The organism is Fructobacillus sp. ESL1117 (genome assembly GCF_058508565.1).
In genome coordinates this window covers 1,357,878-1,415,548 of record NZ_CP196385.1, presented here as the reverse complement: position 1 = coordinate 1,415,548, position 57,671 = coordinate 1,357,878, and the positions used below count along the sequence as shown (strand labels likewise).

Annotated in this window: 54 protein-coding genes, 1 tRNA gene and 1 pseudogene (2 of these 56 cut by a window edge); 19 read left to right on the top strand and 37 right to left on the bottom strand. The window is 43.6% G+C overall.

The window, feature by feature from the left end:
* The 23 genes from ACSYSH_RS06705 to ACSYSH_RS06595 form a co-directional block, all read right to left on the bottom strand.
* Nucleotides 1-713: the 5' portion of a PTS sugar transporter subunit IIC gene (locus ACSYSH_RS06705; protein WP_252774263.1), read on the bottom strand. Its footprint begins 442 nt before the window's first position; the window shows 713 of its 1,155 coding nt (coding positions 1-713); the start codon lies at nucleotides 711-713; its stop codon lies beyond the left edge, outside the window.
* Between the two features lie 272 nt (nucleotides 714-985).
* Nucleotides 986-1,981, bottom strand: a complete 996-nt coding sequence (locus tag ACSYSH_RS06700) for a D-2-hydroxyacid dehydrogenase (protein WP_489816314.1) — start codon at nucleotides 1,979-1,981, stop codon at nucleotides 986-988.
* A 229-nt stretch (nucleotides 1,982-2,210) separates the two neighbouring features.
* A complete protein-coding gene (locus ACSYSH_RS06695) occupies nucleotides 2,211-3,206 on the bottom strand; it encodes a D-2-hydroxyacid dehydrogenase (protein WP_252774265.1) in 996 nt (331 codons plus the stop codon).
* Between the two features lie 70 nt (nucleotides 3,207-3,276).
* Complete coding sequence (locus tag ACSYSH_RS06690; protein ID WP_252774266.1) at nucleotides 3,277-3,885, bottom strand: ATP-dependent Clp protease proteolytic subunit; 609 nt, start codon at nucleotides 3,883-3,885, stop codon at nucleotides 3,277-3,279.
* Between the two features lie 83 nt (nucleotides 3,886-3,968).
* Nucleotides 3,969-4,913, bottom strand: coding sequence for a DNA-binding protein WhiA (gene whiA, locus ACSYSH_RS06685; RefSeq protein ID WP_489816313.1), 945 nt, complete (start codon nucleotides 4,911-4,913; stop codon nucleotides 3,969-3,971).
* 1 nt (nucleotide 4,914) lies between these two features.
* Complete coding sequence (locus tag ACSYSH_RS06680; RefSeq protein ID WP_252774268.1) at nucleotides 4,915-5,880, bottom strand: gluconeogenesis factor YvcK family protein; 966 nt, start codon at nucleotides 5,878-5,880, stop codon at nucleotides 4,915-4,917.
* A gap of 81 nt (nucleotides 5,881-5,961) precedes the next feature.
* On the bottom strand, nucleotides 5,962-6,594 hold the full coding sequence (locus tag ACSYSH_RS06675; RefSeq protein ID WP_491702129.1) for a JAB domain-containing protein: 633 nt from the start codon (nucleotides 6,592-6,594) through the stop codon (nucleotides 5,962-5,964).
* Nucleotides 6,595-6,662: 68 nt separating this feature from the next.
* A complete protein-coding gene (locus ACSYSH_RS06670; RefSeq protein ID WP_491702130.1) occupies nucleotides 6,663-8,063 on the bottom strand; it encodes an MFS transporter in 1,401 nt (466 codons plus the stop codon).
* Nucleotides 8,045-9,253: a bifunctional folylpolyglutamate synthase/dihydrofolate synthase gene (locus tag ACSYSH_RS06665; protein WP_491702131.1), complete on the bottom strand. Its 1,209-nt coding sequence runs from the start codon at nucleotides 9,251-9,253 to the stop codon at nucleotides 8,045-8,047. Before ACSYSH_RS06665 ends, ACSYSH_RS06670 begins: the two co-directional genes overlap by 19 nt.
* A 298-nt stretch (nucleotides 9,254-9,551) precedes the next feature.
* Nucleotides 9,552-11,102 carry a degradosome RNA helicase CshA gene (gene cshA / locus ACSYSH_RS06660; RefSeq protein ID WP_274705193.1) on the bottom strand — a complete coding sequence of 517 codons (1,551 nt, stop codon included), beginning with the start codon at nucleotides 11,100-11,102 and terminating at the stop codon, nucleotides 9,552-9,554.
* 128 nt (nucleotides 11,103-11,230) lie between these two features.
* Nucleotides 11,231-12,409 (bottom strand): serine hydrolase domain-containing protein, encoded by a 1,179-nt coding sequence (locus ACSYSH_RS06655; RefSeq protein WP_489816309.1) that lies wholly within the window; start codon nucleotides 12,407-12,409, stop codon nucleotides 11,231-11,233.
* Complete coding sequence (locus ACSYSH_RS06650; RefSeq protein WP_491702132.1) at nucleotides 12,402-13,766, bottom strand: UDP-N-acetylmuramoyl-tripeptide--D-alanyl-D-alanine ligase; 1,365 nt, start codon at nucleotides 13,764-13,766, stop codon at nucleotides 12,402-12,404. The genes ACSYSH_RS06655 and ACSYSH_RS06650 overlap by 8 nt, the downstream gene beginning before the upstream one ends.
* Before the next feature lie 130 nt (nucleotides 13,767-13,896).
* Nucleotides 13,897-15,285: a 23S rRNA (uracil(1939)-C(5))-methyltransferase RlmD gene (gene rlmD, locus ACSYSH_RS06645; protein WP_491702640.1), complete on the bottom strand. Its 1,389-nt coding sequence runs from the start codon at nucleotides 15,283-15,285 to the stop codon at nucleotides 13,897-13,899.
* A 103-nt stretch (nucleotides 15,286-15,388) separates the two neighbouring features.
* A complete protein-coding gene (locus tag ACSYSH_RS06640) occupies nucleotides 15,389-15,649 on the bottom strand; it encodes a type B 50S ribosomal protein L31 (protein ID WP_047974287.1) in 261 nt (86 codons plus the stop codon).
* A gap of 87 nt (nucleotides 15,650-15,736) precedes the next feature.
* On the bottom strand, nucleotides 15,737-17,023 hold the full coding sequence (murA, locus tag ACSYSH_RS06635) for a UDP-N-acetylglucosamine 1-carboxyvinyltransferase (RefSeq protein WP_491702133.1): 1,287 nt from the start codon (nucleotides 17,021-17,023) through the stop codon (nucleotides 15,737-15,739).
* Between the two features lie 69 nt (nucleotides 17,024-17,092).
* Nucleotides 17,093-19,549 carry a phenylalanine--tRNA ligase subunit beta gene (pheT, locus tag ACSYSH_RS06630; protein WP_252774275.1) on the bottom strand — a complete coding sequence of 819 codons (2,457 nt, stop codon included), beginning with the start codon at nucleotides 19,547-19,549 and terminating at the stop codon, nucleotides 17,093-17,095.
* 2 nt (nucleotides 19,550-19,551) lie between these two features.
* Entirely contained in the window at nucleotides 19,552-20,601 is a 1,050-nt protein-coding gene (gene pheS / locus ACSYSH_RS06625; protein ID WP_489816306.1) for a phenylalanine--tRNA ligase subunit alpha, read from the bottom strand.
* Nucleotides 20,602-20,922: 321 nt separating this feature from the next.
* Nucleotides 20,923-21,855 (bottom strand): phosphoglycerate dehydrogenase, encoded by a 933-nt coding sequence (locus ACSYSH_RS06620; RefSeq protein ID WP_491702134.1) that lies wholly within the window; start codon nucleotides 21,853-21,855, stop codon nucleotides 20,923-20,925.
* 19 nt (nucleotides 21,856-21,874) lie between these two features.
* A complete protein-coding gene (gene pepF, locus ACSYSH_RS06615; RefSeq protein ID WP_491702135.1) occupies nucleotides 21,875-23,668 on the bottom strand; it encodes an oligoendopeptidase F in 1,794 nt (597 codons plus the stop codon).
* Between the two features lie 76 nt (nucleotides 23,669-23,744).
* Complete coding sequence (locus ACSYSH_RS06610) at nucleotides 23,745-24,815, bottom strand: competence protein CoiA (protein ID WP_491702136.1); 1,071 nt, start codon at nucleotides 24,813-24,815, stop codon at nucleotides 23,745-23,747.
* Between the two features lie 53 nt (nucleotides 24,816-24,868).
* Nucleotides 24,869-26,314 carry an ABC transporter substrate-binding protein/permease gene (locus ACSYSH_RS06605; RefSeq protein WP_252774280.1) on the bottom strand — a complete coding sequence of 482 codons (1,446 nt, stop codon included), beginning with the start codon at nucleotides 26,312-26,314 and terminating at the stop codon, nucleotides 24,869-24,871.
* Nucleotides 26,315-26,358: 44 nt separating this feature from the next.
* The gene (locus ACSYSH_RS06600; RefSeq protein WP_489816301.1) at nucleotides 26,359-27,108 is read right to left on the bottom strand and encodes an amino acid ABC transporter ATP-binding protein; all 750 of its coding nucleotides are present in this window, start codon (nucleotides 27,106-27,108) and stop codon (nucleotides 26,359-26,361) included.
* On the bottom strand, nucleotides 27,105-28,553 hold the full coding sequence (locus tag ACSYSH_RS06595; RefSeq protein ID WP_489816300.1) for an ABC transporter substrate-binding protein/permease: 1,449 nt from the start codon (nucleotides 28,551-28,553) through the stop codon (nucleotides 27,105-27,107). Before ACSYSH_RS06595 ends, ACSYSH_RS06600 begins: the two co-directional genes overlap by 4 nt.
* Before the next feature lie 127 nt (nucleotides 28,554-28,680).
* Here ACSYSH_RS06595 and ACSYSH_RS06590 point away from each other — a divergent pair, with 127 nt between their 5' ends.
* Nucleotides 28,681-29,679, top strand: a complete 999-nt coding sequence (locus tag ACSYSH_RS06590; RefSeq protein ID WP_491702137.1) for a glycosyltransferase — start codon at nucleotides 28,681-28,683, stop codon at nucleotides 29,677-29,679.
* 72 nt (nucleotides 29,680-29,751) lie between these two features.
* Here ACSYSH_RS06590 and ACSYSH_RS06585 read toward each other — a convergent pair whose 3' ends face one another.
* Nucleotides 29,752-30,189 carry a chemotaxis protein gene (locus ACSYSH_RS06585; RefSeq protein ID WP_489816298.1) on the bottom strand — a complete coding sequence of 146 codons (438 nt, stop codon included), beginning with the start codon at nucleotides 30,187-30,189 and terminating at the stop codon, nucleotides 29,752-29,754.
* A 6-nt stretch (nucleotides 30,190-30,195) separates the two neighbouring features.
* Entirely contained in the window at nucleotides 30,196-32,874 is a 2,679-nt protein-coding gene (locus ACSYSH_RS06580) for a cation-translocating P-type ATPase (RefSeq protein ID WP_491702138.1), read from the bottom strand.
* A gap of 516 nt (nucleotides 32,875-33,390) precedes the next feature.
* On the opposite strand from ACSYSH_RS06580, the gene ACSYSH_RS06575 reads away from it, so the two are divergent.
* Nucleotides 33,391-34,812: a cryptochrome/photolyase family protein gene (locus ACSYSH_RS06575; RefSeq protein WP_491702139.1), complete on the top strand. Its 1,422-nt coding sequence runs from the start codon at nucleotides 33,391-33,393 to the stop codon at nucleotides 34,810-34,812.
* Between the two features lie 48 nt (nucleotides 34,813-34,860).
* Here the strand turns inward: ACSYSH_RS06575 and ACSYSH_RS06570 are convergent, their stop codons facing one another.
* Nucleotides 34,861-35,349: a P-loop NTPase family protein gene (locus ACSYSH_RS06570; RefSeq protein ID WP_491702140.1), complete on the bottom strand. Its 489-nt coding sequence runs from the start codon at nucleotides 35,347-35,349 to the stop codon at nucleotides 34,861-34,863.
* Nucleotides 35,350-35,927: 578 nt separating this feature from the next.
* Between ACSYSH_RS06570 and ACSYSH_RS06565 the strand changes: the two genes are divergently transcribed.
* The 5 genes from ACSYSH_RS06565 to ACSYSH_RS06545 are packed head-to-tail and all read left to right on the top strand — an operon-like array spanning nucleotide 35,928 to nucleotide 40,858.
* The gene (locus tag ACSYSH_RS06565; RefSeq protein WP_489816295.1) at nucleotides 35,928-36,767 is read left to right on the top strand and encodes a MetQ/NlpA family ABC transporter substrate-binding protein; all 840 of its coding nucleotides are present in this window, start codon (nucleotides 35,928-35,930) and stop codon (nucleotides 36,765-36,767) included.
* A 36-nt stretch (nucleotides 36,768-36,803) separates the two neighbouring features.
* Nucleotides 36,804-37,643 (top strand): MetQ/NlpA family ABC transporter substrate-binding protein, encoded by an 840-nt coding sequence (locus tag ACSYSH_RS06560; protein WP_489816294.1) that lies wholly within the window; start codon nucleotides 36,804-36,806, stop codon nucleotides 37,641-37,643.
* A gap of 60 nt (nucleotides 37,644-37,703) precedes the next feature.
* Nucleotides 37,704-39,041 carry a M20/M25/M40 family metallo-hydrolase gene (locus tag ACSYSH_RS06555; protein WP_252774290.1) on the top strand — a complete coding sequence of 446 codons (1,338 nt, stop codon included), beginning with the start codon at nucleotides 37,704-37,706 and terminating at the stop codon, nucleotides 39,039-39,041.
* A 42-nt stretch (nucleotides 39,042-39,083) separates the two neighbouring features.
* Complete coding sequence (locus ACSYSH_RS06550) at nucleotides 39,084-40,166, top strand: methionine ABC transporter ATP-binding protein (protein ID WP_491702641.1); 1,083 nt, start codon at nucleotides 39,084-39,086, stop codon at nucleotides 40,164-40,166.
* The gene (locus ACSYSH_RS06545) at nucleotides 40,163-40,858 is read left to right on the top strand and encodes a methionine ABC transporter permease (protein ID WP_252774292.1); all 696 of its coding nucleotides are present in this window, start codon (nucleotides 40,163-40,165) and stop codon (nucleotides 40,856-40,858) included. The genes ACSYSH_RS06550 and ACSYSH_RS06545 overlap by 4 nt, the downstream gene beginning before the upstream one ends.
* A gap of 68 nt (nucleotides 40,859-40,926) precedes the next feature.
* Here ACSYSH_RS06545 and ACSYSH_RS06540 read toward each other — a convergent pair whose 3' ends face one another.
* Entirely contained in the window at nucleotides 40,927-41,625 is a 699-nt protein-coding gene (locus ACSYSH_RS06540; protein ID WP_047974267.1) for a GntR family transcriptional regulator, read from the bottom strand.
* A gap of 236 nt (nucleotides 41,626-41,861) precedes the next feature.
* Between ACSYSH_RS06540 and ACSYSH_RS06535 the strand changes: the two genes are divergently transcribed.
* The 4 genes from ACSYSH_RS06535 (at nucleotide 41,862) to ACSYSH_RS06520 (ending at nucleotide 44,344) form a co-directional block, all read left to right on the top strand.
* Nucleotides 41,862-41,933 (top strand) — tRNA-Gln (locus tag ACSYSH_RS06535).
* Between the two features lie 116 nt (nucleotides 41,934-42,049).
* A complete protein-coding gene (locus tag ACSYSH_RS06530; RefSeq protein ID WP_252774413.1) occupies nucleotides 42,050-42,553 on the top strand; it encodes a GNAT family N-acetyltransferase in 504 nt (167 codons plus the stop codon).
* A 5-nt stretch (nucleotides 42,554-42,558) separates the two neighbouring features.
* Nucleotides 42,559-43,134, top strand: a complete 576-nt coding sequence (locus ACSYSH_RS06525; RefSeq protein WP_252774293.1) for a TetR/AcrR family transcriptional regulator — start codon at nucleotides 42,559-42,561, stop codon at nucleotides 43,132-43,134.
* 151 nt (nucleotides 43,135-43,285) lie between these two features.
* Nucleotides 43,286-44,344 carry an ABC transporter permease gene (locus ACSYSH_RS06520; RefSeq protein WP_491702141.1) on the top strand — a complete coding sequence of 353 codons (1,059 nt, stop codon included), beginning with the start codon at nucleotides 43,286-43,288 and terminating at the stop codon, nucleotides 44,342-44,344.
* A gap of 586 nt (nucleotides 44,345-44,930) precedes the next feature.
* Here the strand turns inward: ACSYSH_RS06520 and ACSYSH_RS06515 are convergent.
* From ACSYSH_RS06515 to ACSYSH_RS06495, 5 genes are all read right to left on the bottom strand, one after another.
* Nucleotides 44,931-46,091 (bottom strand): aminotransferase class V-fold PLP-dependent enzyme, encoded by a 1,161-nt coding sequence (locus ACSYSH_RS06515; RefSeq protein ID WP_491702142.1) that lies wholly within the window; start codon nucleotides 46,089-46,091, stop codon nucleotides 44,931-44,933.
* Nucleotides 46,084-47,271 (bottom strand): PLP-dependent transferase, encoded by a 1,188-nt coding sequence (locus ACSYSH_RS06510; RefSeq protein ID WP_491702143.1) that lies wholly within the window; start codon nucleotides 47,269-47,271, stop codon nucleotides 46,084-46,086. The genes ACSYSH_RS06515 and ACSYSH_RS06510 overlap by 8 nt, the downstream gene beginning before the upstream one ends.
* A gap of 180 nt (nucleotides 47,272-47,451) precedes the next feature.
* Nucleotides 47,452-48,732, bottom strand: a complete 1,281-nt coding sequence (locus ACSYSH_RS06505) for an O-acetylhomoserine aminocarboxypropyltransferase/cysteine synthase family protein (RefSeq protein WP_252774297.1) — start codon at nucleotides 48,730-48,732, stop codon at nucleotides 47,452-47,454.
* Entirely contained in the window at nucleotides 48,707-49,612 is a 906-nt protein-coding gene (locus ACSYSH_RS06500; protein WP_491702144.1) for a homoserine O-acetyltransferase/O-succinyltransferase family protein, read from the bottom strand. Before ACSYSH_RS06500 ends, ACSYSH_RS06505 begins: the two co-directional genes overlap by 26 nt.
* A 440-nt stretch (nucleotides 49,613-50,052) precedes the next feature.
* Nucleotides 50,053-50,304 (bottom strand): hypothetical protein, encoded by a 252-nt coding sequence (locus tag ACSYSH_RS06495; RefSeq protein ID WP_491702145.1) that lies wholly within the window; start codon nucleotides 50,302-50,304, stop codon nucleotides 50,053-50,055.
* 177 nt (nucleotides 50,305-50,481) lie between these two features.
* On the opposite strand from ACSYSH_RS06495, the gene ACSYSH_RS06490 reads away from it, so the two are divergent.
* A complete protein-coding gene (locus ACSYSH_RS06490; RefSeq protein ID WP_491702146.1) occupies nucleotides 50,482-51,147 on the top strand; it encodes a YoaK family protein in 666 nt (221 codons plus the stop codon).
* A 161-nt stretch (nucleotides 51,148-51,308) separates the two neighbouring features.
* Here the strand turns inward: ACSYSH_RS06490 and ACSYSH_RS06485 are convergent, their stop codons facing one another.
* The 5 genes from ACSYSH_RS06485 to ACSYSH_RS06465 form a co-directional block, all read right to left on the bottom strand.
* Nucleotides 51,309-51,458 (bottom strand): hypothetical protein, encoded by a 150-nt coding sequence (locus ACSYSH_RS06485; RefSeq protein WP_252774301.1) that lies wholly within the window; start codon nucleotides 51,456-51,458, stop codon nucleotides 51,309-51,311.
* A gap of 572 nt (nucleotides 51,459-52,030) precedes the next feature.
* The gene (locus ACSYSH_RS06480) at nucleotides 52,031-52,204 is read right to left on the bottom strand and encodes a helix-turn-helix domain-containing protein (RefSeq protein WP_491706157.1); all 174 of its coding nucleotides are present in this window, start codon (nucleotides 52,202-52,204) and stop codon (nucleotides 52,031-52,033) included.
* 653 nt (nucleotides 52,205-52,857) lie between these two features.
* The gene (locus tag ACSYSH_RS06475) at nucleotides 52,858-53,082 is read right to left on the bottom strand and encodes a hypothetical protein (protein WP_491702148.1); all 225 of its coding nucleotides are present in this window, start codon (nucleotides 53,080-53,082) and stop codon (nucleotides 52,858-52,860) included.
* Nucleotides 53,083-53,328: 246 nt separating this feature from the next.
* Nucleotides 53,329-53,505, bottom strand: coding sequence for a hypothetical protein (locus ACSYSH_RS06470; RefSeq protein ID WP_491702149.1), 177 nt, complete (start codon nucleotides 53,503-53,505; stop codon nucleotides 53,329-53,331).
* Nucleotides 53,506-53,524: 19 nt separating this feature from the next.
* Nucleotides 53,525-53,749, bottom strand: a complete 225-nt coding sequence (locus tag ACSYSH_RS06465) for a helix-turn-helix domain-containing protein (protein ID WP_491702150.1) — start codon at nucleotides 53,747-53,749, stop codon at nucleotides 53,525-53,527.
* Nucleotides 53,750-53,837: 88 nt separating this feature from the next.
* On the opposite strand from ACSYSH_RS06465, the gene ACSYSH_RS06460 reads away from it, so the two are divergent.
* The 7 genes and pseudogenes from ACSYSH_RS06460 to ACSYSH_RS06430 all read left to right on the top strand — a co-directional run.
* Complete coding sequence (locus tag ACSYSH_RS06460) at nucleotides 53,838-54,599, top strand: DUF4145 domain-containing protein (RefSeq protein ID WP_491702151.1); 762 nt, start codon at nucleotides 53,838-53,840, stop codon at nucleotides 54,597-54,599.
* A gap of 618 nt (nucleotides 54,600-55,217) precedes the next feature.
* Entirely contained in the window at nucleotides 55,218-55,559 is a 342-nt protein-coding gene (locus ACSYSH_RS06455) for a helix-turn-helix domain-containing protein (protein ID WP_491702152.1), read from the top strand.
* Complete coding sequence (locus ACSYSH_RS06450; protein ID WP_491702153.1) at nucleotides 55,560-55,949, top strand: ImmA/IrrE family metallo-endopeptidase; 390 nt, start codon at nucleotides 55,560-55,562, stop codon at nucleotides 55,947-55,949. It begins immediately after the preceding gene.
* A gap of 11 nt (nucleotides 55,950-55,960) precedes the next feature.
* The gene (locus ACSYSH_RS06445; RefSeq protein ID WP_491702154.1) at nucleotides 55,961-56,422 is read left to right on the top strand and encodes a hypothetical protein; all 462 of its coding nucleotides are present in this window, start codon (nucleotides 55,961-55,963) and stop codon (nucleotides 56,420-56,422) included.
* A complete protein-coding gene (locus tag ACSYSH_RS06440) occupies nucleotides 56,423-57,121 on the top strand; it encodes a potassium channel family protein (protein WP_491702155.1) in 699 nt (232 codons plus the stop codon).
* Nucleotides 57,122-57,274 (top strand): hypothetical protein, encoded by a 153-nt coding sequence (locus tag ACSYSH_RS06435; RefSeq protein ID WP_491702156.1) that lies wholly within the window; start codon nucleotides 57,122-57,124, stop codon nucleotides 57,272-57,274.
* A gap of 366 nt (nucleotides 57,275-57,640) precedes the next feature.
* Nucleotides 57,641-57,671: pseudogene (locus tag ACSYSH_RS06430) on the top strand (Arm DNA-binding domain-containing protein); its annotated part runs 161 nt beyond the window's last position; the annotation flags it as partial.

The window sequence follows — 57,671 nt, the reverse complement described above, 5'->3', positions numbered from 1 at the left end:
ATCCCATGCAAATTAATGGCCAAGGCAATTCCAACCGTTGAAATTGGTGTGATGATAATGACAGCGAAAGCCATTCCAATCAAGATTGCCATTGGTAATGGGGCTAACTTAGTGAAGACTTCCACCATATCCCCAATCCAAGTCGTAATGCGAGCGACATAAGGCGCAATCACCTTTCCAAACAAGCCAACGCCACCAGCAACGATAATTGGTGACAAGATAATCGCTACTGAGCCAAAGCCAGCTAAATATCGGTCAACTAGCCAAATAGCCAAAACGGCTAAACCAGCTACCAACATCGCATTGATCACATCACCGGCGCCGTTAGCAACAAAGAGCCGGGTTGGAACAGCTAATGTCTTACCAGAAACGGGATGTACCGTGCCAGCTTTAACCATTGCCCATTGGATTGAGTTGGAAGCAGCAACTGTCGCCAGTGCCACAACACCCGTGTCAAGCGCCTTCATCTTGAAGTTCATCGCCACAGCCATTCCGATTAGGAATGGAATCATTGATGTAAAAAGTGTCAAAATGGCTGAGTAATCAGCCCCAAGAGTTGTTTTACCCAAACCGGAAAATTGAATGATGTACTTCATCACGGCTGATGGTAACACACCAATTAAAATTCCTTGCGCGGATCCGGAAAGAACCTTAAAGAAAAAATCCTTCACGCCCAATGGCGTTTTACCGGAAAATTGTTCTGCTGTTGTCATATTTTTCCTCCGCTTCACGTCTCATAATTGTGAAGTTTTTATATTGCATAAAATAGTATAACAGGTCTTTTTTAAATTGTGAAGTCCATTACAGATATTTTTGTGCTGGTTGTCCTAATTTAATAGACTTCCACTTGTTTATAATCATTATTATTTCACTTATAAATCACTAAAACTTAACGTGAAATTCATAACTATATTATTATAGTTCGTAATTTATTGTTTTTTTATATCAAAAAAGCTAAAACCATTCCTGGTTTTAGCTAAAATCATTAATATTCTAACGCGTTGTCTGGTTTTTCATCATTAGCAAAGGCTAATGCAGCATTCATTGATTGGTAAATCATCTCGTGTATTGCCTTTGTTGTATAAAAGGCAACGTGTGGCGTGATTAAAACATTGTCACGAGCGATCAAGTCAGCCAACTTTGCATCAGGTAGCTTTTCATGCGACCAATCATGCTCAAAGATACCTACCTCCCCCTCGTAGACATCCAAGGCCAAAGCAGAAATCTTACCAGAGTCCAAAGCAGCAATCGCAGCATCTGTATCGATTAAGTTTCCCCGTGATGTATTGACGATCACAACGCCATCCTTCATCTTCGCAAGGCTTTCCTCATCAACTAAGTGAACGTTTTCAGGAACACCTGGTACGTGTAATGAAATGGCATCGGCTTGAGCAAAAAGTTCATCCAAAGTATCAACGTACAATCCTTCTTCTTGTAATTCCTTATTAGGGAACTTATCGTAAGCAATTACCTTAGAGCCGAAGCCCTTCAAGATATTAATTGCCTTACGACCAATGTTACCAGTACCGATAACACCAACAGTTTGCATCCGCATTTCACGACCAATAGTTGGTGCCCAACGCAAATCATGCTTAGCAACTTTTGCATCCATTGGCTTCGTCCGGCGCAGCAAACGAGACAATTGAATCATCGCGTGTTCTGCAATGGCATTTGGTGAATAAATGGGAACGTTTGAAAGGTTAAAGCCTAAATGCTTGGCCGCTACAAAATCAATTGTTTCCGTTCCAACATTGCGTAAGGACAGGTTCTTGATACCCAAATCAGCCAATCCTTCTAAGACATCTGCCCCATAAGGGTCGAGCTGTAAAGTGACAACAGAAGTGGCTCCCTTAGCTAAAGCAACTGTATCAGCGGTCAAGACTTCATTCGTGTAATCAACCTCAACAGTGGGATTTTCTTCTTGCCAGCTTTTCAAAGCCGGTACTTCGTCATCACGAACTCCATAAGCAAAAACTTTCATTTCGACCTCCATTAATCGAGCTATTTATCGCTAAAAGTATAATACGCTCTTTTGATTAAAAGGTCAATTAAATTGTCCAATTATAAAATCGTAATTTTTTTCTTAACACCGCTTACCAATAGAAACTTAAGCTGAATAACTAATCGCTTCTATTAATTTTTTAATTAACTAAAGCAACCAGCAAAGAAAAAAAGCTAGGAACAACTAGTCCTAGCTTCTTATAAATCGATTAAAACTTAACAGCGATCGCTGGTGTTTCACCCTTAGCAAAAGCAACAGCAGCATCAAATGATTGGTGAACCATTTCATCGACAGCCTTAGTAGTATAAAAGGCGATGTGTGGCGTAACCAAGACATTGTCACGAGCAATCAAGTCCGCAATCTTTGGATCAGGGAATTCCTTACCTGACCAGTCTTCGTTGAACAAGCCAACTTCGTTTTCATAAACATCCATGGCAAAGTCAGAAACCTTACCTGAGTTCAAACCGTCGATAACGGCATCGATATCCATCAAGTTTCCACGAGAAACGTTAACCAAGACAACGCCGTCCTTCATCTTAGCGATGCTATCCTTGTTGATCAAGTGATGGTTTTCAGGAACACCAGGAACATACAATGAAATGGCATCGGCTTGTGCATACAAGTCATCCAATGAATCAACGTACAATCCTTCTTCTTGTAATTCCTTATTAGGGAACTTATCGTAAGCAATTACCTTAGCACCGAAGCCCTTCAGGATATTAATTGCCTTACGACCAATGTTACCAGTACCGATAACACCAACAGTTTGCATCCGCATTTCACGACCAATAGTTGGTGCCCAGCGCAAATCATGCTTAGCAACCTTTGCATCCATTGGCTTTGTACGACGAAGCAAACGAGACAACTGAATCATTGAGTGCTCTGCGATAGCATTTGGTGAATAAACTGGCACGTTTGATACGTTGAAGCCCAATTCCTTGGCAGCATCGAAATCAACGTTGTCAGTGCCGACGTTACGCAAAGACAAGTTCTTTACTCCAACTTCAGCCAAAGCCGTCAAAGTTTCCTTTGTATAATCCAACTGTTGGTAAACAACAGCTGAATCAGATCCCTTAGCCAATTGAGCAGTTTCAGGCGTCAATAATTCCTGAGTGTAACCAACCGTTACATCTGGGTTTTTCTTTTCCCAATCTTCCAAAGCTGGCTTTTCATCATCACGAATGCCATAAGCAAAAACTTTCATTTTCGTCCTCCAAATTAACTTTCTAACAATATTATACACTAAAATTAGTCAAAAAATCTGGTTAAATTACTTATTTTTTCAAAGTAATTGGCTTTTCACCGGCCTTTTCCATGATTCCATCAATCAAACCATATTCTAAAGTCTCTTCAGCAGACATCCAAAAGTCGCGTTCCGTATCATGAGCAATTTCAGCCAGACTTTTACCAGAACCATCAGCCAAGATTTTGTTCAACTTGTTCCGAGTCTTAGTCAGTTGGTCAGCAATAATGGCCATGTCAGTTTGCTGGGTACCACCGGCAGCCCCACCCATTGGTTGATGAATCAGGTATTCAGCATTTGGCAACATAAAACGGTGTCCCTTTTCACCGGATGCAGCAATGATTGTTCCCATTGAAGCAGCCAAGCCCATGACAATCGTGGTCACCGGAGCCTTAATGAAGTTCATCGTATCTGTAATCGACAAACCAGCGGTCACAGACCCACCTGGAGAGTTGATGTACATTGCAATTTCCTTTTCAGGATCTTGAGCTTCCAAGAAAAGTAGCTGGGCAACAATTGACGTTGCCATACTATCCTCAACCTCACCTTGAACCAAAATAATGCGATCCTTCAATAAACGGGAAGGCAAGTCATATGACTCACGCCCATTTGCGGTTTGTTCTATTACTCCTGGCCACATAGCAATACTCCTTTTTGCTGTTCTTAAAATATTATTGTAACGTACTTTATCAAGAAACTAAAATCAAAACGAACGATTTCAAATTAAACATTATCTAAATCAAAATCCCCACCAGATTGGATTAAATCAGCTAATTTCGCTAACTTGCGCATGCGATGGTTGGCTCCTGATTTTGAGATTTCCAGAAGAGCACCAATTTCAGCCAATGAACCATCAGGATGATCTAGTCTGGCTCTGGCAAAATCAGCTAATTTGGCAGGCAACTCATCCAAGTCGCCAATCTCCTTTTGGATTATCAAGATAGCTTGAACTTGACTATTAGCAGCAACAGCGGTCCGTTGCATATTGGCAACGTCGGCATTATTCATTCGATTAACCGAATTGCGAGTGTCACGGGCAATGCGAATATCAGCAAAATGCAGCATCGTGTGAACCGCGCCAATTAGTTTTAAAAAGTCAACAATTTTTTCAGCCCGCTTCATATAAACAATGTAACCGGAATGCCGCGGGGTTACCTTGACTTGAAGAGTAAAATTTGTCATCAAGGCCACTAGCTGCTCAGCTAATTCTTCATGGCCAGTGTAGATTTCCAAATGGTAATTCGCCTTCTCGGGTGAGTTAACCGACCCAGAAGCCAAAAAAGCCCCGCGCAAAAAAGCTTGTTGCTTTTTTGAACTGTCCAATAGCCAGGCCGGTACCTCCTGGTTAATCCCCAATGGATCCACACCAAGCTCTTTTAGAATTTGGTCCACCTGACTTTGCAAAACAACCAAAAGTTTTTTTCGATCCGATAGGGCAGCCCGTTGATTAACCTGAACTTCCACCACCGCCGTTGGGTAAATTTGCTTAATCAAGGTGTAAATCCGGCGCGCAATGGCCGGATTTTCTGTTTGAACTCGGATTTCTTGGTTCATCCCCAAAGTCGAAACACCATTCATCTGCAACAAGGCAGCTAATTCTGACTTGGCAGCGTCATCTGAAACCATTCGACCGGTTAATTCTTTTTTCACTTCTGCTGCGTAAGACATCTTACTCCTTTGTTAGTGAAACCAATACGTCGGCCACTTTGTCCCCATCATGAAAGGCACCAGCATCACGCAAAGCCAAAAAATCCTTGGAGATACTTTGGGCACCCTCTTGTCGAATTTTGTCCGGGTCTTGGACAACTTGCTTTGAAATTTCACCCCACTTTTGGTAGTCAACAAAATCTGCCGGCACCTCTTGATTATTGGTTAAAACAAAATCAACCAGATTTTGCCCTAAATGACGGTTGAGAACAGCCAAATGTTCAGCGTCGGTGTAAGAATCCGTTTCCCCTTTTTGGGTCATAATATTAGCAATATAGACCTGCTTAGCACTGGTCGCTTGCAACGCCTCTTTAATCCCGGGAACAACAATGTTAGGCAAAATTGACGTAAAGAGTGATCCTGGCCCAAAGACAATTAAATCAGCTGCTAGAATAGCTTCAATTGCCTCAGGACAAGCTACTATTTCTTTTTCTGCTTGGCTTGGCTCTACCCAGACATGATTTAAAGCCTGGTGAGCAGCAGTTATGGCAGCCTCGCCCTCCAAAAACTGACCATTTTTTGTCTGAGCATGTAAAATTAATGGCTGCTTCGCAACAGGGTAGACATGACCCTTAATTTTCAAGTAATGAGCCAAACGGGCAATAGCGACCGAAATATCGCCAGTCATTTCTGTTAAAGCGGCAATCAAGAGGTTGCCAACTGCATGTTTTGCCAAAAAAGCATCATTTGTTTTAAAGCGATACTGAAAAAGGTCTAGTAATTCCTGATCACCGGATGACATGGCGACTAAGATATTGCGGATATCCCCAGGTGGAATAATGTTGACATAATCACGCAATAAGCCAGAAGACCCACCATCATCAGCAACCGTTACAATTGCCGTCAAATCAACATCATGCTGGATTAATGGGCGAATAATCACGGGCAAACCCGAACCCCCACCAATCATCACAATTTTTGCAGTCATCTTTCGATCCTCTCTGGTGCTTATACTAAGAGTATTTTACCATTTTTATGGGTTCGTAATGAAAGGGAAAATCAGAAATTTCTAAACAAAATCGGTAGTTTCATCAATTTCGCCTCCCAACAATTGACCGTTTTCTTGCATCGACCAATAGCCGTCATTAGTCACAATAAAAGCATCAAGGAGTGGCAAGCTTAAGTCCTGCCCTAGCTGATATAGTCGCTTAGTAAATTGCTTGTCTTGAACTGAAGGTCGTAAGTTCCCCGACGGATGGTTATGAGCAATGATAATGGCATAGGCATTGGCTAATAGGGCTCGTTGAAAAATTTCGCGCGGTGAAGCAGCCACCTCAGTCAGGGTACCGACAAAGACGACTTCCCAACCAATTACGTCTAATTGTGTATTCAAAAGAGCCAAAAAAAGTTGTTCTTGCTTTAAGGGGCCTAACTTTTCCTTTGCAAAAGCGCCAACCATGTTGGAATGTCGGGCAGAAAGTAAGATTGGTCTTCGTTCCGACAAAAAAGCCACACCTAAGTGCATCGCGATTAACAACGCCCGGTTCGGTCCAGGATTTTCAGCGATAAAATCAGTCTTTGTCTCATAATCGAGTTCCCAAAAAAGATATTTTTCAGGAAAATACAGCTGAAAAATCTCACTATTCTTGTGGCCGTTCTCACCAATAGCCTCGTAAAAATTAAAAACCTGATTTTTCATCATATTGCAATTCTCCTTCAAGCAATCAGACGAAAAAACCAGGTTAAAATTATCAAAAAAGCAAAACGGCTCTAATCCTTAATGACCATTGGGCCATCACCGGCACCTTTCATGACCTTCATCGACAGATAAACAGCCAAAGCAATTAGGATGACATCAAAACGATAAGTCCACTGAATACCATTCAATGTTGCTGCAGACATATTCGTTGCACCCCTTTGGAAAATTGAAATAATCGAAGCAGCCAAGGCGATTCCAACAGCGGCTGAGTAATTGTTAACTGCTGAAAAAATCGAGTTACCAGCACTATGAAATGCTCGGTCGAGATGTGAAATGGCATTGGTCATATTGTTTCCAAACCAGAAACCACCACCTAACTGGGTAATCACAAAGGCAATCGTCATCGACCAAACGGTAAATGGTACCAAGACAATCCAGACCATACCAAGGACAATGAATCCTAGACCAATCGCATTCGGCAGTTTAGGACCAAAGCGATCATACAAGTTTCCAGAGATAATCGACATAATGGCAAAACCAATAGCACCAGGGAAAAGAGACAGTCCCGCAACGCTTGAACTTTGCTTCAAAACTAACTGTAGCCCCATTGGAATTGCGTAGTTAAAGGTTAAGTTGACAACCTGAATTAAGACGGCCGCTAAGACCGCCTGGCGAAACATTGGCAGTGCAAACATCTTTGGTGAAAGTAGTGGTTCTGCTTCTTTTTGAGCATAGAAATAATATCCGAAGATACCAATTAACATCACTGCTAATGCCGTCAAGCTCAAAATATTGAAAAGACCATGACCAGACAAGCGGTCAACCGTGATTAAACCGCCAACAAAGAAGCAAGATAACAATAGCCAACCAATCAAATCAAAGCGGGCTTTCTTCAGCGGATCAATTTGCTGAATGGTAAACCAACCAACGATTAGGGCAAAGAGTTGGATTGGCAAAACCACCCAGAAAATCATGTGCCAACCGTAATAGGCCGTTAAGAAGCCACCAAAGGCTGGGCCCAAAGCCGGCGAAAAGGAAACAATTAAAGAGGCTAAACCAATCATCGTCCCCCGCCGGTTATCAGGAACCTGCTCAAAGACCACATTGTTCATTAGTGGTAGACCAACACCGGCACCAACTCCCTGCAACAGGCGGCCAAAAAGAATGAGGCCAAACTGGTTAGAGGTTGCATCAATGAAAATTCCAATCAATGACACAACCCCGGCCACCATAAACTGAGATCGGTTACTAAAGCGGGCCTTGAGCCAAGGCGACATAATGACAATCATGGATGTCAATAAAATCACCCCGGAGGTCAACCACTGGACCGTTGCTGAATCAACATGTAATTGTTTCATCAGGGCTGGGAAGGAAACGTTCAAAGCTGTTTCCAACATAATATCCGTAAACCCAAGTAAGGCAATCGCCAAAATACTCAAGATTAGTCGTGGGCTTAAGACTTTTTCTGGCATAATTTTCTCCTAACATCACTAATAAAATACAAAGAACCTGTAATCACAACAGTTTGCTGCAGATTTTCACTGAAGGCCTGGTCCAATGAATCATACCAAATCAGGTCCTGATTTGCTAAGTTCATCTGGTCTTTTTGTAGGCCAGGTCGGCCGGCAACGCCATCAAATGTCACCAAAGCCAACGTAATCTGCGGGTCTTGTTCAAGTTCCAAGAAAGCTAAATCAACATTTTTATCGGCCAAAGATCCAATAATAACTGTCACAGGACCTACCAGATTTTCCTTAATTGACTGATGCAAGGCCTGAATACCAGCCTGGTTATGGGCCCCATCTAAATAAATCTTTGGCTGAATTTGTTCAAAGCGTCCGGCCAAAAAAGTCCGATTCAAGCCTGCTTGAATCACTTCATCTTGCAAATCAGGTCGCCAAGTTTTCAGTGCTAACACTGCGGTCGCTGTATTGTCGGCTTGAAAGCTCCCCGGCAAAGCTGACTGGAAAGGCCCAACCTGCGCCACCAATACTGGACTGCCCATCTCTTGGGCTTGAGCTTCAATCACTTCTTTCGCTTCAGCTGTGACCCCTGGGCCAATCACCGTTTTTGCTCCCGGCTTGATAATTCCGGCTTTTTGACCAGCGATGGCTGCGATGGTGTCACCAAGCATTGCCTGGTGATCCAAAGCCACAGTCGTTATGACGGCAACCTTGGTTGTCTTTAAAATATTGGTCGAATCAAAACGGCCCCCAATCCCAACTTCAACTACAGCCAAATCCAGGTCTTGATCGGCAAAGTAGAGGAACATAATAGCCGTCACAACTTCAAATTCAGTTGGTGTCAGCTGACCCGCAGATGCCTGCTCTACTTGGTCAGTTGCTTTCTGAACTTGACCAGTATAAAAAATCAAATCAGCCGGTGTGATTAGTTCGCCATTGATTTGAAACCGTTCCCGAAAGTCAGTCATAAATGGCGACGTAAAAGTTCCAACACGCAGACCAGCTGCCTGAGCAACAGCAGTCACCATGGTTGCAACTGAACCCTTGCCATTCGTGCCAGTAATATGAATGGTTTCCGGCAGATGATCTTCGGGATGATCCAAAGCCGTCATCAGGGCCTCTAAGCGGGTGAAGCTATCTTTTTTACCAGCTTTTGGCCGGCCATGAATATAGGCCAAGGCCTCTTCAATTCTCTGCACTAACGGTTCTCCCAACTATAGTTCTAATATCCATTATAACGAGATAAAGGCAAAAAAACTGCTTGATTATGATTTGAACCCCAAAATTAGGATATCTCATTGGATAGCCTTGAAGAATCAGTTTGGCACCACTATCCTGATTGCACCAAAGATGATCACTAGTAATTTTTCCTTCTTTTGATTATTTGGTCATAGAAAACCCCGAAATTTGTTTGTCAAAATTTCGGGGTTCATCACGATGACAGACGGTTTTACACTTTGTAAGCCATAAAACCGACCGATTTGTATTGTATCTATTTTAGTCTTTTTCGCGAACAGTAAAGTCACGACGGCGGCGATTGCCACCACCTTGATGTCCACCACGGTTATCGCGGTTTTCAGAATGTGAACGGTTCCCACCACGGTAACCGCCACCATTACCATTACGACGACCACCGCCATTCCCGCGATAGCCACCACCATTACCATTTGAACGGCGGTTCCCACCACGGTAGCCACCACGACGTGATGATGAACCACCCTTGCGACGAGGCAAAGGACGTTCACGTGACAAAACAACTGGCGCGTTTTGCTTATCCAAACCAGCCACAGCAGCCAACAAACCAGCAGCCAATTGTTCAGCTGTGAATTGTGACGTCATTTGGTTAACTTGTTCTTGCAATTCAGCGGGGTTCAAGCCTTTAATTGTTGCGGCTGCGGTATCAATGGCCCCGTTAATTCGACCAATCCGGGCTTCCTTCAATGTTGCTGGTTGCAATGGCGTCATACGCTTCTTCGTTAATTCTTCAACAGCACGCAAGTAATCCATTTCATTTGGTGCAACCAATGTTACTGAAACACCTTCGGCACCGGCACGACCAGTACGGCCAATACGGTGAACATATGATTCTGGATCTTGTGGAATATCAAAGTTATAAACGTGACTCACGTCCTTAACATCCAACCCACGAGCAGCAACATCGGTTGCAACCAAGAGGTTAATTTCATGGGCCTTAAATTGGTCCAAGACACGTGAACGCATTTGTTGTGTCAAATCACCGTGTAAACCAGCGGCACGGTATCCCCGGGCTTCCAATCCACGGGCCAATTCTTCTACTCGACGCTTTGTCCGACCAAAGACAATCCCCAAGAATGGTTCTTGAATATCGATTGTCCGAGTCAGGGCATCAAACTTTTCTTCGTGACGAACACGAATGAAGTATTGATCAACCAAATCAGTTGTCAATTGCTTAGCCTTGATTTGGATATATTCAGGATTAGTCATAAACTTCATCCCGATTCGCTTGATAGCTTCAGGCATTGTTGCCGAGAACAACAATGTCTGACGGTGGTCAGGAACTTGAGCGATGATGGCCTCAATGTCATCCAAAAAGCCCATGTTCAACATTTCATCGGCTTCATCCAAAACCAATGTCTTCACACCGAAAAGCTTGGCAGTCTTACGGTTAATATGGTCCAACAAACGACCTGGAGTTCCAACTAAAATTTGTGGATGGGACTTCAAGCCCTTAATTTGTGGGCGGATATCGGCACCACCAAAGACGACTTGAACATTGACCGATTTATCAGAACCAAGCTTCTTCAATTCTTCGGCAGTTTGTATTGCTAGTTCTCGTGTCGGTGAGATGATCACGGCTTGGATGTTTTGATCATTCAAGTCGATGTTTTCCAAGATTGGCAAACCAAAAGCGGCTGTCTTACCAGTTCCTGTTTGGGCTTGACCGATAACATCCTTACCAGCTAAGGTCAAAGGAATTGTTTTTTCTTGGATGGGGGTTGCTTCAACGTAGCCGTGGGCTTCGATTGACTGCAAAATGGCTTGTGACAAGCCGAGTTCATTAAACTTCAAAATTATCTCCTTTTTGCGCACTGGGTCAGCGCGCCCTGACTCATTTCTGAGCCGTTTCCATCATAACGTGCCACCAGCACGTCAAAAATACGCCAAGCAGTTTATAGTCTAGCTGGGCTGACTAGTGTTTAGGAAGGAACCTTCGTTCCTGTTAACTTCTCATATAGGTCATGTGAGAGACCCTCAAAGCTGTGACCATGGTAATACTGATTTGCCAATAAAAGCACAGCGTCCTGGCTATTCTTGCCCAAAACAACGGACGGCTCAAAACCATTAAAAATCCCATGAGAGGTATAAATATTACCATAGCGGTAAAGACCTGAGACATAGTGAGCCGGCAAGTGCTGGACTAAAAGAGCCATTGGGTTTTGGAAGAAAGCACCATGGAAGAAGAGCCAATAAGCCCGGTAAAGCATCCCAGCTGACATTGCCAGGTTCCCAGTTCCAGTCTCTCGCTCATTTTCAACCTTAGTAACACCGGTTGGACTGGTGAGATCCTTTTGATAACCTAAGGCAGCCTGATGATCCTCTGCAAACCGTGTATAATCATCAATTCCGAGCTCGTACTGCTTGTTATAGTAGTCTTTAACCATTTTGTCAAAGGACTGACCCGAAATTTTCATTAAAATACCAGCCAACAATCGGTAATTAACCGGCTGATACGACCAACCAGCACCAGAACCAATCGCCACTCCGGTTTCCTGCGTATTATCGGCCGAGAACTGAGCATTATCTTGGTCAGAAGTAAAAGTCGTGGGTTGCAACTTTTGCTGCAAAGAAGAGGTCATCGTCAATAAGTCGCGAATCGAAATCTGATCAGCATTGGCAATGTTGGGGTAAAACTGACTCAAGTGATCATCATAGGAAAGCTTCTTTTCAGAAACTGCCTGACCGACTAAAACAGCTGTCAAAAATTTAGCGGAAGAAGCAATATGATAAACCGTTTGGGCACTGTTGGGCATCTGCTGACTATAATTAGCAAATCCATAACCCTGGTTTAAAATAATTTTGCCATCCTTAATGACTAAGGCTGTTCCAGTAAAATCTGCACTCTTTAATTTCTGGTCGATTGCTTGAGCAGTCTGATTTTGCGGACCAATGTCTTTTTTTAAATTTTTAACATTATCGGCCGAAAATATTTTTTGTTTAGACAAAATCGCTTGTGGACTAGCCTTAGTTAACTTTGCTAAACCAATTGCTCCCCCAATAAAAAGAATAATCAAGGTAATCGTTGACAAAGCTAGCCAATGATCCCGATACCAGAGTGTTTTTACTTTTTCTGGAAAAAGATCAACCCGTTTAAGCATGGCTTCCCCCCTGCTTGCCTTGATCAGCAACCAAATGGTCCACCACCTTTTCCAAGTGGATGCCATGACTGGCCTTCAAGAAGACACAATCATTGGCACTAAGGTTTTTTGTCAAATCAGTCATGAGTGCTGCCAACTGGTCCGTTTGATATAAGTGAACCTGCTCAGATAACAACGTTTCCTGCAACGCTGTTCCTAGGTTTTCCACCATCAAAGGGCCAACCAGGTAAACGGCTTTTGGTTGTGCCTGCAAGACGGCTTCCTTTAAGTCAGCGTGGAGAGCCGGTGCCGCTTCACCAAGTTCAAGCATATCGCCAAGAACTAAGACTAAATTTTCAGTATGATCCTTTGCCAACGCTGTCAAAACTTCTTTGGTGGCCGTTGGATTGGCGTTATAAACATCCGAAATGACCATTGCCCCATTAGCTGCTGTCAGTAACTGGGTGCGGTTTTTCGTTAACGCAAAATTTTTCAAGGCTAAAGCAATCGTTTGGAGGTCCAAACCGAAAGCTTGGCCAACACGAATTGCCGCCAAGGCATTCCTAACATTATAACGGCCCAGGAGCGGAATTGCAAATTCTTGACCCTGATCACTAAATTTTGTCTCCTGTAACGTCTCGACACAGTCATTTGGTTCCGGCCCAAAACTAACCGTCTTGGCTGGCAACCCTTTGGCGTCCTGCAAGAGTGGCTCATCTGTTGGAATCAACAATTCCCCATTCGGCTTTAGGCCAGCAATAATTTCCAACTTGGCTTTGGCAATGTTAGCTCGTGTCTTAAAGAATTGAAGATGAGCCTCACCAATCATGGTAATGACGGCCAAATCAGGTTGAGCCAATGTTGACAAAGCCGTCAACTGACCCGGGCGGTCCATGCCCATCTCCAAGACCAAAACCTCAGTTGTCTCTGGCATCGTCAAAATGGTCACCGGCAGACCAATTTCATTATTAAAATTAGCCGGCGTCTTAAAGGTTTGATACTTCGTAGCTAAAATCGCAGCAACCATGTCCTTGGTGGTCGTTTTTCCATTCGAACCAGTAATGGCAACGACCTTTGGCTGAACCGTTTGCAGGTAAAACTTTGCTAATGCCTGCAGGCCCACCAAGGTATCGTCAACCACTACCGCTGGTACAGTCCCATCAATAACATGTTGTGTCTGTGCTAGAACACCGGTGGCACCTTTTTTTAATGCCTGGCCAATATAATCATGGCCATCTTGATCACCAACTAGGGCAACAAACAGGTCCCCGGCTTTGACCTGGCGGGAGTCGAAGGCAACACCCGTCACCATTTGATTGGCCGGTCCCTGTAGACTACCCTTAGTTGCTTGTGCGATTGTCTGTAATGAAAGGTTCATAGCAATTAATTTCCTTGTTTAGTAAAAATTTGGGTGGCGCTTAGTTTTATTTATAAACAACCATCTTCTGATATCAATGGTACATAATCTTAATGCCTTATAAACAACCATCATCTGTTTTAAATAGCACTTAGTTTTCGTTCTTTTGTAAAACGGTAATCGTCTCAATATGGGCAGTTTGAGGAAATTGGTCCACCGGAACAACCGGCCCCTTAATCTCGTAACCCAAGTCTTGAAACAAGGCGACATCGCGGGCAGCAGTCACAGGGTTACAAGAAACGTAAACCACGCGCTCAGGACCCATTTCAGCAGTTTTTTCAATTAACTTTGGCGTCAACCCCCGTCGTGGTGGGTCAACAAAGACAACGTCTGGTTGAAACCCTTGCTTTTGCCAATCTTCAAACTGATCCGGGGCATCGCGCTCAATGTAACTGGCATTGTCAATCTGATTTAATGCCAAATTCTTCTTAGCATCCAGTACTGCTCCTGGTACAACCTCAACACCAATCACTTCCTTGACACGGTCGGCGACTGAAATTCCAATTGTTCCAATCCCCGCATAGGCATCAATGACGACATCCGTCGGCTTCAAATCAGCCAAGTCAGCTGCCTTTTGATACAGCTTTTCTGTCATTACCGGGTTAACTTGATAAAAGGAATTTGGGCCAATTAAGAACTTTTTCCCAAGCAATGTATCTTCAATGACCGCCTGACCAAAGAGAACACGGTTGTTGGCGCTTAATTGGACATAATCTTTTTTGGGTGCAAAGTTTAAGATTAGGGATGTCAAATCGGGCAAGGCAGCCACAATATCATCGACGAGTCCCGCCTCATCAGACAAGGCATCCTCATTGGTCACCAAAACCACCATTAACTGTTGGCTATAATAGCCTCGGCGAACCATCACATAACGAATGGCCCCCTTTTCTTGGTCCGGATCATAGGCAGAGATACCTCGTTTAGCAAGAATCTCACGGACGATGACAATCACTTGGTCTACCCTGGCATCATTGACATAGTAGTCTTCCATCGGTACCAAATGGTGGCTACCCCGTTGATAAAAGCCGGATAAAAGCTGCCCATCCTGCCACTTAAGGGGAACAACCGTTTTGTTGCGGTAGTAAGTTGGCGTTGTGTCCATCGTAATCGGATCAGCAACAGTCACTTGCAGACCAGCATCGTGAAAATTTTTTTGCACGATCTGTTGTTTAAATGCCTTTTGATTGGCATAGGCCCAGTTGACCAAGGGCGCCGTCCCGGCCTCAACCAAATATTGTCGGTCCTGATTTTTGCGTCCAGTACTCGCTTTAGCCCATGCCAAAATTTTTCCATAGGCGGAATACTTATCCACCTGGATAATTTCAATTTGAACTTCCTCACCAAGCATGGCATCAGCTAAATAAATCGGATACTCGGAAAAGCCAGCTAAAAAGGCCATCCCCATCCCATTTTGGCGAATTTCTTTGATAGTGACCGTCAACTTTTCATGTAATTTAACAGGTACGATTGTCTTTGCCATCATGCCTCCAACACTCTGCTTGGTGCTAACTCACCGCCAACAAATGCTTTTTCCACAAGCCAAGAAAAAACGCCCACCGAGGTGAGCGTTTTTATCCAACAACTTAGTCGTTGTTCTTGAAGCCGAAGTTAGCAAACTTCTTGTTAAACTTGTCAACCGCACCATCAGCTTGAGTAAACTTCTGCTTACCAGTGTAGAATGGGTGTGAATCTGAAGTGATTTCCATACGTACTGATGGATATTCTTGACCTTCAAAATCAGTAGTTGTGTCAGTTGCAACAACAGATGCTGACAAGAACTTCTTACCAGTTGCGGCATCAATAAAGACAACTGGACGGTAATCTGGATGGATTTCTTTTTTCATGAGTATCTCCTTAGCGCCCTGATTTTATTAAATCAGAGTCAGTTATTAACTTAACTATTTTATCACAGCGATATTATCCATGCAAGGTTAAGGCATCAAGTTAATTAAATCAACACCTTCAATTGTTAAATCAACGCCCAAAGAAGCTAATTTATCAGCCAAGCGGTCGTAACCTCGCAAAATATGAGTGGCGTTTTCAATCACGGTTTGACCATCGGCCATAATCCCGGCAATGACCAAGGCGGCGCCTGCACGAATCTCAGCCGCTTCCACCGTTGCGCCAACTAAACGTTCAGAATGGTTGACCTTGATTTCACCTGGGTTTAATGACGATAACTCTGCACCCATCCGTCGCAATTCGGCAATATGCTTATTACGCATTGGATAGATGGTCTCAGTAATCGTGCTTTCGCCTTCAGCTAAAAACAAAAGTGGTGTGATGGGTTGTTGCAAATCAGTCGCAAAACCAGGATATGGCATCGTCTTAATGGCAACAGGCTTCAAATCATGGCTCGGCCCAATAAAGACTGAATCCTCACCGATCTGCATATCAACACCCATTTCCAACAACTTTGAAGTGTAGGACTCCAAGTGTTCTGGAATGACGTTTTTGATGGTGACACCATCACCAAAGGCCGCAGCCATGGCCATGTACGTGCCCGCCTCAATCCGATCGGGAATCACTGTGTGGGTATTACGCGCTTCCAAGCGGTCAACACCCGTGATGCGAATCGTATCGGTTCCAGCGCCACGGATATTGGCCCCCATGTTGTTCAAGAAAGTCGCAATATCGATAATTTCCGGTTCCTTGGCCACGTTTTCAATAATCGTCTGCCCCTTAGCCCTTACGGCAGCCAAAATAATATTGATAGTAGCCCCAACAGAAACCGTATCAAGAGTTATCCGTGCCCCAGTCAAGCCGTGGGCAGTTGCGTCAAGGGTAATCACATCACCAACTTCAGTCACCGTTGCACCCAATGCTTCAAAGCCTTTAATGTGCTGATCGATTGGTCGTGATCCGAGGTTATCACCACCAGGAAAAGTCACCGTTGCTCGACCAAAGCGGCCCAGCAACGCTCCCATGAAGTAATAAGAGGCCCGCAATGATTTAATGGCCGTTGAAGGCAATTCAGATTCCGTGATTGTGGTTGGATCAATCGAAAGATCACCATTCGCGAAATTAGAACGAACGTTCATCGCAGCGAGAATATACTGTAAGTTTTTAACATCTAAAATTTGTGGAACGTTGTCAAAGTTGACCGGCGTGTCGGCCAGAATTGCGGCGGGAATCAATGCAACCGTTGAGTTCTTAGCTCCGCCAATGGTTACCGCACCTGAAATCTTGTGGCCACCGTTAATAATAATTTTTGCCATAAGGGCTATCCTACTTGTTTGTGGTTTTACCCTAATTATATCGTTTTTGTTACAACATGACAATCAAAATCAGCGGATTTCCGCACCTAATTCCGCTGTCAAAGTTGCCGTCATCTTTTCAAAGGCTGCTGTGACAACCGGTTCAACTAGGGTGTCAGTCTTGTCTTGATAAGTCAACTCATACGCCAACGACTTCTTCCCCACTGGCAGCCCCTGACCCGTATACAAGTCAAAGAAAGTAACATTTTGAAGGTAAGCCCCACCATTTGCTTTAATCACGTCAAAGACCTGCTGTTGGTCGATACTGTCATCAACCAAGACAGCCAAATCACGACTAATCTGTGGATACTTTGAAACAGGTTGATAAGCAACCGGTGCCTGTGAATGAGCAATGACTGCTTCCAGGTCAATTTCAAAGGCAAAGACTGCCGGCAACTTGGCATTCGCCAAAACAGCCGGATGAATTTGACCAACAAAGCCAAGGTAAGTTGAACCAAGATAAACATCTGCCGTCTGCCCCGGATGCATGGCTTCATGTTGTGAACTTTGTTCAAAGCGAACTGCATTTGAATCAAGGCCAATCGTTTGTAAATACACCTCTAGCCGACCCTTGATATCATAAAAATCAGCAGTCTCATCTTTTTCACCCGTTTGCCAGCTCGATTCAGCCACATTGCCGACCAAAACACCGGCTAAGTGCTCACGTTCTTCCGGCTGCACGTTTTCGCCTTGCGCCAAGAAAATTCGTCCCTGCTCGTAGAGGGCAATGTCCTTAATCGAGCGAGCCACGTTATAGGCCACGTCATCCAACAAACCAGACACAAGATTTTGTCGAATAGTCGTCCGATCCGATGACATTGGGTAGTCCAAGGCCACCACAGCCCGGTTTCGATCCAAATTAAAAGCTGTTGCTTTTTCAGGTGTTGTCAAGACATAGGAAATGGCCTGATCAAATCCGAGACTTTCCATAATTTCTCGACTAGCACGAATCTTCTTTTGTCGTGGTGTCAAATCACCAGGTGTACTTTGCCCTGCAACCAAAGCCGTTGGTAGGTTGTCATAACCGTAAAGACGGCCAACCTCTTCAATCAAATCAGCTGGAATCGTCAAATCCGTCCGGCGACCCGGAATGGTTACTGTGTACTGACCAGTTTTTTCATCGATTGGTAGCGCCAAGCGATTGAAAATAGCAGAAATTGTTGCCACTGACAAATCCGTTCCCAAAATTTGATTGATTCGATCCCGACCGATAGTAATCGTTTCTGGTGCCCGGTAAGCAAAGCCAAACTTGCTCAAACCAACAACAATCTTCCCCTTGGTCAACAAAGCCATTTCAGCAGACACTTGATCCAGAACTTCAAGGGTTTGATCCAAGTCAATTCCTCGTTCAAACCGGAAAGAAGACTCTGATCGTAGGTTATGACGGCGAGCACTTTGCCGCAAAAGACTTGGGTTAAACTGACCAGCTTCAACAACGACCTTCGTTGTATCAGCTGTCACTGCAACTGCTGGATTCGTGGCAATTCCTGCCAAAGACACAATTTGATCACCGGCCGCAACCACAATATCCTGGCCAGCACGGAGAGCCATCTTTTCTTCTTCGCCTTGAGGTAATGTTTCGCCCTCTTTTGCCAAGCGAACTTCCAACTGCATCGTTGCTAATTTATCCAAGTCATAAACATGCAAAGGTTGTCCCGTCAGCAAGAGCCAATAATTGGCCAAATCAGTAATCTTATTTTCTGGCTTGAAACCTGCATTCCACAGGCGACTTTGCAACCAGAGAGGTGATGGGCTGTTTTTAACTTGCCCCAAAACACGGACTGCATATCCAGTTGCCAAATCAGCGTTTCCGGCAACCGTCACCACGGCATTTGACTCTGATTGATCACTCAAGACAGTTGTCTGGGGTAGCATCACCTTTTGGTTAGTCATGGCAGCCAGTTCATAGGCCATCCCCCGCATCGACAAAAGGTCGGCCCGGTTCGGGGTTAAATCAGTATCAATTATCGGATCCTTGAGGCCCAAAACTGCGAGTGCATCATCTCCAGGCTTGACACCATCTTCTTCTGTGAAAACGTGAATGCCTTGCTCAAAGTCCAGTGGTGCTACAGCGTCGGCTACGCCAATTTCTTGCAAGGCAACCAACATGCCATATGAACTTTCACCACGGAGTTTTGCCTCTTTGATTGTCACCAAGTCGCCACTTTCACGGTCAATAATCTGAGCCCCGACACGGGCCAAAACAACTAACTGCCCCTCAGCCACGTTTGGTGCACCGGTCACGACCTGAATTGTTTCTTGACCATCAAAAACCTGTGTAATCACCATGTGATCAGAATCCGGATGTGGCACAACCGAATCAACTCGGACAACGACAAGACCGGACTGCTTAGCAGCAGCCGTTCCAACGGATTCCAATTCCACACTGGTCAATTCAATTTGCTGTGCCAAATCTAAGACAGCCTGTTCGCTCAAATCAAGTCCTGGCTGTAAGTATTCGTTTAACCATTTTAAGTTGGTCTTCATGATTAGTTTCCCCGCTTATTAAATTGATTCAAGACCCGGACGTCGTTTAAGTAGAATTGCCGAATGTCTTCCACGCCATACTTCAACATGGCAAAACGGTCAGGGCCTAAGCCAAAGGCAAAGGCTGAGTATTCTTCTGGATCAACACCATCCATCTTCAAAACGTTTGGATGGGTCATTCCGGCGCCCAAAACTTCAATCCAACGAATATCTTCTGGCTTGGTATCTTCCGTCACTTCGTTCCAAGAAACGTCAACTTCGACAGATGGTTCCGTAAACGGGAAGTACGATGGACGCAGACGAATTTGGTGCTTTTCACCAAAAAGTTCCTGCATAATTGACAACAATGTCCCCTTCAAATCAGCCATGGTAATATTCTTACCAACAACCAGACCTTCCACTTGGTGGAATTGATGTGAGTGCGTCGCATCATCGGTGTCACGGCGGTAAACCTTCCCCGGTGCAATCATCTTCAATGGTCCCTTAGAAAAGTCATGCTTTTCCAACGCCCGTGACTGCACGGGTGATGTCTGTGTCCGCAGTAAAATTTCTGGTGTCACATAAAAAGTATCCTGCATATCACGAGCTGGGTGATCCTTCGGCAGGTTTTCCCGTTCAAAGTTATACTCATCCGTTTCCACTTCGGGTGAATCGTTTGGGTCATCAATCACTTGGTAGCCCAATCCCAAGAAATGGCTTTCGATTTCATCCATAATCTGTTGCAACACATGCCGATTACCCAACTTGGGCTGTGTTCCCGGCAGTGTTACATCAAGCGTTTCCGCCTGCAACTTGGCATCCATTGCGGCTTTTTCTTGAATAGCCTTCATGGTTGCTAAGCTATCTTGGATTTGTTGGCGAACCTGATTACCGACCTGGCCGACAGCCTTCTTTTCTTCGATTGAAAGGTCCTTCATCGACTTCAAAACTGTCGTGATTTTTCCTTTTTTACCCAGGTAAGCCACCCGAACTTGCTCTAAGTCGGCTCCCGTTACTGCCAAATCGGCCTCAGCTTGCTTAGCAATTGCCTGTAATTCATCAATTAATGTCATTCATCTTCCTCTTTTTCCAAATAAAAAGTCCCTTATGTTGTTCGCACAACATAAGGGACGTAAGAGAACTTCCGCGGTACCACCCAGTTTCTGACCAAAAGGCCAGCACTCTTGGCCGGTATCGGCGGCTTACCGTTGACTGTTAAGCCAAAGTCTCCAGACTGAAATTCGAGGCACCAACAGACGGTCTTACACTAGACACCGCTCGCTTTGCTACTGGCTGACCCCTACTAGGTCCTTCATCGTATTTCTAGTATAACAAAAATCAGGAAAACCGCCTAGCCTGTTTTTGACTAGCCAGTTTCAAAAATTGCGATTGATTTAATCGTTGACTTGGTCTTCAGCAGGTTTGCCCTCGAAAACTGCTAAGACATTTTTAACGGCCGTTTTAGCCACTTCAAAATCCGCTTCCTTGGAGTGCGCTGCAACGTGTGGCAAGACAAAGGCATTTGGCAGGGACAATAATTCGTTATCCGGACTAATTGGCTCCTGGTTAACCACATCCAGTCCTGCAGCAGCAATCTTACCAGATTTTAAGCTAGCAATCATAGCAGCTTCATCAATCACTGGTCCACGACCAACATTGACTACGACCGTACTTGCCTTCATCTGGTCAAAGGCCTTTTGATCAATCAAGCCAGTTGTGCTTGGCGTTGCGGGCAAAGCTGAAACAACAAAATCTGCCTGTTGGAAGATTTCATCGAGGTCAGCCATCCGACCATTGGGAACGTTGCGCTCATGACGCGCATAGGCCAAAACGTGAACACCAAAACCAGTCAATAATTTGGCGATTTCTTGCCCAATATGTCCAAAGCCGATAATGCCAACAATCTTGCCTGAAACTTGCTGGCCACTCTTACCAGCCATATAATTGGCTGCCTTCTTGTCTGTAATGGCATCGTGGCTGGTTTCAAACAAACGACCAGCCATCAACATTAACGTAACCGCTGTTTCAGCAACTGCACCGGCATTAGCACCGGGTGTGTTCGTGACGGCAATGCCACGTTGACTAGCAGCCTGCAAGTCAACGTTGTCATAACCAACACCATGACGAGCAATGACCTTCAAGTTTGGGAAACGGTCCATGACCGCGCCGTCAATCTTATACATCATCAAAATGATGCCTACGACTTCATCATCACTGGCAAAATCCTCTGATGTTGCCTGTGGGTTTGAGACGATTTCCAAGCCTGCTCGCTTTAATGGAGCAAGTGCATTTTCATCAATCCCATCAAATACTAAAATTTTCGCCATGATTATTGAAACTCCCTTCTTACTTTGCCTGACCAAGTAATGCCTCAAGCTGATTTAACCGATCTTCAAAGACGGCAAAGGCTTGATCTAAGTATGCGCCTTCTGTCATATCAACGCCAGCCTTGGCAATAACTTCTAATGGACTAGCTGAGTTACCAGCTTTCAAATAGTCCTTATAGCGTTTTGCCTCACCCTTTTCCAAAATGTTTTGGGCCAGTGTTGTGGCAGCCGCTTCACCAGTAGCGTACTGATAAACGTAAAAATTGTAGTAGAAGTGTGGAATTCGTGACCATTCATAAGCAATTTCTGGGTCCTTAGTCAAATCAGGACCATAGAACTTTGAATCCAAGTCGCCATAATAATTGGCCATCGCTTCGGCCGTCAGTGGCTGGCCAGCAGCATCTTGATCATGAATCCAAGCTTCAAAGTCAGCAAATTCCGTTTGACGGAAGACCGTGCCCTTAAAACCGTCTAAGTATTGGTTCAAAACATAGGCTTGAACCTTAGGGTCATCATAAGTCTTCAGCAGGTAGTCCGTCAAGAGGGCCTCATTAGTCGTTGAAGCAATTTCGGCCAAAAAGATTGGATAATCACCATAGTGGTAAGGCTGGTTGTGCCGAGTCAAATAAGAATGAACGGTGTGACCCATTTCGTGTACCAAAGTATAGACGTTATCCAATGTATCCTGCCAGTTCAGCAAGATATAAGGGTTGGTATCGTATGCGCCACCAGAATAGGCACCTGACCGTTTGCCCTTGTTTTCAACAACGTCAATCCAGCGCTCCGCAAAGGCCTTCTTGACTACTGCCAGATAATCATCACCCAATGGTGCTAAGGCTTTTAAGGCGATTTCTTGTGCAGCATCATAGGTAACAGGCAAGTCAACATCATCTGTCAAGGAAACGTACAGGTCGTATGAATGAACTTCTTCCAAGCCCAAGACTTCCTTGCGCAATGCAACGTAACGATGCAAAAGTGGCAGGTTCTTTTCAACACGGTCAGTCAAAGTATCATAAACGGCTGTTGGAATCTGATTGGACAGCACGGCCGCTTCCTTCGCGGATTGGTAGTGACGAGTCTTCGCCAAGAAATTATGTTTCTTAACCGTTGAAGACAGCGTTGAAGCGAAAGTATTTTTCAACGACATATAAGCGTCATAAATGGTCGTAAAGGCCTGCTGCCGTGTTGGCTGGTTCTTAGAACGCAGCATCACGCCGTAGAGGCCGTTCGTCAATTCTGCGACTTCACCGTTTTCCGTGACGACATCACCAAAGTCCATATCGGCGTTGTCCAGCGCCGAGAAAGTTTGTTCAGCCGATGACAAAACAGTTGAGGCACCGGCTAGCAGGGCCTCTTGATCTGCGGGCAGTGTGTGTGCCTTTTCTGAAAGCAAGACATCGAAGAAATGACGGTAAGGCACCAGAGCCTGATCTTCTAGGTAAGTGGCCAAAGTCTGTTCATCAATCGCCAAAACTTCCGGTTGGAAAAAAGCGGTTGCTTGGCTCACAGCGGCTAATAGGTCTTGAGTTTGGGCGTAGACACCAGCGTAGTGGTTGTTTGTCGTATCTTCATCATATTTTTGATTGGCATAAACGTAAATCTTTTCAAATGACCGTTCGATTTGCAGATCTGTTTCCAAACCGGCCAACAGAGTCTGGGCAGAATCACCAAGGTGCCCGACATACTGGTCCAAGTCGGCCAAGCTATCCCTCAAAGCGGCAAACGCTTCTTCAAAGGCCTGGTCATCTGCAAAGACTGTGGTTAAATCCCAAGTCAGTTTGGCTGGCACTTCTTGTCGTGTGATTTGTCCCATGTAGTTGTTGCCCAAGGCATTGACTTGCTTCAGGCCCCCCTTTTTCTTATATTTTAATCATTTTAACATAGCAATCTCAATCTGCGACAAATTGCAGGAGCTTTATCACTAGAATTTTACTGTCTTGTAAGCAAATGACCCCGCTGGATGCCAAATCAGCATAAGTCGCTTGCAAGATTTTTTCTTGGTCCTGAAAACTGGGATAAAAATACTGCCTTAAACGGGCACTAAGGCTTTTTTCAGAAATCCAATGGCTAAGGCCAACTCTTTCCAACAACAAAACAAGCACTAACCTAAAATGCCAGTTTGGAACTGCTAGGCCAAAGGCTTGTCCTAAAAGACACCAGTCCGGGATTTGGTCAAGACGATGTCCCTGTTCGTAAAGATAATTAATCAAATCAAGGTTAATACGGCCCTGAACCATCAGCAAGGTCAGTTTAGTTCGTTGGTAGAGTAGGTGCTGGGCCAAGTCACTGGTTGGGCCGACTAACCTTTTCTGGTTAATTTCTGACGGTAAGGTGAACTGTTTTTCTGGGCGCTTGCCCTTAACTGCACTCAAGAAGGCAGCCCCAAAACCAGTCCGGCTTTCATACTGCAGCTTATGAAAGTCCGTCTTAGAAAAATTAAAGCGGGTTTCAAAGCGCTTCTGCTTAGGTACATAAAAAAATAGCCGACCGTCATCAAGAAATCGACAAGTTAATTCGCCTGACAAACGTCGGTGATAGTAGTCAGGTCCCAAAACCCACATAACCTCTAGTCCGAGACTATGTAGGCCTTGATTGCGTTCTTGCAGACGTTTCTTACCAATTGGTGAACATTGGTACTCGATTGCCAAATCTTTTCCTTGCGATCGTTTCACCAATAAATCAGGGCGCTGACTAATTTGCCTTAAAACAGGTTCGACTACGACCTGATAATCTTTTGCAAAATGTTGGTAAAGCGCCATCTTACCCAAAAGATGATCGATTGTTTCACCTTCTGTAAAGGCATGGCAGCCCGTTTGGACCTGGTGAGCAAAGTGGGCTACATTTTGTTGTCCCTGACGAAGAACAACCGGTTTTTTACAGGCCGGACACTGGTAATTTTCACTTCGATGAGCCAGATTGGCAAAGCAATATTGATTGAATGAATTAATCGCAAGTAACATAAAAAGGGCCTCTCAGTCAGTTAGACGAGAAGGCCCTTTAAAATTATTTTTAATTAATTTAAACGCTTCTTTAACCAGTTTGAGAACCAAGTCAACAGCGTAATCACAATCATGTAAATCAAACCAATGATCGCCCAAACACGGAACCCTTGTGAATTCCGGGCAACAATCAGTGTTCCCGTTTGTGTCAATTCCAAAATTCCGATGGCAGACAAGATTGACGTGTCCTTCAAGGTAATGATGAACTGGTTGACAAACGACGGCACCATAATCTTCAAACCTTGCGGAACAACTACCTTAGCCATTGCTTTGCCATAAGGCAATCCCAATGAGCGAGCCGCTTCCATCTGTCCTCTGTCAACAGCTTCAAAACCACCGCGAACAAAGGCCCCAGTATAAGCGCCCTCATTCAAAATCAGCGTCAACAAACCGGCCGTGAAAGCTGGAATCTTCGTTCCAATAACGCCTGGCAAACCAATGTAAATGAAGAAAGCCAAGACCATCAGTGGCAGACCACGGAAGGCGTAAATAATGGTTGTGGATAACCCACGTAAGACCTTTGACTTTGCCACACCCATCAAACCAAGCAACAAGCCCCACAAAGAAGCAAGGATAATACCAGCAACGGTCAACTGGATAGTCTGCACCAGACCATCAAAGAAGGCCTTCTTGTTTGAGCGCAAGATGCCCCAAGTTGAGTTGTTATCAGAAGCTGAACCAGTAAAGTTTTTTTGGTCTGATTTCAAATACTTATCAACAATCTTTTGATAAGAACCGTCAGCCTTCATTTCCTTCAAGGTCTTGTTAAAATCAGCAATCAACTGTGGGTTTTGTCCCTTCTTAACGAAGAAACCATAGCCACCGGCATTACCTGGGTTGTTTGGATTCTTAACTTCCAAATCCAAGCCGTTTTTAATGGCGTACTGGATAACGGGCATATCCTCAAAGGTGGCAGCACTGTTACCGTTGACAACATCGTTGTACATGGTATCAGTATCGTTAAAGTACTTAACCTTAAAACCGTACTTTTTTTGCAAAGACAAACCGTAATTTGAAGCAGCAGTTCCAGACTTCAAGGCAACCGTCTTGCCCTTCAATTCTGATAATGACTTAATCTTGGAGCCCTTCTTGGTAATCCAAGCAACACCAGTCTTATAGTATGGATCCGAAACATCATAGACTTGCTTTCGTTCGTCTGTGATCGCCATTCCAGCAATAATCCCATCTGCCTGGCCGTTTGCGACCATTTGAGCAGCTGCGTTAAAAGACATTGGCTTCAATGTATAGGTGAAATGGTTTCTCTTAGCCACTTCTTTCAAAATATCTTGGTCAATCCCGACGTACTCATTATTTTTGTCTTGGAAATCAAAGGGTGCGTAAGTCGCATCAGTTGAAATGACATAATTGGGTTCGGCGGCACTGGCCTTCGTTCCAAAGGCAAAAAAGCCCAAGAAAAGCGTTAACGCCACCAAAATCGGTTTTACTCGTTGGTTGACCATTGTATTCATTCTTCCTATCTTTACGTGTTAGCGACCAATTGACCTTAGGCTTGCATCACCTTTGACAAGAACGTTTGCAAACGTTCGTTCTTTGGCGCATTAAACACTTCTTCAGGCGTACCAGATTCTTGAATCTTACCAGATTCGAAGAAGACAACCCGGTCAGCCACTTGCTTGGCAAAGCCCATTTCGTGGGTAACGATAATCATCGTCATTCCTGACTTTGCCAAATCCTTCATGACATCCAACACATCGCCGACCATTTCTGGATCCAAGGCTGATGTTGGTTCATCAAAGAGCATGATGTCTGGGTCCATTGCCAAAGCACGGGCGATAGCAACACGTTGCTTTTGTCCACCTGACAATGAATTAACTGATTTGTCAGCCTTATCAGACAGACCAACAGTTTCTAACAATTCCTTTCCACGCTGATCTGCTTCTTCCTTGGTCATCTTACCCAATTGAACAGGTGCCAAAGTAATGTTTTGCAAAACCGTGTAATTGTTAAAGAGGTTAAAGTTCTGGAACACCATTCCGATGTTTTCGCGAACCTTATTAATATCAGTCTTTGAATCAGAAATGTCATAGCCATCAACTTCAACCAAACCAGAATTTGGCATTTCTAACTGATTTAACATCCGCAAGAAGGTTGACTTTCCGGAACCAGAAGGTCCAATCATTACAACAACTTCGTTGGCCATCACGTCCAAAGAGATGTCACGCAAAACATGGTTATCGCCATATGACTTATTAACCTTATCAACGTGTACTTTCACTTGCTTTTCTTCACTCATGCTCGTGTCCTTTTTTCAACCCAGTTACTCAACCATGTAAGTAACGTAATTACAATTAAGTATATCACAGCGATAATTGCCCAGACACGGAATCCCTGTGAATTCCGAGTAACAATCAACGTACCGGTCTGTGTCAATTCCAAAATACCGATTGCAGACAAGATTGACGTGTCCTTCAAGGTAATAATAAATTGATTAATAAAGCTTGGAATCATTAACTTCAAACCTTGCGGAATAATTACCTTACGCATGGCTTTTGAATGTGAAAGCCCTAATGAGCGAGCCGCTTCCATCTGACCATCGTCAACGGAATTAAAACCACCGCGAACGAAGGCACCTGTATAGGCTCCTTCATTTAAAATCAGGGTCAAAACACCGGCCGTAAAGGCAGGAATCTTCACACCAATCACACCAGGCAAACCAATGTAGATAAAGAAGGCCAAAACCATCATTGGCATACCCCGGAAGATATAGATGATGGTTGTTGCCAGGCCACGCAAGAACTTTGACTTGGCCACACCCATAACGCCCAAGAGCAAGCCCCAGATCGTTGCCAAAACAATTCCAACAATTGTCAAGTAAAGCGTTTCCTTCAAACCAGTCCAGAAGGCGGATGAGTTTGAACGCAAGATACCAAAGACAGAGTTGTTATCTGCGGCTGAACCAGTAAAGGTTGACGCCTTGGCATCCAAGTACTTGTTGACAATCTTGTCATAAGTACCATCCTTTTTGATAGCCGCAAAGCCCTTGTCAAAGGCAGCCAACAAAGCAGCATTAGCACCCTTCTTAACGGCAAAACCATAGTCACCAGCGTTAAATGGATCCTTTGGATTTTGAACCTTTAATTCTGTTCCGTTCTTAACGGCATACTGCAAAACTGGCAGGTCACCGAACGTTGCGTCCGAATTGCCGTTGATGACATCACGGTATGAAGTATCGGAATCAGAGAAATAAGTAATCTTGAAACCATACTTTGCTTGGATTGATTCGGCGTACTGTGCACCGGCAGTCCCGGTCTTCAAAGCGACCGTCTTCCCTTTCAAATCAGACAAGGACTTAATTTTTGAATCCTTGGCCGTTGCCCAACCAATTCCACTCCGGTAGTAAGGCGTTGAAAAATCAAAGACCTGACGACGGGCGTCAGTGATTGACATTCCAGCAATCACCCCATCGGCCTGGTCAGAAGCAACGGCCTGGGTAGCGGCGTTGAAGGACATTGGCTTTAACTCATATGTAAATCCTTCACGCTTGGCAATGGCGGCCAAAATGTCTTGGTCAATACCAACGTACTTATTGTTCTTATCTTGGAAATCAAAGGGTGCGTAAGTAGCATCCGTGGCGATAATGTAGTGGGGTTCGCTGGCCGAAGCTGGCTTTTGGCTTGCCACACCAAAGGCCAGGAAGGCTGCCACTGCAGTCACCAAAGTCATTAGTACTTTTTTCATAATAACCTCTTTTTCATAATGTTCCTATTATATCAAAAACTAACAGGGCATTTACTGACAATGTCAGTTTTTATTACGTTAGTGGTCTAGTCCGAAAGGTTGAATGGAGTCTGCTATAATAGACTTCATGACTAATTGGATTACCCAAACAATCGAACCGTGGATGCCCAAGGGGGCTTTAAAGGCTAAGGACGACTATGCCAAAATCGCTCAAACAAGCGGTTTCTCTCTCCTGCCACTTGAACGCTACAACGATCAACGCTTCTCAAAAGAAGAGCGGCAAAAGCACATCGAAGCGGCACTCAAGCTGATTGTACCGGGTGATACCGTGGTCCACCAATTTCCAACCTACATGAGTGCTGATTTTGAAGCCGAATGGTTGACAGCTATTCAAGACAAAAAAGCTAATTATGCCTTATTAATTCACGATTTCGAACCATTCCGAGTAACAAAAGCTGACCCGACAGAATTCGCTTTGGCACAAAAGGCCAATCTCATCATCACCCATTCACAGGCAATGAGCGAATCCTTAGCAAAAATGGGTGTTAATCAAGCTACAATTGTTCAACCCCTCTTTGACTATTTGGGTCCTAATCCACCCCTTGCCAGTTATCAAAAAATTCTAAATTATGCCGGTACTTGGCAAAAAGCCCCCTGGTTACAAGATTACCAAGGGCCAGCACTAAAGTTATTTGGCAACCGGCCTAAAAAATGGCGTGATTGGCAGATGCCAGCCGACATTCAATGGGCTGGCAACTTTGAACCTGACGACATTCAAAACCACTTAAGTGCTGGGTTTGGATTGCTTTGGGATAGCGACTTTAATACCCGCCACTATCAAAGCTACACGAAAATCAATGCCCCACATAAGGCCAGTCTCTATCTCAAGGCTGGGTTACCAATCATTGCCTGGCAAGAAAGCCAGATTGGCCGGTTAATTGACCGCTACCAGATTGGCTTTACTATCAAAGATTTAAGCGAACTAGAGGCGCGAATGAAAACCATCACGGCCGATCAGTATCAAAATTGGCAAACGAACCTCTTGCCACTGCGAGAACAGGTCAGCCAGGGGGCCTTTACCAAAAAAACACTCAAAGGCGTCACTGATTTTTTTCATAAAAACTAGTCAATTGACCATTAGCACATAAAAAGCACCGCGAAGCGACCGTTTGACTTGGTCGGTTGCAGTGCTCTTTTTTTATACACCAAAGATTTTAGCTACTTGCGCTTGAACTTTGTTCAAGTAAGTTTCCTGGTCAGCCTCAGATTGAGCAAATTTTTCGTCGTCAATTTTTTGGCCATCAAGGATCAAGGCATCAGCCATCAGTGCTGTTGCGTCGGCATAGTCTTGGTAAGCTTTCGCCAACGTCTTGTGGGCACCCATAAAACGAACGGGGACAGTCAAGGCGGCTAAAGTCTTTGCGTTTTCTTGGTAAACAGCCACAGCATCATCAAATTCCGCCTTTACTTCGGCAAAATCAGCCTTAGGCATGTCAGCGACTGCTGATTCTTGCTTAGCTGAGTCCAACTTAACGAAAAATGGTGAAACGCTGTCAGCTGTTTCCTGTGTCTTAGTCAAAACATCTTGAAGTGCTTGAAGATAATACTGTAATTGCTTGGGGTTAAATTTGGCCACTATACTTTATCCTTTATTGAAAAATTGTCGTTGTACCCATTTTACCAGTTCGACAATCACAATGATAGAAAAAGCTGCTAGGACAACCGTCAACCACTGGTGACTGTCAAGGTAAGTCACGTGGAAGATTGGGTTCAATGGCTTGATAAAGACAACGGCCATCATGGCAAAGAGTGAGAAAACTAAGGCCCAGTTGAAGAACTTATTAGCAAAGGCCTGTGGTCCCAACTCTGATTGGTAAACACTCTTTACATTAATGGCATTAAACATCTGCATCAACCCTAAGGTCATAAAGGCCATCGTCAAGGCATCCCCGTGAATCAATTCTGATCCCTGGTGCTCTGGGAAGGCCAAGGCAATGCCATAAACCGCCAAAACAAGGATGGCTTGCATCGTTCCCTGCCAAATAATGGCTGGGCCGACACCGCCAGACAAGAAGTTAGCAGTTTTACCACGTGGCTTCTGTGACATCACGCCCTTCTGGGCTGGTTCCAATCCCAGTGCAATCGCTGGCAAGGTATCGGTTACCAAGTTGATCCACAGGATCATAACAGGCGCCAGCACTTCCCAACCAAGTAATGTCATCATAAAGATGGCAATCACTTCGGCCAAGTTCGATGCCAGCAAGTACTGCAAGGCCTTTTGAATATTGGCAAAAACCTTTCGACCTTCCTTCACAGCCGCAACAATTGTTGAGAAATTATCATCGGCCAAAACCATATCGGCCGCTTCCTTAGACACTTCCGTTCCGGTAATACCCATGGCAACGCCGATATCGGCAGTTTTCAAGGCCGGCGCATCATTCACACCGTCTCCGGTCATGGCCACGACCTTGCCCTTACCTTGCCAGGCTTGAACAATCTTAACCTTGTGGGCTGGTGCAACTCGGGCATAGACGCGCACATCCTTAACCCGATCTTGGAAGGCCTCTTCTGACATTTCATCTAATTCGGCGCCAGTCATAACCGCCTTGGTACGGTCATCTTCCTCCGTTAAGATGCCCAAACGACCGGCAATAGCAGCAGCAGTCTTAGGGTGGTCACCCGTGATCATAATCGGTTGGATGCCGGCCTTCTTTGCTTCAAAAACGGCACCCTTGACTTCGGGACGTTCCGGATCAATCATGGCAATTAAACCAACCAAGATTAAGTCCTTTTCCACCACATCTGCTTGCGGATTGTCAGGCACTGCATTCAAATCCTTGTAGGCAAAGGCCAAGACCCGGAGAGCCTGGTCAGCTAACTCAGCATTGATGTCTTGATATTTGGCCAAATCAGCCTCAGTCACGGGTCTGATTTGACCGTGATCTAAGACCTGACTGACTCGAGCCAAAATCGAATCCGGCGCTCCCTTAACAGTTGCCTCGTAACCTTTAGCAACTGGATGAATAGTCGTCATCAATTTACGTTCGGAATCAAATGGAATTTCACTGACCCGAGGCATTTGAGCCAAAGTGTCCGTATAGGCTGGACGGTACTTTTTATTAAAGGCAATCAAGGCTGTTTCGGTTGGATCCCCAACCAAGCCATCATCGATTTCCTTTGTATCGTTATTCAAAGCCAGTAAGTCGGCCAATTTCAACAAATCAGGGTTGACTTGGTCGGCTTCAAAAGGATTTTCAGCCTGCAAATCAACGATTTTCCCAGCCAAGACCAACTTTTCAACGGTCATCTTATTTTGGGTCAAGGTCCCAGTCTTATCGGAACCAATGATATCCGTTGAGCCCAAAGTTTCAACAGCGGGCAACTTCCGGACCAAGGCAGCCTTCTTGGCCATCCGGGCTGTTCCCAAGGCCAAAGTAACCGTCACAATGGCTGGCAATCCTTCAGGAATGGCTGCAACGGCCAAAGAGATTGAAGTCAAAATCAAGTCAATCACTTTGGCGTCTTGGGTAAAGTAACCGACCACGAATGTCAAAGTGGCAATCGCCAAGATTAAATAAGTCAAGATTCGACCCAGTTGCGCCAAATTTTCTTGCAGTGGTGACTTGGTTTCATCCGTTGACTGGAGGGATTTTGCAATTTGACCAACTTGGGTCTGCATGCCGGTCGCAATCACGATACCGGTTGCTTTTCCATAGGTCACATTAGCGTTCATAAAAGCTAAGTTTGCTTGGTCCCCCAACGGCAAGTTTTCGCCAGTCAAGACGGCATCCGTCTTTTCGACTGGCACTGACTCGCCAGTCAAAGTTGATTCTTCCACCTGTAAGTTAGCGACAGAAACCAAACGCAAATCAGCTGGGACAACGTCCCCGGCTTCCAGGTACACGAGGTCACCCACGACCAAATCAGGGGCAAGTACTTCCTGGTCGCGACCAGCACGTACTACTCTAGCCTTTGGTGTCGCCAAAGCCTTTAAAGCCTCGATGGCCCCTTCGGCCTTGCTTTCTTGAAAGACACCGAAAACGGCGTTAATAATCACGATGGCCAAAATAAAGGCGGCATCAGTTGTTTCCCCCGTAAAGGCGGCGACTAAGGCAGCAGCCAATAGGATTCCAATCATTAAATCCTTAAATTGGTCAACAAACTTTTGAAAAAGACTACGCTTTTTCTTTGCAACCAGGGCATTGGGTCCATCCTTTGCCAAACGGTCGCGAACTTGTTCTTCGGTTAAACCAGTTTGAGCATTTGTCTTGAGCTCGCTGGTCAAATCAGTGACATCAATTTGATATGGTTGTTTTGCCACAATTCTCTCCTTTTCTTACTACTCTCTTTTTTATCTGGTCTGGGTAAAAGAAAAAGACCCATACCAAACGCAAAAAAGCGTCATGGTATGAGTCTCACTGTTTAAGGCTGAGCCGGTGCGATAAAGCTTGCACGATATAAAACATTACTGTTTTGCTTTGACGGTTATCAGCCACGAACATTTCGTCAGTTACTCCCTCAGAAATTATATTATGTTTTCAGTATAACAGAATTTTTACAGCTGTATAGTAATTTTTGCTATTTCTAAATGAATTTAAAACATTAGAACTGTGCTTTCCTTGCCACAATGCATCAACAACATTTTGCTAGTGCCAACAAGTAAGATAAAATAGAGAATAATGACAAATGAGCCCCATATTAACTGGCACGAAAAGTGACGGTTAAAAAACTAATTTTTCTCGTCCAATTAAGCGAAAGAATCAAAGTACCGTTAACAGCGCTAATTTTTCATTTCTCAACTCGAACATTCAAAAGCCATCGTTAATCAGGAAAACAAATGACAAAAACAAGTATCATGTGGTTTCGCAGGGACCTGCGGCTCACCGACAACCAGGCATTACAGGCCGCCATCCAAAATAGCGATCAGGTCATCTTGATCTTTATTATTGACCCACAGCAAGTTCAAAACGATGCAAGCGTCAACCAAAGTGCCTTTTTTGCTAGCGTCTTACATTTTAAAGAGTCCCTTGCCAAAGACAATCTCACCCTCTTAATTCAAACTGGTTCAGTGATTGATATTGTCACAGAAATCAAAGCAAAAGTCCCTTCAGTCGGCGACATCTACCTGAATTTCGATGAGCGTGGTTACGGTCGCAAAAGGGACCAGCAAACCATCCGCTACCTTTCACAAAAACTTGGTATCGTTGCCCACCCCTTTTTGGACTTTACGCTAACCAGCGCTTCAGCAATCAAAAAGCAAGACGGAAGCGCCTATCAAATCTTTACCCCCTACTATAAAAAATGGCTAACCTCTAAAAAAGATCAGCCGTTGCCGGCTCTAGCCAGCATTGAAATTAGTCATAAACAGCTGGCAGAACCTTTCACAGACCACCTTGACGACCTCAAAAAGTTAATCAATCAAAACCACAGCTACGCCTACCAAGACAGTCTTGGTGAGCAACAAGCTGCCAACACTTTAGCGGACTTCGTCTCTCACAAATTAGTCTACTACGACCAGAACCGAGACTTTCCAGCCCTCGATGGTACGAGCCATTTATCACGGTACTTAAGAACTGGTGAAATTTCGATCCGAACGGTTTACGATGCGGTCAGCCGAAAACCAGCTAGTCTAGGCAAAGAGACCTTTATCAAGGAACTCTGCTGGCGCGACTTTTATAATATGATTTACACCATTTACCCTGACCAAAAGAACCAGGCTGTGAACACAAAGTTTCAAAACATCCCCTGGATCAACGATGAGGCACAGTTTGCAGCCTGGAAAAACGGCACAACCGGCTTTCCAATTATCGATGCGGCTATGCAGCAATTGAACCAAACTGGTTGGCTTCATAACCGCTTACGAATGATTGTTGCCTCCTTTTTAACCAAGGACTTACTGATTAATTGGACATGGGGCGAGCAATACTTCCAAGAAAAACTAGTCGATTATGATCCTGCTAGCAACATCGGTGGCTGGCAGTGGGCTGCTTCAACCGGCACGGACAGTGTCCCTTATTTTCGCATTTTTAATCCGTTCACCCAGGCCGAAAAATTTGATCCGGATGCTCAATTTATTAAGCAATACATCCCGGCACTGGCTGCTTTGCCAGCCGATAAAATCCACCACATCGACCGCCTGAGCGATGCAGACCAGCAAAAATACCAAGTAATCCTTGGAAAAGATTATCCAAAACCAATCGTCGATCATGCCCTCGCCCGCAAACGGGCAATCGCTAGCTATAAGAATTTAAATGCATAAAGGGAGAAGGAACCGGTCAGTTGGTTTCTTTTCTTTTTTAACATATCTTTAATGAGCTAAATCAGCTATGATTTTTCGAACAACGGTTTCTTGGTCAAGACTCACGGCAATAATCCTTTCACCTGCAACCTGTAATAAATCATGGGGTAAAAACCACTTTGCTAAATCAACCTCATTAAAGCCAGGGTTCTTTTTTTCTTGATGTCGCTTGAATGTCTCCTCAAATGGCAAATCATAATAATAAATAAAGCTTTGGTCAGCCTGTTCAATTAGTTCGGACAGCATTTTGCCATATTTCGCAGCTGGGAGAATCCCCTCAATAATTGTGTAACGACAATTTTTAATCCCAAACAAAGCAATCTCCTTGATTAGATTAATTGATAGATTTTTGGGTACATCTTTCACTCGTAGCATTGTCCGGCGGACATAGTCTTGCGGAATTAATAAATTATTTTCACCAAGTTGTTCATGTAATGCATTCGCAGTGACCGTTTTGCCACTACCCGAATTTCCTCGAATCACAATTAACTTTCCCATTTATATTACCTCCATCACCATCTCGTTGTTCCTAATATATCAATCAAAGACCACACGCCAATACCATGTCACTTCTAATAAAGCAGAGCCATTGCAATATCATTTTGTTAATACTATCAGCAATGTTTTTAATATAATAGTTCTAAACAAGGGCTAATTTAGCACTTTTATTAAAATTTTTATCATTTTTGTTGACAAGGAAGCGAACATCTTGTAGTATAGACACATCATATCAAACAAGTTGATCAGGAAAGTAAAAAGTACCCTTAGCCTAGAGACTTACCGGTTGGTGCAAGGTAAGGTAAGGAAGCTTTTGAAAATGACCTGTGATTGGCAACTACGACTCGGTTTACCGTTAGTAGTTGACGGATTGGCCCTCGTTACTTGGGCACACCATTCGGCTAGGATCATTCCCCGGGGCCCGATGGTTAGTGAGCAGCCTCGAGGTAACTTTGGGCAAAAACTCAGAATGGTAACGCGAAAGTCGCTTCTGTCTTAAATCTTAAAGATAGAAGTGGCTTTTTTTGTTGCTAAAATTAAAATCAAGACATCAGAATAAAAGGAGATAATAGCAAAAAATGTCAAAAAAAGGTTGGTTGATTTCTGGTATCGCAGTTGTCGCAGTCGCAGCACTAGCTTATACAAGCTTCGGCAATCACGGTACGAGTAGTAATAAAACGGTGACAGTCGGCATTATGTCAGCGAACAAAGATGACGATGATATTTGGAAGAGCGTTGCCCAAACGGCTAAGGATAAGTACGGTATAACGATTAAGTTCAAGCAGTTCTCCGATTACTCACAGCCAAACAAGGCTTTGCAAAACGGCGACATTGATTTGAACTCTTTCCAGCACTACGCCTTCTTAGATGCTTATAACCAAAAGAACGGCAACGAATTAACCTCAATCGGTGAAACCGCCATTAGCCCAATCCGATTATATTCCAACACATACAAGAATGTCAGCGACTTTAAAAATGGTGACACCATTGTCGTTCCAAATGACCCATCAAACGAAAGTCGGGCCCTTTACCTCTTAAAGTACGCTGGGTTAATTGAGTTGAAATCAGGATTGACGCTCGCAACAACTAAGGACATCACCGCAAATCCAAAGAATTTGAAGATTAAGGAAGTTTCCGCCGATCAAACTGCTCGCAACCTTCCTGACGTTCAAGGCGCCGTCATCAATGGTAATTATGCCCAGTCAGCTGGCCTAAAGTACCAGGATGCCATCTTCGTGGAACCTTTGAACAAGGATTCACACCAGTGGGTCAACATCATCGTTGCCCAAAAGAAGAACAAGAACAAGAAAATTTACCAAGACGTTGTCAAGGCTTACCAAACAAGCAAGACCAAGCAATTGATCAAGGAAAAGTATGGTGAATCAGAAGTTGCCGCTTGGGACAAACAATTTAATTAAAATGATTCGATAATATAGGAAAGAGAGAAAAATATTATGAGTGCAAAAAAGACGATTATTGGAATTGTAGCCGCCGCAGCCATTGTCGGCATTGGTTACTTCAGTTTCTTTAACCACGGTAGCCAGGGTGACAAAGTGGTTAAGATTGGGGTCATGAACGGTGACAAATCAGAAGACCAAATCTGGGCAGAAGCCGCCAAGACTGCCAAAGATAAGTATGGCATTACTTTGAAGACAGTTAAGTTTTCCGACTACTCACAGCCAAACAAGGCTTTGAGTAACCACGACATCGACTTGAACGCCTTCCAAAACTACCCATTCTTGGAAAACTGGAATAAAGCTAACAAAACGGACATTGTTTCAATCGGTGACACCTGGACAACACCATTACGTTTATACTCAGACAAGTATAAGTCAATCCAAGACATCCCTGATGGTAGCCAAATCGCCGTTGCCAACGATGTGACGAACGAAAACCGTGGTATCCACCTCTTGGCTGAAGCTGGTTTGATCAAGGTCAAGGACACCAACAAGGCCACACCAAACGATATCACCTCAAACCCTAAGAACTTGAAGATTGTCCCAGTCGATGCTTCACAAACTGCAACGTCATTGAAGGACCCTAAGTTTGCCGGCGCTGTGATTAACACGAACTTTGCCAAGTCAGCAGGAATCGACTTCAACACTGCTATCTACGTTGAAGGTTTGAACAAGAACACAACGCAGTTCTTTAACTTCGTTGCGGCCAACAAGTCCGATAAGGATAAGAAAATTTACAAGGACGTTGTCAAGTCTATCCAAACTGCTAAGACCAAGGAATTGGTTCAGAAGAACTACAACGGTGCCGAAATCACTGTTTGGGATTACAAGAAGTAATTCAATCATGCGGGCTTGTCCCGCGTACATATAATGACCACCACGAAAGGAAAATTACTCATGTCAAATCGTCAAGAAGAATACCTCACTTTTTTAAAAGAATTGATTGCCCTCCCCAGTGTTTCAGCAAAGCACGAAAAATTACCCGAAACGGCTGCCCTTCTGGGGCAAGCTTTGGAAAAGCTTGGTGGCCATGTTGAAGTCGACGACAGTTACTTTGCACCGCTGGTCATCGCGCACTTTCACAGTAACCAAGCCGATGCAAAGAACCTCATTATTTATAACCACTATGACGTTCAGCCAGCAGAACCCTTCAATCTTTGGGACCAAGACCCTTGGACTTTAACTGAAAAAGATGGTCATCTGATTGGTCGTGGTGTTGATGACGATAAAGGTAATATCACGGCCCGTTTCACAGCCTTAGCTGAATACTTAGACGAAAACGATGGCCAATTGCCCGTCAACATTACCTTCCTAATTGAAGGTTCCGAAGAAACTGCCTCACAACACTTGGACGATTACTTAGCTAAGCACCCAGAACTAAAAGCTGATTTAATCATCTGGGAGTCCGGTAATAAAGACGACCAGGGACAAATTGAACTTGGTGGTGGTAATAAGGGAATTGTAACTTTCGATGTGACGGCCAAGACAGCCGACAGCGACCTCCATTCCTCGTTAGCAACCGTTGTGGATTCTGCTGCTTGGCGTTTAAGTCAAGGACTGGCGACCCTCTTTGATCCAAAAACTGGACGCATTCAAGTTCCTGGCTTCTATGAGGATGTCATTGCCCCTAACCAGCGAGAAAAGGACTTGGTTGCCGCTCTACCAGGCACCAAGGAAGAATTTGTTAGGGGCCACCAAATCACTGCCCCGCTGTTGACCGACAAGCGTGGAGACGATTGGAAAAAAGCCCTGTACTTCGAACCAAGTATTAATATCGAGGGAATCTCATCTGGCTACGAAGGCCAGGGTGTTAAGACGGTTCTACCAGCGGAAGCAACCGCTAAATTAGAAGCTCGCCTTGTGCCTGGCATGGATCCAGACAAAACCTTAAAACAAATTCAAAACTTTTTGGCCGACCAGGGCTTCGCTGATTTAACAGTCACAAAGACCCTTGGTCAACCAGGCTACCGGTCAGACATGTCGGATCCTGAAATCGAAAAAGTCATTGACTTGGCCAAGGACTTTTATCCCGGTGAACCCGTTGTTTCCCCAACCTCACCAGGGACCGGCCCAATGGCCTATGTCAACAATGCTATCAAGGCCCCCATTATTTCTTTGGGGGTCGGCTACCAAGGCGCCTTAGACCATGCTCCAAATGAAAACATCCGCCTAACTGATTACGAAGACAACATAAAATTTGTTAAACTAATCATTGGTAGTTATGCTAATCACTAGCAGCAAACAGAAAGGAAAGTGCGTAAGCACCAGAATTTATCAATGACGAATCCAATTATTTCTTTAAAAAATGTTGATGTGACCTTCCAACAAAAGAAGCGAACCATTGAGGCGGTTAAAAACGTTTCCATTGACGTGAACCGCGGAGATGTCTTCGGAATTGTTGGTTATTCCGGAGCTGGTAAGTCCACTTTGGTCCGGGTGATTAACCTGCTCCAGGTTCCAACGAATGGCCGGGTCATCGTTAATGGCGAAACATTCTTTGACAATCAAGGTACTGGTAAAACCGGTGTCCAAATTAAGGCAAATGAGCTGCGCGACCGTCGCCGCAAGATTGGCATGATTTTTCAACACTTTAACTTACTCAACGAGCGTACGGTGGCCGAAAACGTTGCCTTCGCCTTGCAGCACAGCCCATTAAAGGCCGACGAAAAGAAGGCAAAGGTTGCTGAATTGCTTGAACTAGTCGAATTGACTGATCGAGCTGACCAGTTCCCTGCTCAACTTTCAGGTGGGCAAAAGCAACGTGTCGCCATCGCTCGGGCCTTAGCCAATGATCCTGAAATTTTGATTTCAGATGAAGCAACCTCTGCCTTGGATCCAAAGACAACCAACCAAATTTTGGCCCTCTTGAAGAAATTAAACCAGCAATACAACTTGACCATTCTTTTGATTACCCACGAAATGGATGCGGTCAAGGAAGTTGCCAACAAGGTTGCAGTCATGCAAGATGGTCAAGTCCTGGAAGAAGGTTCAACTTTGGATATCTTTACCAAGCCACAGGCCGCCTTAACGAAAGAATTTATTGAAACCGCCACAAACCAGGACAAGGCTTTGGCAACGATTGGTGAATCGGATGCCATTACATCCTTAAACGACAACGAAATTTTTGCCCGTCTAACTTACTCTGGTAACAGTACAAATGAACCATTGATTACCACCCTTTATCAGAAGTATGAAGTTGTCGCCAACATCTTGTATGGTAACGTTGAGATTCTCCAAGGAACTGAAGTTGGTTCTCTGTTAGTCATCCTCTCTGGCTCAGCCGACGGTTTGGCTGCCGGCTTGCAGTCCTTAAAAGACCAAGGCGTTACTGTTGATATCTTGAAAGGAAAGCAAGCATGAGTAATTGGTTTTCACAAACATTTCCAAACGTCGTTTATCAAGGCTGGTCTGGTGATACTGGTTGGTTAACAGCGATTAACCAAACAATCTTTATGACCTTCTGGTCTGCTATCTTCGGGGGTCTCTTGGGCTTAATCTTTGGTTTTGGCCTCGTTGTGACAAGCCCTCGTGGCATTACCCCCAACAAGGTTCTTTTCTGGATTTTTGATAAGATTGTTTCGATTTTCCGAGCAATTCCATTCATTATCCTTTTGGCCTTCATTGCCCCCGTTACAAAAACCATTGTTGGAACGCAAATTGGTTCTACTGCCGCTTTGGTCCCATTGTCATTGGGCGTCTTCCCCTTCTACGCCCGGCAGGTTCAGGTTGCCTTGACTGAAGTTGATGCCGGGATTGTCGAAGCTGCCCAGGCCGTTGGAGCTTCCTTTAGCGAAATCGTCTTTGGCGTCTACCTCCGCGAAGGTCGGTCCGAGTTGATTCGGGTGTCAACGGTGACGTTGATTTCCTTGATTGGATTAACAGCCATGGCCGGTGCCATCGGTGCCGGTGGTCTTGGAAACATGGCGATTGCTTACGGTTACAACCGTTTCGCCAATGACACGACCTTAGTGGCCACTTTCTTGGTTCTTGTCCTCGTCTTGATTGTCCAAGTCGTGGGTGACTACCTGGCTAAGCGCTATAACCACAAATAAAAAATCAGTACAAAAGGAGCGCAACACAATGTGTTGCGCTCCTTTTTTGTCAAATGATTCACGGTTAGTTAGCGAGTCAACTGGAATTCAAAGCGATCGCCAACATAGTATGAACGAACGTATTCAAAGGGGTGGTCTTCTTGATCATAAGAGACCTGACGAACGGCCAAAATTGGATCACCACGTTTAATTTGCAAGAAATCAGCTTGACGCTCCGTGGCCAATGCCGCTGTGACCGTTTGCTCGGCCCGACCTGGCTGAATACCGGCCTGGATTAAAGTGGCGTAGAGCGACTCTGTTAGGCTTGAACGAGTAAAATTATTCACCAATTTTACGGGTAAGGTCGTCTGTTCCAACAAGATTGGCTCATCATCGCCCAAACGCAAGCGCTCCATCACCAAAACTTCATCTTCTGGTTTGAGTTGCAAATGCTCTAATTCCGAAACGGATGGAGTCGTCACCTTATAAGAAACAGTCACAGTCTGGGCTTCCCGGCCTGATTTTTTCATCAACTCCGTAAAAGAAGTTACCCCTAGCGCCCGTTCTGAAACCTTTTTCTCAGCTACATAAGTTCCGGAACCAACACGGCGTTCCAAAATACCTTCGTCAACGAGGGTTTGAATCGCCTGACGGAGAGTCATCCGAGAAACGTGAAAGGATTCGGCCAAGTCACGTTCAGCCGGAAGACGTTTATTCGTCCCCCATTCACCAGCTGCAATGCGCTGACGAATCTCATTATGAATCTCAATATAGCGTGGTATAGCCATAATTATTGCCGCTCCTGACTGTCATTATCGGTTGAAAACTAGGATACCCTGTTAACATCTCTTTTCTCATTATAATTGGTCTAGGCAAATATTTCAAATCACTCACTCTTTTTTACTAAATTTTTGATTCACGACGCTCCATCTAATTTTTCTGTAATTCATCGAAAAAAATTCCAGAAAAAATTCTAAAAATCCTTGCAAAATGAACGAAAAACGGGTAATATATATCAAGTAATTGCCCCTTAGCCAAGCGGTAAGGCGGTGGCTTCTGGTGCCATTATGCGCTGGTTCGAATCCAGCAGGGGCAATACGATAACTTAGAAAAGGGCGGTCTTGCTAGTGTAAGGCCGCCTTTTATGTTATCTTGTTAGTATAGCGTAATTTCTTTACTAGGCTTCTAGTAGCAGACGAAATGGAGACAAAAGTGAACATCCGTCCTCTTGCTAAGCAAGATTTGCCCCATATCTACCAGCAAAAAAATTCACGGTCCGTGATGGCCCTCTGGTTTGAAGAACCCTTTAATTCCTTAGACGAATTAACCATCCTCTATGACCGCCACGTCCTCGATCAAAGCGAACGGCGTTTCGTGATTGAAGACGATAACCAATTCGTTGGTGTCGTTGAATTAATCGATATCAATACGATTCACCGTCACTGTGAAATTCAAATCATTATTGACACTAAATTTCAGGGCCAAGGCTTGGCCCAAAAAGGTTTGCGGGCCGGGATTGAATATGCCTTTTCTGTCTTAAACCTGCACAAGATTTACCTATACGTTGATGTAGAAAATCCAGCTGCCATCCACATTTATCAAAAATTTGGCTTTCAAGAAGAAGGTCGACTCAAAAAACACTACTTTGCCGAAGGACGTTACCATGATTCCTTAATGATGGGACTCTTCGCTAACGAATTTTATCAAGAAAAATAATCATTATGAAAACTGATGCCCGTTATACCAAAGCTGATGTTGCTATTCGTAACACCTTTTTAGAAATTTTGGCCCATAAGGACTTTCATAAAATTTCTGTCCAAGAAATCATTCAGCAGGCTGGTATTAACCGTTCAACCTTCTATGCGCATTTCTTAGACAAGGATGATTTGATGGAAACAATCCAAATGGATCTCTTAGAAGAAACCATGGGTGCTCTCCCTGCTCTTAACCTTGAAAACTTCGATGTTGCTGAAATTTTTGAACACCGAGCTGATTTTTTAGTCCAAAGAATTTATGAGCAAAAAGATTTAGCCGCCCTTCTCCTTTCAAAACATGCCGAACATTCCTTTGAAAACCGAATGGTTGAACAGGCAAAAAAGACCTTTTTCAGCACAACCGAAGGTCATGTTTTAGCCATTCCGTCGCGGTATGCCCTCAATATTCTGACTGGAACCGCTACAAATATGATCATTACCTGGATTCGTTCTGATTTTCAGGAATCAACTGAAGAATTTTCGGCCATCCTAGTGAAGGTTGTCCCACCACTTTTAACCAAAGTTATTCATGCCCAAGACTAACTTTTTTCAATCAAACCACCCACCAATGGGTGGTTTTTTGTTGGATAAGTGGTTCAAAACCAGGTTATCCAACTTTTAAGCAACGATTGTTGGTTTTATTCTTTGGACGATTTAATATACTAAAATTAGTAAACGAAACGAGGAAGTTCACATGAAATCATCAAATAAGTTGATTTTAAGTTTGGTTTTTGGTTTGACGATCGTCTTGGGAATTATGATGACCGCCTTCTCATTACCAGCCGTAAAATCAGGTATTAATAATGTCCCAATTGGTGTCGTTGCTCAAAATGATGCAACGTACGAAAAGTTGGCCAAGCCACTGTCCGATAAGGGCTTTAAAGTTAGCCAGTATGACAGCGAAAAAAACGTTAAATCAGCTATCAAGGAACGTAAGATTTACGGTGCCTTCGAAATGTCAGCAACCGGTGACTTGAGTTTGTACCAAGCAACCGCCGCTTCTGCAGCCGTTGCGCAAGCCTTGAACCAGATTGGTCAGGGGGTTGTTAGCCAACAAAAGGCCGCTGCTAAGGCCCAATTAGCCCCAATGATGGCACAAGCCAATGACGTCAACACGTTGAAGGCCTTGAACCAAAAGTCAGCAGCAATCGATGCGAAGACTTTAAAGGTTGTTGAATTGCGGGCCTTCCCTAAGGATGACCCTAAGGGAACTGGCTTAGCCGCCGGAGCCTTGCCAATTGCCCTTGGTGGTTGGATTGGTGCCGTTGCCATTGCTAACGTCATTAAGGGTAAGAAGCAAAAGTTTTTTGCCGCCTTGGCCTTCGCCTTCGTGGGTGGCCTTGGTCTGGTCGGTGTTATCCAATTCGGTATTGGTACTTTCGCTGGTAACTACTGGTTAACCTCACTGGGTGCCATGCTTGGGATTGCTGCCACTGCATTCTTTGTTTTGGGTATTTTGGAAGTGATGGGCAATGGCGGTTTGATTATTGCCGCCATCCTGTTGATCTTGCTTGGAAACCCACTTTCAGGGCTCTCATCAGCTCCTGAAATGTTGCCAAAGGGCTGGGGCTTTTTCGGACAACTCTTGCCACCTGCAGCAACCGGATCACTTTTGCGTGACATCGCCTTCTTCAATGGGAATGCCATTGCCTTGCCATTAACAGTTTTGCTTGGCTATATTGCCCTTGGTTTGATTCTCTTCGCCACCGGTAAGAAGTCATCAATCATTGTTTCTGAAACAACGACTGACTAATCAAAAATATTTTTTCTGCTTGAAAAACCGCTTACATGTCTGATGCCAGACAAGCAAGCGGTTTTTTTACTGTTTTTTCAAAAAATTGGTATTAAGTGGCGCAGAACAGCATTCAGTGGACAAGCTCAATCGCCCCACTATCCTTTGGTTGATTAGCCGCAAAAATCGTCTTTGTAGCAGCCCAGATTTTTTCAGCTATTTCTGGCTTATTCATCGTGTACAAATGGATGCCATCAACTCCTTGGGAAACCAATAATTGTTGTTGTCATATCCTTTTCTCCTGATGTTTTCTTTACTCCTGGCCGCAATAAAAAGCGCCCCTAGATCAACAACCACGTCAATCTAGGGGCGCCTTTTGGCACGGTACCACCCTAATTGTCTGCTAATACCAGACTTACTCAATACCCCAAATTACATCGGAGCAACACAAGATAACGGCTGTGAACCGTGGCAATCTCACGCAAACAGCGCTCGACCATCCAGTAACTCCAAGACCATCTTCCCTAACCATTTTTCTACCACTTCTCAGCATCATGGCTCTCTGTCAAAAATTCGGATTAGCTACTCATCTTTTCATTGTCTACTTTCATTCTTCAATTTTTAAAAAGGCCTGGTGTAAATCAGCCTTCAAATCGTTAATGTCCTCTAAACCAACGGAGTAGCGAACCAAGCCAGCCGTAATACCACGTTGATGGCGCTCGTCCACGTTCATTTCGGCATGCGACATCTTCGGTGGATAAGAAATAATTGATTCCACTGCCCCCAAAGAAACCGAGAAAATCGGAATCTTTAATGCAGCTACCAGCTGGCGGACATTGTCTTCGCTACCAATATCAAAAGACAAAACCGCCCCGCCCGATTTGGCCTGACTCCTTTGAACTGCATAGCCAGCATCCGCTGCCAAGCCCGGGTAATTAACCCTTGTCACCAGGGGCTGTTGTTCAAGCCAGCGAGCAAGTTCCAGGGCGTTTTGCGACTCCTTGTCGATTCGGGCCGCCAAAGTCTTAATGCCGCGCATCAAGAGCCAGGAATCAAACACTCCCAGCGTCGCACCCATGGCATTTTGGAGGAAGTAGATTTGTTTGCCCAGTTCTTCATCCTTGGTAACAACCAAACCTGCCAGAATATCGCTATGGCCGGCTAAGAACTTTGTAGCACTATGGACGACCAAATCGGCACCAAGGTCTAATGGCTTTTGCAAGACCGGGGTCATAAAGGTATTATCGGCAAAAACCAAGGCCCCGTGGTCGTGGGCAATTTGTGCTACTAAGCGAATATCCGTGACCTGTAGGGTTGGATTTGAAGGCGTTTCCACGTAAACCACCTTAGTATTATCCTGAAAAGCCTCTTCCAAATCAGCTGGGTTTCCTAAGTCCACAAAAGTAAAAGAAATCCCATACTTGGTCAAAACTTCCGTGACCAAACGAAAGGTTCCACCATAAACATTCTTGGTCAAAATCACGTGGTCGCCCTGGTTCAGCGTCAACAAGGCCGTTGAAATGGCTGCCATCCCCGTCGCAAAAGCAAAGCCCCGCCTGCCATGCTCTAGGTCGGCGATACTTTCCTCGACAACATCGCGCGTTGGGTTGCCTGACCGGGCATAATCCCAGTGACCAAAATGATCAAAGTCACGTTGCTCGAATGTCGATGACAACTGGATTGCTGGATTAATTGCCCCACTTTCCTTATCAGGTTTGGTCGTCGTTTTAATGACTTTCGTCCAATCAGAAAATGCATCCTTAGTCATGAATTAACTCCTTTTCTGCACCTAGTGTGTCCGCCACTGGTTCTTCCTCTTTGACAGCAGCCTCTGTCGCCCTTACTAGAGCCTGATGGAAGTCTAAAATCAGGTCCTCACTGGCCTCAATTCCACAGGATACTCGCAACAAGTTTTCTGTAATCCCCGTTTTTTCACGTTCAGCTGCTGTCATGTCGGCATGGGTTTGCACGGCCGGAACGGTTACCAAGGTCTCCGTTCCACCCAGACTTTCAGCAAAGGAAACCACCTTTAAGGCACCCAAGAAACGGTCAATATCGACTGATTGATTCACATAAATGCTGACCATGCCCCCGCGGCCAGGATAGCGCACTTCGTCAATCAATTTACTTTGGTTAAAGTCTGCCACCAAGGCCTGAGCGTTGTCTTCCTGCTTAGCCAGGCGCAAAGGCAGCGTTTTGAGGCTCCGTAAGAGCAACCAGGAATCAAAGGGGGCCAAATTAGGGCCAGTCGTGATTAGGTTTTGACCAATGACTGCAGCTGTTTCTTCAGTTTTACAAACCACTACACCGGCCAACAAATCATTATGCCCTGACAAATACTTCGTGGCAGAATGAACCACGATATCAGCCCCTTGATTCAGAGGCTGTTGAATCAAGGGTGTGTAAAATGTGTTGTCCACGAGCAATTGAGCCGAAACGGCATGAGCATGGTCGGCCACTTTTTTGATATCAATGACCTTCATGGTTGGGTTCGAAGGGGTCTCAATCCAAACAGCCTGACCATCATTTGCCAAAAGTCGGTCAAGTTCTTGATAATCTTGACCATCCCACTTGCTGAAGCGCAGGTGGTATTGTTTTGCTAAAAGATCAAAGAAACGGAAGGAACCGCCATACAAATCGTCAGAAACAATAATGTGGTCATCACTTTTAAACTGGCTAAAGACTAGTTGAATGGCTGCCATTCCAGAGGAAACGGCATAGGCCTTCGCCCCATTTTCCAGCTGAGCTAAGACATTCTCTAAGACGTCTCTGGTGGGTTCCGTCATCCGGGAATAGTCATAGCCCGTCGACTTACCCAGACCCTCGTGCCGGTATGCGGTCGAAAAATACAGGGGCATCGAAATCGAACCCGTTACATGATCAACTCGGTTACCCGCTTGGGCCAAAATCGTTTCAATCTTTTTTTGCCAAGAACAGTCAATTGCCATTAATTTTTACCTTTCTTTATGCCAATTATTTAATACGAACAAATTTTTTCCAAACTCTTCGCCCTCGTGAAGTTTTGGTTGATACCAACCGTGCACGCACAACCATCTAAGCGCAGTCGAACTTTCATTTGCCAGGTACACCCTTAAAACCATAGCAAGGTCTCTTCGCCACCCAGGCCTTTAAATCTTAGCCAAGGCCTGGTCCAAATCAGCGATAAGGTCGTCAACATTTTCCACGCCAATTGAGAGACGAATCAAGTCAGGCGTCACACCGGCTGCTTGCAATTCTTCCTCATTCAATTGGGCATGAGTCGTGGAAGCCGGGTGGATAATCAATGACTTCGCATCGGCGACATTCGCCAAAAGCGAAAAGAGCTTCAAGTTCTTAATCAATTCCTTACCAGCCTCTTGACCACCGACCAATCCAATTGTAAAAATCGAACCGACCCCCTTAGGGAAATACTTTTCTGCCAAAACGTGATAAGGACTATCAGCCAATTTTGGATACCTTACCCAGGCCACCTTTGGATGGTTATTAAGATAATCAACTACCTTTTCGGCGTTTGAAACGTGACGTTCAACCCGCAAGGAAAGCGATTCCAACCCTTGTAGCAATAAGAAGGAATTGAAGGGACTAATCGTGGCCCCCAAGTCTCGCAAACTTTCTGCTCGGATCTTGGTCGTAAAGGCTGACGGTGCCAAATCAGCAAAGATCAATCCATTATACTGAGCATTCGGCTTCGTGAAGCCTGGATACTTGCCGCTAGCTTTGTAATCAAAGTCGCCCTTTTCAACAATGACACCACCCATTGTTGTCCCATGACCACCAATAAACTTTGTAGCCGAATGAATCACAATGTCAGCACCATGGTCCAAGGGACGAACTAAGTAGGGTGTGCCGAACGTGTTATCGACAATGAAGAGAATTTGGTGACGATGGGCAATTTCGCCAATGGCCTCAAAGTCAACCAAGTTAATATTGGGATTTCCAATACTTTCCACATACACCGCCTTGGTCTTGTCCGTAATCGCCTCTTCAAAGTTTTGGGGATCATCTGGATCAACGAAGGTCGTTTTAATTCCTAATTTTGGTAGCGTAACCGCCAAAAGATCGTAGGTTCCACCATAAAGAGTACTAGCAGCAACAACTTCATCCCCCTGGCCAGCAATGTTAAGAATCGCTGCCGTAATAGCAGCTGACCCTGTGGCTAAAGTCACCCCAGCGGCAGCGTTTTCCAAAGCTGCCACACGATCATCGACAACTGCCGTCGTTGGATTGGTCAAGCGGGTATAAATATTGCCGGGTTCCGTCAAACCAAAGCGGTTGGCGGCCTGTTCAGCATCCTTAAAGACGTAAGAAGTTGTTTGGTAAATTGGCACGGCCCGTGACCCAGTTGCTGGGTCAACCGTTTGGCCAGCGTGGACTTGCAACGTTTCAAAGTGTAATTTCTTGTCGGTCATCTTTTTTCTCCTTATTGACAATCAAGTTCAACCAGTTTTGATAGAGTTGGTGGCTACTAGCCGTCCAGGTGTTTTCAATCTCTTCGCCCCGGTCATAATAACCTTCTGGATAATAGTTATCAGGCTCATGAATGGCCAAATGCTTAGCTAAGTCGCGCCGGTATTCAGCATCTAATGTTTTGACTTGGTACTCAGAATGCCCCGTCAGATAGGTCTGTCTCCTCTCTTCCGAATGTAGCAGAAGCGGTCCCGCTTGGTCATTAGTTAAGAGAACTTGTAAATCAGCTGGCAAACCCTCAACGTCGATCACTGACTCCGAATACCGCGACTGCGGTGTCTTGAAGTTGGCGAGGCCAGCGGTCAAACCTGATTTTTCAGTGGCAGTTGCTTGAGTTGGCTGCTTGGCCTCATATATTCCAAACAATTTTGCCGGTAAGCGCCGTTTTTTGATACCAAAATCTTGATACAGCGCTGCCTGAGCCGACCAACAGGCGTTGATTGTTTGATCAACATGGTCTTTGGCCCACTCCTTGACAGTCAAAAATTCCTGCCAGTAATCAACATCCTCAAAGGGCAACTGCTCCACCGGTGCCCCTGTCAAAATTAGGCCATCGAAATTTTCGTCCTGAATTTGGTGCCAACAGACATAACAGTTGGCGACCGCGTCCTTTGGCATCGTCTTGAAGTGGTGGCTACAGGCATATAGAAAGGTCAATTCGACATCCTGGTCCAAATCATTTAACAGGGACAAAAATTGTTCTTCAGTATTCTCCTTGGCTGGCATCAGATTCCAAACCAAGATTTGCACTGGTTGGCTTAATTTCTGATTTTGCCATACTTGCTTTTGGTGCAAGAACCCATTCTTTGCATTCGCCGTCATCGCCACTCTCCTTTTTAAAACAAAAAAACGCCCCTAGAATCACTATCAAAGTCATTCTAGGGGCGCCAAATAGTCTGGCACGGTACCACCCTATTGCTGGCTTATTGGCCAACACTTAAGACACTAAAGAAGCTATCTCTTAACACAATAACGTGTGTCAATCCGTAAGGGGCTCATCAGCAAGACTCACCGCTTATACCGTCACCAAAGACCATCTTCAACATTTGCTCAAATACCCGCTTACACCAGACCGGGCTCTCTGTTAAAATCAGCTGAACGTTTACTCATCTTTTCTCAGTATTTTATAATTTATCTGTTGAGACGTATAATAAACCGTTCTATTTTCTTTGTCAACAGCAATTTTATTTTTTTAATAAAAGCTGCTAGGCCCGATTGATTCAACTAAAAAAGCCTAACGCGCTGTTCGTCTGACTTTACCGTCACCGATCCCCATTTTTAATTACCAAAAATCGTTTTGATTCGCTAATCATATTTGAATTAAACCAGTCCAACAAGCTAAAGGTCATTTTGCTATAAACCTTGTTATAAAGCTTCTTTATGGCACTCAGCCGGCACCGCCACCGAGTTCCATAACCTAGAAGCAAGGCCTGCTTAACCACCCGAATTTTCAGACCAGATGTTCGAGCCGCAATTGATTTATTCAAACCGGCTGTCCGCATCCGATGCTTCATATTCTGGGTCTCTCCTAAATATTCTAAGTTGATTAGAGTATATTCATTAGAACAATTCTTTTTAAACGCCTGCAAAAGCAACTGAAAGATTACTCATAATCCTTGAAAATCAACGATTTCACCCACGCAAACAAGACAAATTGCAGTACAATAGTATCCGTATTGGAGGTGACGGATTTGTCTAAAAATTTATTTCCATCACATGAACGACTCCTCTTTGGAAGTCTCTTAACCTTCACCGCCGGATCGCTGGATGCCTATTCTTATTTAATCCACGGTGAAGTCTTTGCTGGTCTCCAAACCGGAAACTTAATCCTGCTTGGGATTAACTTGGGCAAAATGCATTTGTCAACTGCCAGTCACTACCTGATTTCACTGCTTGCTTTTGGTGTTGGCACTCTTTTAATCAAAGTGCTCCAACATGTACTAGAAAATAAAGGGGCCAGTAAGACAACCGAACGGCGCTTTGTCCTTTGGTATATGACGGCCATCCTGGTGCTGTCTGCCATCCTGCAGAAGCACGTTCCCAACCTCGTTGGCACTTCGATTCTTTCCTTTGCCGCTGCGGCCGAATTACAAGAATTTCGCAAACTCAAGGGGGCCCCATTTATGCCACTGATGATGACCGGAAACTTCCGGACACTCTACGAAGCCCTTTATGAAAGTCTCTTCCGTGGCAACACTAAGATGGCACAAACAGCCATTGATATCGCCACGGTCATCTTCACTTTCTTCCTAGGAGCGCTGTTAATCAGTGCAACAGTTCCCGTCTTGGCTGGGTTAGCCATCCTCATTCCAGCTCTGGTAACACTTGTTATGAGCCAACTGGTCACATTGAAATAAGCAAAAGCCTTTGACTGTCTTAGTAAAGGCTTTTTTCTTTTGACCCATTTACCCAATAACACTATCCAACGACCACAGGGAAAATTCATTGTACAAAAAAGGCAAGACGTTTCACAACGTCTTGCCTAAAATCGCTACCGGACTCATACCAGGTCTGCTAGCTACTTTTTAAAAGCATTCTTGGTTTTATCGGCAAAATCTTTGGTGGCATCTTTAGCATCGGCTGCAAAATCCTTTGCCTTGCCTTCAGCTTTTTTTGCCTCACCTTCCAACTTATCCTTTGTTGCATCAAATTTTTCTTCGAATGACATAGAATGTTCCTCCTTTAAATTTGATTGCCCTCAGTATACACCAAAGTCCGTTAATGTAAAGTAAAAAGTGACACAAAAAACGAAAAACTGAGCATACTAAGCTTGTTAAGATTAAAAGTGATTTACCTATTCCTTTTCATCTTAAAATGGTTCAAAATACGTTGCATCAAATTTAAAAATTATCCTCTGAAAAAGTCCCCTTTGAAAAATCGAGCAACTAAAACGACCAGCCCGTGCGAGATAGAGACAGTTAGTGGCTACTTTGTCATGAAAAAAGTCACGAAAAGAAGACAGGACACTTGGCGTCCTGTCTTCTTAAAAACTCGTGTTCTACAATCTTGACGCCCACTAACAGTACAAAAAACTTATTTATCAGTAAAACTGTCATGCAAGTGTCATGAACTTCTAAGAGTCACTAGTAATTTAATATTAACCAAAAGCAAGCAAAAACCGTGCATCATTTTGTACAAAAAATAGCCAAGCAAAATGCTCGGCTATCTCTTCGGCGAAATGTGTTCGATGCGTTAAAACAGTTATAGAAGCAATAACACTTGCTTTCTAGTCCTCCGCCTCTATCTGAACTCGTCCAAACTAATTTCAAGAGCATCCGCTATTTTGACCATATAGCTGAAACTTGATTGCTGATTCTTGTTTCGCTTGATAGAGTAAATGCTCTGATATGGCAAGCCTGTTTCTTTGGCTAGCCAATATGTTGTCTTATTTTTCTTGTTCAATTGCTTTTCAATTTTTTCCCCACATAAAATGTCTTTTCTCTATTGCTTTTAATGTTAAATTTGATATTATTATTTATGCGAACATCCGTTCGATTAGTCGCAAATTTGTTTTATCCATTTCCAAATAAATTGACATAGAAAGGAACAATAATATGCCAAAAAGTTCTAGTAGCCGAACCACTTCATCTAAGGTCGCCTCAAAAGCTTCAAAAGCATTAAGAAGTCGTTCAACAAGTCGTACCACCAAAACACTTGCTGGTAGCGCTCTTTCACAATCAAAATCTCGAAAAAAATAATAACTATTTTTTTTGAGAAACCAGACACAGTCACATCTGCGACTACTTTATCTGTTAGATCATGCACCAATTCGCTAAGCGTATTGATTAGTCCTGATTGATTGCTGATAACTTCTGCCTGTGATTTAATGATTTCGATATATTTTCTTAGTTCATTATTTTCTCCGTGGTACAATCAAGACATAAAATTTTTCCGACAAAATTTTATAACTAGGCTCGCTCTGCTAAGCGAGCTTTTATTTTGTCTTCTTTTTGTCATTACGTCCTAGTGTGTATCCAATTTCAAACGCTGTTAAACCAATAACTGCTATGGTGACAAGCGTGATTACAATCGACCAGATTTGATTAAATTCGCTCATAAGTTTCCCCTTACATCTTTGGTTTGTATCTGGTGATACTATCTAAAAATTCAGCCACCTTGTACTCAACGTAGATTGGCTTTTTACGCCCCGGAACGGACACATACGGAAAGCCTGGCATGGCCATCAACAAATTCATGTTGTCACGGGTTGTCCGAATTGCCTTAGCCAAATCACCGATTGTATCGAATATTCTTGAACCATTTATCGTTAATGGTTCAATTTCTTTGTCCATAACTTAAACCTCCTTTATTTTGGTATCCTTTAATTACTGGTAGTGACGTACCAAGTAAATTGAAAAGAGAATTATTATGATTTCAAATGAACAACGCTCTCACGATATGGCCATCGCTTATGCAAAAACATTCTTAGAGCAATCTTCATGACGTTCTGAATTATCAGACATGAGTGCTTTGAAGTATTTTTCGGAAAAGTACCACTTGGCTTACCATGAATTTTTATCGGTTCTTGAACACGATAACTAAATAAAGTCTGACAGCCTTCTGTCTTGAACATCAGGCTTAATAATTTTTTGAAGCAAATCTGAGACGATTTCTGCTTCTTCAATGGCTAAGTCTTTTTTTGTGAGTTGCCGTACAAAATCTTTCGCAACGGGCTTCAATATCTCTTTTTTATCTCTATATTCTTTAAAATTCATGCTTCTTTACCACCTATTTTTAAAACCAATTTTCGCCGTCATATCCAATGAAATCGAACAACTTTTGCAAATTGTCATGAGCCGCCGGACCGCTTGCATTGCCACTCAACAACTGCTGTACATACGACGGTGATGAATCAACGACTTTTGCCAACTGGGCTTGCTTGATTCCTTTCATCTTGAGATGAAATTGAAACTTGAAACGTTCTTCTTTAAGAATTCGCTTAGCTTCCTTTACTGACATGTGAAACCTCCTTTCTTTTTGATATGATTAAAATACTTGTTCTGCTATACCGTCCATTGAATTCAAACAGATTAGATGAGGTGATTATATGAGTACTGATGATTTTTCAGAAGAACTTCTAAACGAACGTTTTGATAAAACGACAATTTTATGCAAATTTTGTGGAGTGACTATTCCGCTGGCTCGAAATAATAATCACTTTAAATACTTTATAAATACTAAAAGTCAAACCTCATTTTTTGATTATTTCAAACAAGTTAACGCATCAAAGAAAAACCGACTCTATCCATATATTGAAATTCATTTTGTCGATTGTGCCACTTGTTTCAATACCACTATTTTTTCTTACTTGGTATCTAGTGAATCTGAATCAAAAAAGTTTTCAATGCAACCTATTTCGGAAGCGAAAGGCTATCCAGATTATGTTCCAGCTGAACAAGTGCAAGATTATTCAGAATCCGTTGCAATAGCTGAATTATCTCCTCGCGCTTCTTTGACTTTAGCTAGGCGTTGTGCCCAAGGGCTCATTCGTCATAAATTTCCAGGTATTAAGCAAGGAAATTTGTATCATGAAATCAAACAAATAAAATCAGAAATCAGACTATCTGAACTTAGAGCATTGAATTCTTTACGACATTTAGGAAATACAGGAGCACACCCCGAAGAACATAATTCTGAACTCGAAACTATTGAAATAGAGGTATCATCTGAAGAAGCTCAACATGCAATAACAATTATTGAATTTCTTATAAACAAGTGGTTCATCGAGCCCCATGATGATGAATTAGCTATTCAGCAAATTATGGCTGATGCACATAAAATAAAGCCAGAAGTTAATCTGGACGAATGATTCCAATCAAGTTCCCCTTAGTATCAAAATATTCAATCCATGCCTCGCGGCGATGAGGTGTTCGATCAGTGTTTAAAACTTCAACGTTAACTTGTACGCATGTAGTAAGCTAAATCTTTTTAACTGGGTTATTACTCATTTTTCTCCTGTTCATTTTGGAATAACTACTACGACATAATCTTCTGGCATCTTCAGATGCTTTTTTGTTTCAGCATAAACGTGGGTAATTTCAAACTCAATTACCAGTTACTGTTTCTCGTGGGTATGCCGAACAGCTCGTATACTCTGTTCTAACAGAGCGTTTTGTCGATGAAGACGATCAGGATTCAAAGGCTTAATCGTTTCGCTAAAAGTAACTTCTTTTTGAAGTTGCTTTTTTTATTCACTTTTGACATCTCATATTTCCTCCTTTCAGTAACAAATGTTTGTAATTTTTACTTCACTTTTACTCGATTGAGTACTAAAATTGCAACACAAAGCAACAAAACTATCACTTATTTAGCCCGCCAAGACAAGTAAGCTTTAACTGTTTTTTGTTTGTGCAATTAACTTACAAGAAAAAGTATATTACCTTATTGAGTAATTTTATTGTAAAAAACAAGGAGAGTGCCTAGTATTATGCTACTTGATAGAGTAAAAAAAGTTTCAAAATCACGTGGATTATCATTAAAAGAGGTCGCTATAAAGGCCAATATTGGTGAAAATTCGATTTACGCTTGGAAAAATAGAGAACCAAGTGTCGCTATTTTGCAAAAAGTAGCCGATGTATTAAACGTGTCAGCAGACTATTTGTTGGGTAGATCAGATAATATGAGTCCAATTGATTCATCAGACAGAACTACCGATATTGCTGACGGTACCTTAATCATGGCATTTGATGGTAAGCCAATACCTGATGAAGACCGTGAAAAGCTACTCGATTACGCTCGCTACATTATGAGTCAGAAAAAGGATAAATAAGTGGAAGAAATTTTAGAAGAACTTGAAAAAATTGCTATACAACACGACATCACCATCTTTGACGTTGATAGTCTTGAAAAAGATACGCCAGATTCTTCCATGAGTAACAATAAGTTGGTGCTAATGAATCCTATTTATACTAAATCTAGTTATGCCTTTCGTTTGGCTCACGAACTAAGCCATATTATGTATGGTAATAATTTACCTGATGCTATGTACCGATTTAGCCCCTATATTCAACGTGGCGAAGAATATGAGATGCACAAACACGCTATTGATATGCTGATGGGAATTAAACGACCGACGAACGTCCAAGCGTTTATGGAAGTTTACAAAATTCCATCATGGTTGTCAGAATATGTAGAGGCTGTGTACAGCCTGCCGGTTTAAGGAGAGAATAGATGGCGAAAGATTATTCAACAAAATTAGGTTCATGGTTATTTTTTTGTTTTATTTTTCCTCCTATTGTCTATGGTTGCGTCGCTCTTATTGTTCAATACACATACCCTGATGAACAATATGCAGGGCCAATTACTTTCTCTATTGGGCTTATAGCTGCAACATTGGTTCTTTCCAAAGAACTTAGTAATAACTTCAAAAAAAAGAACAAAAGTAGTAATAAGGAAATACAAGCCCTAGCAGAGACTACTCTATCTTCTTTAGTAGTTACCACGCTTATTATGTCTACTGTCAGCAAAACCAATAGCGAGATAAAAGTGCTGACACTATATTTACTTGCAATAATTGCAAGTTGGTGTTGTATGTTAATAGGAGCAATAAAAATCTCTAATATTGATGAGAAAACTAATAAATCAATTACTATGGAATTATTCAACAAGAGAAGAAATAAGAGAAGAAAATAAATGAGGAAGCTATATTACGCAGCAGTTTTTACATTCGCCATAGTTTCTGTTGCTTTATCTGGTTTGGATATAGGTGAATTAATATCCATCGCAAAAGAACCGTATTTTCTAATTGATAAATTTATTCTTATATTTTTTTGGACTGATTACATCGTTAGATTTACTAAAGCTGATAACAAATGGCATTTTTTTAAATCAAATCTATTCGATTTATTGGCAATCATCCCCTTTGATTCTGCTTTTTCAATGTTCCGAATTGCTCGAACTATTCGTTTACTAAAACTATTGCGTTTTGTTCGTATAATTGGATTCGCTGGTCGTTTTAAACGTAATTTAGTCAAGTTCGTCAATACGAACGGTTTCATCTACTTAATGAGCTTTGCTGTTGTTTTGATATTAATCTCTGCTGGTATTTATTCTTTAGCTGAAAATGTATCTTATAGTAATGCATTGTGGTGGGCTATTGTGACAGCTACGACAGTTGGATATGGTGATATATCCCCTACTTCAGCAATAGGACGTGGTATTGCTATTGTGCTAATGTTCGTCGGGATTGGGTTAATTGGTACAATTACCAGTACAGTGACTTCATTTTTTACACAAGAACAATCTGAAAGGTCAAAAGATGAGCTAAATCAGAAGTTGGATGACATCACTGAAAAATTGGAAAGATTAGAACGAAAATTAGGAGAGAAGTAAATGAAATTAAATAGTAAACAAAAATGGCTGATTGGTATTTCAATTATTGTCTACGTGGTGGTTATCGTTTTACATTTAATCGATGCTAGTGATCCAGACAGTGTCAATTACAAAGGTGGACACGCTACCAAAACTAGTGGAGGTCACAACTAATGGTTATTCTCGGATTTCTATTTATCATCTTTGGCGGCATTTATTTTATGTTCTGGGCAAGTTATAAAATAATGACATGGATACCATTTTTACTTATCCTAGCCGGATTCTTTATGACGCTTGATTTTATATTAGATCATTGGATTCTGACCCTATTTATATACACGATAATAGCCGTTGCTATCTTTTTCTATCTGGGTGACAATCAATCAGAAGAATAGCGTCCCTATTGGGGGCATAGATACACGATTAAGGCCCTAGGCCTTTTTGTTTGTATCAAAATGGAGAAATTATGGCTAGTTTTGTAAAAATAGCCCCTAACAATTGGCGGGTATTCACATCAATCACGGTAAATGGTAAAAAAAGCGACCTAGTAGACAAGGATTCAAAACTAAAA

Excerpts from the sequence above, each read along its gene's own strand:
- ACSYSH_RS06470 (WP_491702149.1), bottom strand. The coding sequence starts at position 53,505 with ATGAATTTTAAAGAATATAGAGATAAAAAAGAGATATTGAAGCCCGTT.
- ACSYSH_RS06455 (WP_491702152.1), top strand. The coding sequence starts at position 55,218 with ATGCTACTTGATAGAGTAAAAAAAGTTTCAAAATCACGTGGATTATCA.
- ACSYSH_RS06435 (WP_491702156.1), top strand. The coding sequence starts at position 57,122 with ATGAAATTAAATAGTAAACAAAAATGGCTGATTGGTATTTCAATTATT.
- ACSYSH_RS06680 (WP_252774268.1), bottom strand. The coding sequence starts at position 5,880 with ATGACTGCAAAAATTGTGATGATTGGTGGGGGTTCGGGTTTGCCCGTG.
- whiA (WP_489816313.1), bottom strand. The coding sequence starts at position 4,913 with ATGTCTTACGCAGCAGAAGTGAAAAAAGAATTAACCGGTCGAATGGTT.
- ACSYSH_RS06605 (WP_252774280.1), bottom strand. The coding sequence starts at position 26,314 with ATGGTCAACCAACGAGTAAAACCGATTTTGGTGGCGTTAACGCTTTTC.
- ACSYSH_RS06670 (WP_491702130.1), bottom strand. The coding sequence starts at position 8,063 with ATGCCAGAAAAAGTCTTAAGCCCACGACTAATCTTGAGTATTTTGGCG.
- ACSYSH_RS06560 (WP_489816294.1), top strand. The coding sequence starts at position 36,804 with ATGAGTGCAAAAAAGACGATTATTGGAATTGTAGCCGCCGCAGCCATT.
- ACSYSH_RS06655 (WP_489816309.1), bottom strand. The coding sequence starts at position 12,409 with ATGCTTAAACGGGTTGATCTTTTTCCAGAAAAAGTAAAAACACTCTGG.
- ACSYSH_RS06525 (WP_252774293.1), top strand. The coding sequence starts at position 42,559 with ATGAAAACTGATGCCCGTTATACCAAAGCTGATGTTGCTATTCGTAAC.
- ACSYSH_RS06650 (WP_491702132.1), bottom strand. The coding sequence starts at position 13,766 with ATGAACCTTTCATTACAGACAATCGCACAAGCAACTAAGGGTAGTCTA.
- ACSYSH_RS06565 (WP_489816295.1), top strand. The coding sequence starts at position 35,928 with ATGTCAAAAAAAGGTTGGTTGATTTCTGGTATCGCAGTTGTCGCAGTC.
- murA (WP_491702133.1), bottom strand. The coding sequence starts at position 17,023 with ATGGCAAAAATTATTATTAACGGTGGCCACAAGATTTCAGGTGCGGTA.
- ACSYSH_RS06620 (WP_491702134.1), bottom strand. The coding sequence starts at position 21,855 with ATGGCGAAAATTTTAGTATTTGATGGGATTGATGAAAATGCACTTGCT.
- pheT (WP_252774275.1), bottom strand. The coding sequence starts at position 19,549 with ATGAAGACCAACTTAAAATGGTTAAACGAATACTTACAGCCAGGACTT.
- ACSYSH_RS06520 (WP_491702141.1), top strand. The coding sequence starts at position 43,286 with ATGAAATCATCAAATAAGTTGATTTTAAGTTTGGTTTTTGGTTTGACG.
- ACSYSH_RS06550 (WP_491702641.1), top strand. The coding sequence starts at position 39,084 with ATGACGAATCCAATTATTTCTTTAAAAAATGTTGATGTGACCTTCCAA.
- ACSYSH_RS06540 (WP_047974267.1), bottom strand. The coding sequence starts at position 41,625 with ATGGCTATACCACGCTATATTGAGATTCATAATGAGATTCGTCAGCGC.
- ACSYSH_RS06600 (WP_489816301.1), bottom strand. The coding sequence starts at position 27,108 with ATGAGTGAAGAAAAGCAAGTGAAAGTACACGTTGATAAGGTTAATAAG.
- ACSYSH_RS06495 (WP_491702145.1), bottom strand. The coding sequence starts at position 50,304 with ATGAAGCATCGGATGCGGACAGCCGGTTTGAATAAATCAATTGCGGCT.
- ACSYSH_RS06485 (WP_252774301.1), bottom strand. The coding sequence starts at position 51,458 with ATGTCATTCGAAGAAAAATTTGATGCAACAAAGGATAAGTTGGAAGGT.
- ACSYSH_RS06510 (WP_491702143.1), bottom strand. The coding sequence starts at position 47,271 with ATGGCAATTGACTGTTCTTGGCAAAAAAAGATTGAAACGATTTTGGCC.
- ACSYSH_RS06460 (WP_491702151.1), top strand. The coding sequence starts at position 53,838 with ATGAGTACTGATGATTTTTCAGAAGAACTTCTAAACGAACGTTTTGAT.
- ACSYSH_RS06445 (WP_491702154.1), top strand. The coding sequence starts at position 55,961 with ATGGCGAAAGATTATTCAACAAAATTAGGTTCATGGTTATTTTTTTGT.
- ACSYSH_RS06640 (WP_047974287.1), bottom strand. The coding sequence starts at position 15,649 with ATGAAAAAAGAAATCCATCCAGATTACCGTCCAGTTGTCTTTATTGAT.
- ACSYSH_RS06475 (WP_491702148.1), bottom strand. The coding sequence starts at position 53,082 with ATGGACAAAGAAATTGAACCATTAACGATAAATGGTTCAAGAATATTC.
- ACSYSH_RS06610 (WP_491702136.1), bottom strand. The coding sequence starts at position 24,815 with ATGTTACTTGCGATTAATTCATTCAATCAATATTGCTTTGCCAATCTG.
- ACSYSH_RS06695 (WP_252774265.1), bottom strand. The coding sequence starts at position 3,206 with ATGAAAGTTTTTGCTTATGGCATTCGTGATGATGAAAAGCCAGCTTTG.
- ACSYSH_RS06570 (WP_491702140.1), bottom strand. The coding sequence starts at position 35,349 with ATGGGAAAGTTAATTGTGATTCGAGGAAATTCGGGTAGTGGCAAAACG.
- pepF (WP_491702135.1), bottom strand. The coding sequence starts at position 23,668 with ATGGGACAAATCACACGACAAGAAGTGCCAGCCAAACTGACTTGGGAT.
- pheS (WP_489816306.1), bottom strand. The coding sequence starts at position 20,601 with ATGACATTAATTGATGAATTACAGGCAATTGCTAAGCAAGCTGAGGCC.
- ACSYSH_RS06575 (WP_491702139.1), top strand. The coding sequence starts at position 33,391 with ATGACAAAAACAAGTATCATGTGGTTTCGCAGGGACCTGCGGCTCACC.
- ACSYSH_RS06505 (WP_252774297.1), bottom strand. The coding sequence starts at position 48,732 with ATGACCGACAAGAAATTACACTTTGAAACGTTGCAAGTCCACGCTGGC.
- ACSYSH_RS06555 (WP_252774290.1), top strand. The coding sequence starts at position 37,704 with ATGTCAAATCGTCAAGAAGAATACCTCACTTTTTTAAAAGAATTGATT.
- ACSYSH_RS06595 (WP_489816300.1), bottom strand. The coding sequence starts at position 28,553 with ATGAAAAAAGTACTAATGACTTTGGTGACTGCAGTGGCAGCCTTCCTG.
- ACSYSH_RS06590 (WP_491702137.1), top strand. The coding sequence starts at position 28,681 with ATGACTAATTGGATTACCCAAACAATCGAACCGTGGATGCCCAAGGGG.
- ACSYSH_RS06440 (WP_491702155.1), top strand. The coding sequence starts at position 56,423 with ATGAGGAAGCTATATTACGCAGCAGTTTTTACATTCGCCATAGTTTCT.
- ACSYSH_RS06545 (WP_252774292.1), top strand. The coding sequence starts at position 40,163 with ATGAGTAATTGGTTTTCACAAACATTTCCAAACGTCGTTTATCAAGGC.
- ACSYSH_RS06700 (WP_489816314.1), bottom strand. The coding sequence starts at position 1,981 with ATGAAAGTTTTTGCTTATGGAGTTCGTGATGACGAAGTACCGGCTTTG.
- ACSYSH_RS06515 (WP_491702142.1), bottom strand. The coding sequence starts at position 46,091 with ATGACTAAGGATGCATTTTCTGATTGGACGAAAGTCATTAAAACGACG.
- rlmD (WP_491702640.1), bottom strand. The coding sequence starts at position 15,285 with ATGGCAAAGACAATCGTACCTGTTAAATTACATGAAAAGTTGACGGTC.
- ACSYSH_RS06675 (WP_491702129.1), bottom strand. The coding sequence starts at position 6,594 with ATGATGAAAAATCAGGTTTTTAATTTTTACGAGGCTATTGGTGAGAAC.
- ACSYSH_RS06500 (WP_491702144.1), bottom strand. The coding sequence starts at position 49,612 with ATGACGGCGAATGCAAAGAATGGGTTCTTGCACCAAAAGCAAGTATGG.
- ACSYSH_RS06690 (WP_252774266.1), bottom strand. The coding sequence starts at position 3,885 with ATGTGGCCAGGAGTAATAGAACAAACCGCAAATGGGCGTGAGTCATAT.
- ACSYSH_RS06465 (WP_491702150.1), bottom strand. The coding sequence starts at position 53,749 with ATGTCAGTAAAGGAAGCTAAGCGAATTCTTAAAGAAGAACGTTTCAAG.